Here is a 52,219-nt window from a genome sequence, read left to right on the forward strand (position 1 = left end):
AATAATAGGAGTTTTTAAGGTGCTTGTCGCCTTAAAAACAACTAAATTATTACAATAGTTTTAAAGATAGCTTCGGCTATCTTTAAAAACGCAATAAAGATTATTGCGTTAATGAATGGAGTTTTTAAGGTGCTATCTTTAGCACCTTTTTTATAAAAATCAAATAAAATCAAAAAACTAGCATAAAAAATATTTATGATTGTTTTAAATTACTACCTTATTAAAAATATTTATCATTTTCTACTTTTTAATTTTGATTTAGATTTAAGATATTGCATAATTTTTGTAAGTGATATTGTTAAATTTGTTATACTTTATCTAGTTAATATATTATGAAGTTTTTTAAATATTATATGAAAAAATAAAGGAGTAAAATACCTATGAAAAAATATCCGTTAAATCAGATTTTATATGGAGCACCAGGGGTTGGTAAGACTTATGATACTATAAATATAGCTTTAGAGATTTTGGGCGAAGATTTTTCAACTCAAACAAACGAAAATGACACAAGACAAGCAATGCAAAAAAAGTTTAAGGAGTATGTAAAAAACGGACAAATCGTATTTATCACTTTTCATCAAAGTTATGGATATGAAGAATTTGTAGAAGGAATTAGACCTATTTCTGAGAATGGTGAAATAAAATATGTTGTAGCTAATGGTATTTTTAAGAGTTTATGCGAACAAGCCAAAGGTAATACAGAGTTAATCAATAATTTTGATATTTTAATAGAAACATTAAAAGAAAAATCATCAATAGATTTAGCTGACCCTGAAAAGTATTTTAATATTCCAAATACAAAATATCATATTCAGTTTAGAGATGGTATAACTTTTAGAATTAAATTTGATGGTATGAGTGATAAGCATAAAGATTATCCAGTTAATATAGAATCAATAAAAGAGTTATATAAAAATCCAAAATACCAACTTTATAATTCTGCTTATGCTAAAGTAATCATAGATTATTTAAAAACTCTAGGTTTAAAAGAATATGTTGAAAATTCCATAAAAAAGCCTTATATAATCATTATTGATGAGATAAATCGTGGAAATATTAGTAAGATTTTTGGAGAGCTTATCACACTTATTGAGCCTAGTAAAAGACTAGGAAATGCTGAAGAGCTAGAAGTAGTGTTGCCATATAGTAAAGAGAGTTTTGGTGTGCCAAATAATGTTTATATAATAGGCACTATGAATACAGCTGATAAGAGTATCACTACCCTTGATACGGCATTAAGGCGTAGGTTTGAGTTTAAAAAGATGATGCCTAATAGTTTTCTTTTAAATTCTAATTGCGATGGGATAAATCTTCAAGAATTATTAAATAAAATGAATGAAAGAATTGAATATTTAATAGGAGATGAAAAGCTTATCGGACATTCGTATTTTATGGGTATAAACAAAATTGATGAGCTTAAAGTTGTGTTTAGAAATAAGATTTTACCACTTTTAGAAGAGTATTTTTATAATGATTATTCGCAGATAAAATCGGTGCTTAATGATAATGGTATGATAAAAACTAAAAATATTTTAAATACCAATAAGTTTTATTTAAGCGATGATTTTAATGAAACGGATTTTAAGAAAATATATGAAGATTGAAATAGCCCACGAACACGAAATAATAAGCTCACTTGATAACGATGAGTTTTTAAATGAGCTTATGAGCTTTGCTGAAAATAACCCAAAGTTTTTAAAAATAGTCGGCAAAAATAAACTAAAAGCAAGAAATTATGTAGGGCTTATAAAGACAAAAAGTGGGGTTTTAGAAATTTATCCTAAGGTTTCAAAACCAAGTAATGAGATAATGCCAAGAATAGATTTAAGCAAGGCTTATGAGCTAAAAGATGAGATGTTTAAGGATTGTAAAGAAAGAGAGTTAAATCCCAAGCAGCTACTTTTAGAACTTTTAAGAACTTTACAAAAAAGTCCGTTTAAAAAATCGCTTAAAGCAACGCTAAAAGATGAAAAAATGTCACTTTTTGAAGTCTTTGTTGAAATGTTTTTAGAAGAACTTTTCGTGCTTTTAAATAAAGGGCTTATGAGTGATTATATAAAAATAGCTGAAAATAGAACAACTTTAAAAGGCAAATTGCTTTTTAATGAGAATTTAAAACATAACTTAATTCATAAAGAGCGATTTTTTACCGAAAATGATGAATATATCATAGACAATGCGATAAATCAAACTATAAAAACTACATTATTTCATTTAAAAAAACTAAGTCAAAATAAAAAGATTTTAAAATATTTAAAGACTTTTGATGATATTAGTTTAATTGATATTAAAAAATGTGAATTTAGTGTAAAAAATAAGCATTATAGTTATTATGAAAACATACTTTTATGGTGTAAGTTATTTTTAAATGGTTTTAGTTTTACACCATTTGCGGGGGATAATAACGCTTATGCTTTGCTTTTTGATATGAATAGACTTTTTGAAGATTATGTAGCTTTTATGCTTAAAAAACACAATCCAAATATAAAAATAAGTGCTCAATTATTAAAAAAACACTTAATAAAAGATGGTCAAAATGAGCGTTGTTTAATGCGACCTGATATTTTAATTGAGCTTAAAGATAAAACAATCATCGCTGATACAAAGTATAAAATCATAAATAAGTTAAGTGATATTAGCCAAGCTGATTTATATCAATTATTTGCCTATGCAATAGCTTTTAAAGTTAGTGAAGTTTGGCTTATATATCCACTTTTTGATGGTAGTTTAGGGTATAAAACACTAGAATATAACTTAGATTACTTTAATACTAAGATAAAATTACAAATTCTTTTTGCTCCTTTAGGTTGATATTTTAGTTGCATTGTGATTTGTTATAATCTAGGTTTTATGAATTTAAAATATGATTAGATATAAATAAAAAGCTTAATTATTAAGATAATAAATTTCAAGTTTAAAGATAGCCTTTACTATCTTTAAACATAGTTTAAAATTAAATTCCTAGATTTTCTAATGTTTTTTGAGCGTTTAGGAGTTGGGTTTTTACTGCGTTTTCTGATGTCCCACCATAAGAATTTCTTAAATCAACGCAAGTTTTTAAATCAATTGCTTTATAAATATCATCTTCAATTAAATCACACTCAAGCCTTAATTCATCTAAGCTTAATTCATCTAATTTAAGTTTTTTTGAGATTGCATAGCTTACTAATTTTCCAGTAATTTCGTGAGCTTTTCTAAATGGCACACCTTTTTTAGCTAAATAATCAGCCAAATCAGTAGCATTTGAATATCCATTAGCAGCTGCTCTTAGCATATTTTCTTTAATTGGTTTCATTTTTGCAATTAGTTTTGTAATTATTATTAGACTATCTTTTATGGTATCTTGAGTATCATAAACACTTGCTTTATCTTCGCTCATATCGGTATTATAAGCTAGTGGCAAACCTTTCATAATAGTTAGCATTGAGATTAGATTGCCATAAATTCTACCTGTTTTGCCACGCATTTTTTCGCATACATCGGGGTTTTTTTTCTGTGGCATTATGCTTGAACCCGTGCAAAAATCATCACTTAGCTCAATGAATTTATAATCATTTGAATTAAAAATAATTAGCTCTTCACAAAGGCGTGAAAGATGGCTAAAACAAATTGCACTAACACTACAAAACTCAAGCATATAATCTCTATTGCTAACACTATCAATACTATTTTCACTTGGCTTTGCAAAGCCAAGTTCATTTGCGCTAAAAAATCTATCTATATTAAAAGTAGTCCCAGCAAGTGCAGCCGAGCCTAACGGACATTCGTTTAATGAGTTGTATAGATTTAAAAATCTATCATAATCTCTTTTAAACATCCAAAAATACGCCATTATCCAATGCGAATATAAAATCGGTTGAGCAGTTTGAAGATGAGTAAAGCCTGGCATAATTAAGTCTAAATTGGTCTTAGCTTGGTTTAAAATCTCTTGCATTAATTCTTTTAAATTAGCTCTAATTCCTAATACAAATTCTTTCATTTGTAATATTCCATCTAGTGCGGTTTGGTCGTTTCTACTTCTTGCAGTGTGAAGTTTGCCAGCACTTGCACCTATTAAAACACTAAGTCTTTTTTCAATAGCCATATGAATATCTTCATCGCTTATATTAAACTCAAATTTATTTTCTATAAATTCGTTTTGAATAATTTCTAAGCCTTTTAAAATCTCTGCTAATTCTTGAGAGTTTATGATTTTTTGACGCTCAAGCATTTTTGCGTGTGCTATGCTTCCTTTTATATCTATTAAAGCAAGTCTGTTTTCAAGTGGCAAAGTCGCTGTGTAATTTTCTACTAATTTATCCGTAGCTTGGCTAAATCTACCGCCCCATAATTTTTTCATACTATTCTCCTAATAAAATTCCTTCTTTAAGCCCATAAGCTGAAATGATAAATTCAAAATCATCAAATAAAGTATCAATAAAATAAGCCCCGCAAAGCACTGCAAAATCTCTATTAACTCCTAGCATTAAATCTCTTTTTTCGGCATTATTTGTATTAATAAAATCAATTAATTTATATAATTCATCTTTATTTACAATGCTATTATGAAACTCTAAATCATCAATATCTTTATAAGCAATATTTTTTGCAATACTTTTTGCAAATATTCCCGTTTTTGATGCTAGAACAATTGGTCTTGGATAGCTTTTAAGCTCGTTTTTATAAGGGTTTAAAAGTGTATATGCGTAGTCTTTAATATCTAAGTTTTTTTCTTTTACGCTTTTATAAAAAGATAAAAGTCCTATATCAAGTAATAATTTTTTATCATTACTTGTAATTTCTGTTGAATACCCACCAACATCTACTAAAGTAAAATCACCTTGAATTGAAATTCCAACCCCTAATCTAGTAAGCCTTGCTTCTTCGTTTTGGCTTAATATTTTTAATTTAAAGCCGTATTTTTGATAAAGCATATTAGCTATTAAATCAGCATTTTTACTTTTTCTAAAAATTGCAGTAGCAACTACTTTTGCCTTGCTTAAATCATAATTTAGCTCATCAAGTGCATTGATTAAGACCTTAATTCCTTCATCATTTATACACTCGTTTTCATAAAATAGTCCTAAGTTTAAGACCTTTTCGTTGTTTTTTAAAACCTTATCAAATACAGCTATTTTAAGAGTATTTGAGCCTATATCAATTGCCAAATTCATTTAAAGTTGCCTTTATTAGCTTTAATAATTTTTCATTATCAATATCTTTTAAAACCTTTACTAGGTTTAACTTGCTTAAATCAATGCCTATATTCATATTAAGATTTTTATCATATCTTAAGCTTTTGCCCCTTGCTTCGCCACAAGTTTCTATATCTACATAATATTCATCGCTTTTACAAATGCTAGAATCTAGCAAGTATGCAATTATTAAAGCATCGTGTATCCAAGTGCCAATGCTATTTCTTGTAAGCTCTGCATAACTTATCCAAGGCTTAATACTTGTATATAAAAAATCACATAATTTATTATTAATTGCTTTTATTTCTTCTAAATCTTTATGAGTTAGGCTAGTTTGCATTGTGATATTGTAAGGTGCTAGAGTGATTTTTGCCCCACTTCTTAGCACAATCCTAGCAGCTTCTGGGTCAAAACCAAAATTAGTATCTTTAGGGTATTTACTCATATCAAATACCCCGCCCATAATTAAAATCTCTTTTACATTTTTTGCAAACTCATTATCTAAAATACAAGCTTGAGCTATGTTTGTAAGTGGTCCAATAGCACAAACAATAAGCTCATTTTTATAAACTCTTGCTAATTCGCATAATTTATAAACAGCGTTTAATTTGGCGTTTTTATAAAGTTTAATAGGTTTAAAATCTTGCCATAAGTGTTCTAATTTAAAATTATAAACACTCTCATCAAGTCTTTTTCTCCACGGCGTTTCATCTTCTAATAAAGCCTTACTTGAGCCTAAAAATACAGGAATTTTAATCCCTAATTTAGAAATTAAATTCCTTGCGACTGCATAAGCTTTGTGATTTATCACATTTCCGCTTAGAGTTGTTATTGCTTTTAAATCAATCTTTTTACTAGCAATTGCAAGTGCTAGGGCTAAGCCATCATCAGTATTAGCCCCACAAATACCATTGCCTATATCAGTATCAATTACGATTTTCATATAGCATCTTCAATAAGATTTAAATCTCTACCCCTAGTTTCAGGAGCAAAAAATGTAGTAACAAATCCAATTCCTGCCATAAATATAAAATAAGCAGCGATTAAATACCAATTATGAGTTAGATTTATAAAATAAGTCGCTAAAAATGGTGCAGTTCCACCTGATAAAATGCCACCGATTTCTTTAGCTAGTGCCATTTTTGTATAACGATTTTTGCACCCAAACATTTCAACTCCGTAAGCTGCTTGAACTCCAAAAATCCCTAAAGATGCAAGACACATTCCTACGACAATTACACAAATTACTATTATTTCATTTTTGCTATCAAGTAACATAAATGCAGGAACTGCATAAATCATTAATAATAAGCAAAATATCCTATACATAATGCGACGACCAAATTTATCGCTTAGCCATCCAGATAATGGAATAACCAAAAATCCTAAAAATGAAGCTATTAAAACCCCTGTTGTAGCTATTTGTTTGTCTAATAATAAAATAGTATAAACATAACCTACTAAAAAGCTTTGAGCTATATAAGATGGGGCGTTTTCTCCCATTCTAAGACCTAGCATAATAAAAAATGATTTGTTTTTTTGCCAAAAAGTTTTGTTTTCGGTTTTGTGAGTTTTTAAATTTTGTTCTCGTTGTTTTTGCATTTGTTCTTTTTGTTTTGCAAATACAGGTGTTTCTCCTACAAAGCGTCTTAGATACAAGGCAAATGCAGCTATTAAAAAGCTAAATATAAATGGCAATCTCCAGCCCCATTCTAAAAAGTCTTTATCATCTAAAAATCCAAGTAAAAACCAAATTCCACTAGCAATTAAAGTCCCACTATTAGAGCCTAGTGCAATGATTGATGATACTAAACCACGATTTTTGCTAGGTGCGTATTCACCTAACATAATAGCTCCACCGCTAAGTTCAGCTCCTGCTCCAAAACCTTGTAAAAATCTTAAAATCACTAATAATAAAGGCGCTAAAATGCCTATGCTATTATAAGATGGGATAAATCCTATTAAAGTAGTCGCTGCACCCATTAAAAATATAGTTATCATCATAACTTCTTTACGACCATATTTATCTCCTAATCTACCAAAAAAGAAAGCTCCAATAGGTCTAGCAATAAAGCCAACTCCATAGGTTGCAAAGCTTAGCATTAGAGCGATTATAGGAGTTTGCTCTGGGTAAAAAACTTTACCAAAAACGGTTGCAGCCGCAAGGCCGTATAAAACAAAATCAGCATATTCCATAGCAGTTCCTAGCCAACAGCTAATGATTGCGTTTTTAAAGGATTTTTTGCCTTCTTTTGTCTTTAAAATATCATCTTGAATTTGATTCATTAAATCTCCTAAAATAAATAATAAAGTAAGCTTAAGAAAAATGCCGAAATTAAAGCACTAGCAGGTAAGGTTATCATCCATGCTAAGCCTATTGGCTTCATCATTTTCCAATTTGCGTTTTTGTTAAATACTCCAATTCCTAATACCGCACCTATTAGAATATGAGTTGAGCTGATTGGAATTCCTAGTTGAGTTGCTAGAAGTATTACAATAGCTGAAGCAAACTCGGCACTAAAACCTGTGGTAGGCTTGATTTTTGCTAGACTTTTGCCAACGGTTTTAATAACGCTTTTGCCTAAAAACCAAAGCCCAGCAACTAGTGAAATACCAAATACTAACATTACAATAGTAGGCACTGCTGAAGTTGGATTTATTGTATTTGTGTGTAAAATATCTAAAATCGCAGCAAATGGTCCAACTGCGTTTGAAATATCGTTTGCTCCGTGAGAAAAGGCAAATGTGCAAGCTGTAAATATTTGAAACCATGAAAAAATACGATTTACTGCTTTTTTTGGTTCGCCTTTTTTCATAATATTAATAATTCCTACACAAATTATATAAGCACTAATACAAATTAATAAGATGATTAATCCTATACTAAAATGACTAAGTCCTGTATCAACATTATTTAAGGCTTTAAAAAATAACATAGATGAAATTACAAAAGCTATTAAAGTAGCTAAAACAGGTATGCGTTTGCTTAAAAATCCTGCTACATCAACTGCTTTTTCTTTTTTTGTAAATTCTTTTAATTTATTTGCGTATTCGCCTTTTTCGTTAAGCAAAATGCCGTAAAGCTCACTATATTGCTTAGATTTTTCGCTTTGCATAAATTCATCTATATATTGTTTTTTATACTCTGCTTTATCTTTTTTGATTTGCTTTAAAATATTTTCCTTTTCTTTAGTAGGAACTACAATGAATTTATAAACTAATGAATAAACAAAATAACTCAAAACCCCGCCTAATACAGGAGATATAAACCAACTAGCAACAATGGTTCCTATCCCACCCCAGCTAACTTGAGTAGCGTTATTTTCGGCTATGAAACCTAAAGCTAGTGCAGCACCTAAAATCCCGCCTACTATTGAATGAGTTGAGCTAACAGGTAAAGATTTATAAGTAGCTATAAAAATCCAAACACTAGCAGCACACAAAGCACTCATCATAACATAAGCAAAGTGCATAGGTTCTATGTTTTCTTTAACGCTTACAATACCACTTCTAATAGTAGCAGTTACTTCAGCACCAGCAAAAAATGCTCCGCTAAATTCAAATATCGCAGCTATTATTAAAGCTTGTTTTATGCTAAGAGTTTTTGCTCCAACACTCGTTCCAAAAGCATTTGCAACATCGTTTGCACCTATATTGAATGCTAAAAATATTCCAAAAATTGCAGCAATTGTGAAGAATATATAATAATTTGTGGTGCTATAACCCCAAAACAAAAAGCCAACACAAACGATAGCAAAAAGTATCGTTATAATAATGTTTTCTCTTGCCATTACCTTTCCTTTTTAAAAAATTGGGCTAATTATAGACTAAAAAAAATTGTTAAGATTTCTACAATGTAAAATCTTTGTAAAATATGCTAAGATACGCAAAATTAAAAGGAGTGTTGATGAAAAAGTTTTTAGTATTGGCATTTTGTGTTAGTGCTTGTTTTGCTAATAATCAAGTAATTTGTAACAATGCAAATGATTGTTATAACATAGGAATTGCTAAGGCAAAAGAAATGCAAATAGCAGAATCTATTAAGTATTTAGAAAAGTCTTGCGAGCTTAATTATATGTCAGCTTGTATGGAATTAGGAACTGCTTATATTTATAGTGCTAAAAGTAAGGAAGAATTTACTAAAGGGATTAATTATTATATGTTAGCTTGTAATAATAATGAGCCTATATCATGCCACAATATAGCATATATGTTAGAGCAAAGCCAAAATCCTGCATTAATGAATGAAATAAAGAGTTATTATGAAAAATCTTGTAATTTAAGATATTTAAATGCTTGTACTAATTTAGGAAATATTTATTATACGAAAGAAAACAATAAAGAAAGAGCGAAAATGCTTTATGAAAAAGCTTGTAATTTAGGAGAGGCTATAGCTTGCAATAACTTAGGTAACTTTTATTATTATACCAATAAAAGCTTGGCTAAGGAATATGTAAGAAAATCTTGTGATTTAGGCTATCAAGTAGCGTGTGAATATAAAATAGATTAAATTATAAAAAGTGCAAAATTAATTTTTCTAGCTAATTCCTTTTATTTTTGATAGTATGAAAATAAAAGGAATTTAAAATGGTAAGATTTTTTAATAAAGTTGATTTTTTTATTTTCGTATTGAGTGTAATTTTTTACGCTTATTGTATTTTTGTATTTAAGCATTTAACCACTTTTTCAGCCTTAGATATAACTGCTAATTCTATATTTATTATATTTGCAAATGCTTATTATTTTTATATGTATTTAAAAGATGAATTGTTGCTTGATTCGTTTTTTGTATTTATTGGCTCTTCTTTTATTTTAGTAAATCTCTTAATATACGGCTGCATTATTTTATGAAGTATTGGAGTTGGAATTTAAAAGCGAGAATAAATCTCGCTTTTTATTTAACCTTGAATGATTTTTGGTTTAGAAAATGCTCTTAAAGGTCTAATAACACCTTTGAATTTTTCAATCTCTACTAAGGTTGTGTGAGCTGTGTTTGATTGAGCTAGTTTTGATGTTCCTTTATCACGAGTTAGCACATTTACGCATCCGTGCTGACAAAGTGATTTTTTCCCATAAACTTCAGGGTCATACCAAGCACCTTCACAAATTATAATAGTATCAGCCCTTACAATATCACTTACTAATGCACCTGCTAAAATTTCGCCCCTATCGTTATATACTCTTACAATATCGCCTGTTTTAATACCTCTTGCTTTTGCAGTATCAGGATGAATTATCATAGGCTCTCTGCCATTTACTTCAGCATAATTTCTAATAAGTGAGTTATTTAGCTGAGAGTGTAGTCTAAATCTAGAATGAGGACTTACAACAGCGATTGGATATTTTTTAATTTGTTCTTTGTTACCAACCCACTCAAATGGTTCAAACCAAGCAGGATGACCTAAACAATCATCATAACCCATTTTTGCAATTGTTGGAGAGAAAATCTCAATCTTTCCACTTGGTGTTCCTAATCTATATTTATGCGGATTGTTTACAAAATCACTAAGTCTTGTGTAATACTCTGTATCTTTATTTACTTTATCAAATCTAACAAATCCTTTATTAAGTGCTTCGTCAAAAGTTGGCATATCATATCCTAATGATTTTCCTTGTTGTAAAGCGTCGTTATAAATATATTTCATCCAATCAAGCTCGGTTGCTTTTCCTTCTGTAAATATTTCTTCTACTCCCCATCTTTTACAAATTTCTTTACAAATCCAAAAATCGCTTTTACTCTCTCCCATAGGTTCAATTACAGGCTTATTTAAGAAAATATATTCAGAATTTGTACTAGCTTCTATATCATAACGCTCAGGCTCAATAGCAACAGGTAAAACAATATCACTTAATTTTGCTTGTGAAGTCCAAAATGGTTCAGCTGTAATAATCGTATCAACCTTTTTAAATCCTTCAATAGCACGATTTACATCTTGATGGCGAGTAAAAAATGACCCACTAGCATTAAATGCTACTTTAATATGTGGAAGTTTTATTTTTTTACCATTTTGGTCAATTATTTTACCTGGGTTTAGCATAGCGTCAATACTTCTTGAACTTGGAATTGTTATGTTTTCAAATTTTTTCCAAGGACTATTTTCGTCTCCTAAATCATCGCTTGGAATAGATGAAAGTCCTTTTAAAGTAGGTGCTATAAATTTATCAGCACCTTGAGAATAATATCCTAAACTAAACTCAAATCCACAACCCTTGCTTCCTATATGCCCTAACATTGTTGCTAGTATTGTTATCATCCAATGTGCTTGCTCGCCGTGGTCTTGTCTTTGTATTGCACGACCTGCAATAATTATTGATTTATTATCGCATAAATCATCTGCTAATTTTTTTAATGTTGTTGTATCTACTCCACAAATATTGCTAGCCCAAGTTAAATCTTTTTTTATTCCATCATTTTCGCCCATAAAGTATTCTTTAAATTTATTAAAGCCAACCGTATATTTTTTAATGAAATCTTTTGCATATTTTCCACTTTCATATAAATAACAACACATTCCTATCATCATTGCAGTGTCTGTATTAGGGCGAACTGATATTAATTCACTTTCAATATAACGATTTGTATTATTAGCATATACATCTATGCTATAAGTTTTGATTTTTCCTGCTTTACTTAGTTCTTTTAATTTTGTGAAATATTCATAATTAGTGTGAGTTGGTGTGCCAACTGCAATTTGATTTGTTACTAGCGGGTCAGTTCCCCAAAATACAACACTTTTTGCATTTTCTAAAATACTTTTCCAAGTTGTAGGTGCTTCATAAACGGTGTTTGAGCCAAAAATATGTGGTAATATTACCATACCAGCACCGGTTGAATAGTCTCCACTTTCTTCAACATATCCACCTAGGATTTTTAGCATTCTATGAGCTGTGGTTCTTCCCCAGCTAATTTTACCCCAGCCACCCCACCAATAGCATTCGCCATATATAGCTTCAGGGCCATATTTGTCAAAATTTTCTTTAAGCGCTTTTGCTGCTAAATCAAGTGCTGTTTCCCAACTAACTCTTACAAATTCTTCTTCACCCCTTAAATCGTTTTTCTTTTTTCCTTCTAGGTAGCTTTTTCTAACACAAGGATATAAAACACGGCTTTCGTTTTGTGTTCTATCTGGAACACAATTATTCATAGTATTAGGGAATTTATCTCCTTCAAAAGGTGTAACGCTAACGATTTGAGAACTATTAATATTTGCGTAAAAACTACCAAACCTATCAGATACTAAAGCCTTTTTATCATCAAAAATTGTATCTTTGATACCTTCAATTTTGCTAGCTTGTAATCCAACTCCTGCTACTGCACTTAGTTTTAAAAAACTTCTTCTTTTCATATTCTTCTCCTTTATTTAATGTCTTTTGCGTGATTTTGTAAATATTTAATAATTAAGCTTTTTTCATCCTTGCTTAGCTCCACATAACCAGAACTTATCATGCTTTCAAGATTTGAAGGCCATTGATTTACCGAATATTCTTTAGTATCGTGCAACAAATGACAAGGCGAGCAAGTTTGCTCGTAAAAACTTTTTGCATTTTTAAAGATTTTATCTTTGCTAGCTACTAAATCATTTGAATTTACATCAAAAGTTATGCTTACTTTATGCCAATTTTCTCCATATTCATCTTGCAACACTTCAAGCATTTTAATGTATGGATTAGCGTCACCTTTGTATGTTGGATTGTCATTGTTATCGTGAAAACTCATATAATTTTCAATTTGAGAAAAACTTTTAACTATTTCTTCTTGATAATTATCATTAACATATCCAATTAGCTCAACTTTGCTAGTATCGTTATTGCTTGAAATGACTTTTACAGGTGCTAATAAACTAGCAGTTCCTATTATTTTACCATCAAGTTTAATTTCAACATCTTTATTTAAGTACATACTATTTGCTAATGCAAAAGATGATATAAGACAACTTAAAAATAACTTTTTCATATAACTCCTTAAAATAAAATTAATTTTTATATTTAATATTTTAAACTAATAAACTTATGAAATTATTAAAAAGAATAATATTTATTATTCATTTTATTATGAGAATTCAAAACTTAATTTGATATATAAAAAATAATTCTTAAAGAATTTAAATTATCATATTATTTAATATTTATTATGATAATTAATTTAAATATAAGTTTGTTTTAATAATATTTATCATTCTCATAAAAAAGGATAAAAATGAATATTAAAACAACAATTTCTTTAAGTTTAGTTGCTGTTTGTGCCAATGCACTTAGTTTAGAACAATCAATAAAAAATGTAGATTTAGATGGTTTTTTAAGGTATCGCTATGATACTACTAGAGTTAAGGATATTGCTTTAACTCAACCAGCACACAAAATTAGATTAGATTATAAATTAAGCCTAAATTTAGCTGATAATTACAAGGCTAATGCAGTGTTTAGATATGATACAAAATCTTTTAGTTATTCAAATAATGCTTATATTAATACTAATGATAATTTTCATTTAAAAGAAGCGAATTTAACTTATACTAATTTTAATACAAGCTTTAGTTTTGGTAGATTAAAAGTGCCTAGTATGTTTAATGATGGGGTTTTGGTTACTTCGTTTTTAATTGATAATCATTCTTTAGATAATACAAATATAAATGCTTATTTTGTAGATAATTTTGATTTGAGTGAAAGTAGTTTGATAAACGAAAAAGCAATAAATCAAATATCTTATAAAATACCACTGAAAGCCACAAATCTGCCAAAGAATTTAAAATCACAAATCTATAATCAAAACCTTTATGGGTTAAATATTAATTATCATAATGATTTAATAAATCTTACTTTAGGTGCTGATTATCTTAATGATTTTGCTATTTTTTATGGAGTGGATTTGAAAAGTTATTTAGGAGATAAGAAGAGTTATCATTATTCTTTTAATTCTCAACTAACTAGCACATCATTAAAGCAAAATTACAAAACTTCTCTAAATGCAAGTAATTCTGTATTTTATGGCGTTGAAATTCTAGTCGGATTTAAGAATTTTGATTTTGAGTTAGGCTATATAAATTATGGTAAAAAGGATAAAGCAAGTTTTGTAACTTGGCATGATAAAGGATTGCTTTTGCATTCGGGAAAAACGATAATAGATGGATTTTATGGTGGAATAGGCAAAAGAGAATATTTGTATTCAAATATATCTTATAAATATGATAATTTTAATTTTTTATTTAGCATAATTGATGGCGGGGTAAAGCTTGATTTAGCTAAATATAAGCAAACAGAATTAATGCCAAAAATTGTTTATAAATATTCTAAGCAATTAAAATTTAGCGCATTTTATGATTATGCGATTACTAAAACCGATATGAAAAATATTAAAACTTATAAAACTAGATTAGAAGCTAAATACTCGTTTTAACTATATTAAGAATTTAATTTAGGAATTTAAAATAAATATATAGTTTTAAATTCCATTTTTCAATTAGTTTTTATCTAAATTATAATTTAAGATTTAATGTTTTCTTTGATAGCTGCTTTGATAACTTCTACAAATTCTCTACTATCTAAATAATAGTTAGGATAGGCTTTCCTTAGTGTTTTAATTTTGTCTGATGATACAAGCACTACATCAGTATTGTTTGCATTTTTTGATTTTTGTTCTAAAAAATCATAATATTCTTTAGCTTTTTCAAAATCTGATTTTTTATATCCAGTAATCCTTAAACGCCTTGTATTCATATCAAGGTCTATTACAAAATAATAATGTATCTTTTTTTGAAATTCTTCAATGTTTTTGCTAGATACTAAAAGTCCAGAAAGCATTGCTAATATGTTGTATTTTTTATCTAGTTCTAAAATCTTTTGGCATATTTCTTGTTGTGTAAATTTATTATAATTTTCGTGAATTTTTGTTTGTTCTATCATACAAAACAAAGCACTTGATAATCTAAAAAATTCTTTATATTGTTCTTCCCCTTCACCTTGCTTGATTTTTGATTTACTAGTTATTCCTAAAACTTCCACTGCTGTAGCCCAAAAATGCTGCAATTGTGTTCTAAGTTGCAATTCTAAGGCTCTTTTTGTCGTATCTTGATATTCATAAATCTGATGGATTGAGCGGTATCCATCATCTTTTGGTTTATTGATATAATCACTAGTTCGTAAAAGTTTAAATTTTTTTATACCCTTAAGATAGGTTTGTTCCATAATTTGCTGAAAAGTTTTAGTATTGTCAAGATTGGTAAATACTATCCTAAGTCCTGCAATATCTTGCATTCTATCAAGCTTCATATCTGGAAATCTTTTTAACTTGTATTCAACAGAATTTAGCCTTTTTAATCTTCTTGCTACTACTATAGGGGTAATTTTATTTGTTTTTAGTTTTCTATTAATTGATGTTGCAAAGCTTGACATTATTTGAGCGTGAACACTTCTCCAAAAAGACACTATCTCATAGTCGTTTTCAGTGGCAATACCTATTCTTATATTATCTCCAGCTTTTCTTACTTGTTGTTTGGTTGCAATTATATCGTTTTCGCCCATTTTTACTCCTATTATTGTAATTTTTAATATCAAAATCAATGCTTTTTCGTAGTGTAGTATATCAAAAAGTAATTTAGTTAATATTAGAATTAAACAACATAACGAAATTTAAGACTATTTTGTGGATTTCATTATAGCTTGATTGTAAAAATTAAATAAGAATAAATAATAAATTGTAGGAATTTAAAATAAGAAATTTATTTTAAAATTCCTAATTTAAATTCTTAATACACCACATTACTTCCACCAACAGGAATGTAAATAATATCACTTTTTGAAATATCTGTAAAATTATTATTTGTTTTTGAAATTCTTCCTGTCAGGTTTGATATTATTTTAGGGTCATTTAATACTATATCGCATACCTTATCTTGACCTTTTGATTTTTTTATTACTACATAATAATCATCAAGGCTTATTTCTAAACAAGGCTTATTTTTAACTTTATAAACTCCACTATCTAAAGCAACATTTGTCATTGTTTTAATATCTTTAGCAAACTCATTATGAGCTGTGTAATAACTAGCTAAATCTCCTATTAATAATGTAATATTTTGATTAGCTTTAACTATTTCAGCATCATCTCTTGTAGCATTTAGTTTAGGAATTGCAACTGCTGCTAAAGCTCCTAATATTACAATAACAAATATTAGCTCTATCATTGTGAAAGCTTGTTTTACCATAATACTCCACTTCCACCTAGTCTAAAGTATATATCCGAAGTATCTAAAGTGCTTTTTGGTGTTTTAAAATCATGATTTGTATAACCATTACCAAATATACCTGAATTACTTATATTATCTATAAATTTTTGACAAGTAGGGTCTTTATCGCCAGCACCTTTTTTTGCTGAAAAAGAATAAAAGGCTTCGCCATTACTATTAGTCCCAAATTTTAGTAATAAGCATTCACAAGTATTATTTACTTTCATCCAAGCAGCACCACCAGCTCTTGCAGGTTCACAACTTTTATTATGATATAAAGCAACACCTGTTAAATCTTGTGGATTATTACTAGTAGGTAGTATTCCTTTAGAAGTATAATAGCTCGTTATATCTCCAATTAAAGTTGTAAGATTTGTATTTGCTTTAGCTAATTCAGCGTCATCTCTCGTAGCATTTAGTTTAGGTATCGTGACTGCTGCTAAGATACCTAGAATAACTATTACGAAGATTAGTTCTATCATTGTAAAAGCTTTTTTCATCTTTATCCTTTCAAATTTAAAAAAGCCTAGTTAGGAAAAACCTAACTAGGCAACTAAAAATTATTTTAGTTAAATTAATATTACCAGCTTACACCACTTGAAGCGAAGTCAAAATCTACAGAATCATTTGGAGCTTTAATTGTTTTGGTTGCACCTGTTGTTGCATCAGTACTAGTTAAAATACTTTGAACTGAACTAAGTTTTAATGCATTTTGGCATACTGTATCTGAACTAGCTACTGCAGCAACTGTTAATTTTGAAGGTGTTTTAGTATCTATTGTAAATGTTAAACAACCTTTACCTTTAACATTTAAAGTTTTGTTGTCAGTTTCTAAAGCAACGTTTGTCATTCTCTTAATATCTGCTTGAGCTTCTAATTTGCCCTTAGAGGTATAATAAGATGCGAAATCACCCATAATTGTTGAGATATTTGTGCTTAGTTTTGCTATCTCTGCGTCATCTCTTGTAGCATTTAGTTTTGGAATTGCAACTGCTGCTAAAATTCCTAAAATTACGATTACGAAAATCAACTCAATCATTGTAAAGCCCTTTTTCATGGCTATCTCCTTAAAAAATAATTTCACTTTATTTACACAAATGTGAAATTAAAATCTATTAGATATATTAAAAATTCCATCGCAAAATCTAGCTAAATTTGACTTAGTTAAAATATTGGTAAATCAAAATATTTATTAATTTCGTAAAATAAAATCAAGATTTATAGACAATAAAAGAATTTAAATAGTATTTATTTAAATTCTTTTTAATAATCTTTGGTAAAACTATGTTTTTATCAAAGATTTTATAAAATAAAAAATCTCATTTATAAGCTTTAAGGACTAATATGAAAGATTATTCGCATACTTTATTTGATGTTTTAAGCGAGAGTGATTATGCTAAAAAATTAGCTAAATTTGATGATTTTTACGATGATTTTTTAAGCAATAACCTAGCTTATAATGAATACGAGCCTTTAGTTTTAGAAGAGCCAAGTTATGCAAAAAGCCTTGAGATTATTCACCCAACAAGGATTAAAAGACCAAAAGAACTAAGTTCTGATAATGCTTTAGCAAAGACCTTACACCAAATAGCTCATATTGAATATTCAGCAATTGACCTTGCATTAGATGCTGCTTATAGATTTTATCATACCGGCGGGCTTTTGTTTGCGAGTGATTTTTTAGAAATAGCTAAAGAAGAATGCTTACACTTTAGTCTATTAAACGACGCTTTAAATGAGCTAGGATATAAATACGGAGATTTTGGGGTGCATACTAATTTATTTGACGCTATGAGAGCTACTAATTCTAGTTTTAAGGTTAGAATGGGGGTTGTGCATAGGCATTTAGAAGCTTGTGGGCTTGATGCTAATCCTTTTGTGGTTAAAAAAATAAGCAGCACAAAACACCAAATAAAATCAAAATTATTAGAAGTTTTAAAAATCATCTTACACGATGAAATAAGCCATGTAAATAAAGGCGATAGATGGTATAAAAACGCAGGTGGGACAAATGAGAATTTTTGTGATTTACTCTTAGAATACAAACACTTAATAAGACCTATTAAAAATATGAATGAAAACGCTAGAATTATGGCTGGATATACCCAAGATGAATTAGATGAAATAAAAAAGAATTTTAATTAATATGCTAGAGAAAATATCAAATCAAATATCAATTTTAAAAGACTTAGAACTAATTTATAATAATACTAAAATTAATTTTGCAAAAGGTTTTGAATTCGCCTTAGATTACGATGAATTATTAGCAAAATTAAATGATTATAATTTAGAAGAATTAGAGCAAATCTCAATTAATTTAGAATATTTGCAAAAAAATTATATAAATGAAATATTGTTTTTAGAAAATGCACTTAAGGATAAATAATGTTAATTTATGGATTAGATTATATAAAAAATCAATTTACAGCTTTAGAATTTGAATTAGGATTTAGTGTAAATAATGTAAGTTGTGTAAAATTTAGCGAAGAAATATTATCAAAGCCAAATATTAAAAGAGCTATATTTTGCGATACTTTAAGTGAAGTTTTGCAATCAAATGCAGCACTTTGTGAATACATTATCCCAAATGCTAAAATCTTAAAAGACAGCGTATTTTTAGCAGAAAAATATTTATTTGATAGTAAGATTTTATCTTTTATAAAAGATACTAGCGATATTGAAAAAGCCGCTTTAATAGGTGTTGATGCGGTGCTTTTTTGCGATTTTAAAGACTGCAAGGATTATTATATTTAATCTAGGAATTTCCTAGATTAATTAGCAAAAATTCTAATCCCGACATCAATTACTACAAGTATTATTAATATACTTAATAAAGTAATTAATGCTGCGTTAGACTTAGGTTTTATCTCGCTTTTAGCTTTTTCAATTTTCTTTAATTTATCATTTAATTGATATTCAAATTTATTTTGCTCTTCGCTTAATTTTTTAATTTGTTCTTTTAACTCTTGATTTCTAGTTTTAAGCAAACTTGAAAGCTCGTTTTCTAATTCGTTGATAGTATTTGCATCAACTTTTATTAATTCTTTACTTGTTTTATCCATTTTAATCTCCTTTAATGTTTTTATTAAATTCTAAACAATGAAAATTATCGCTAAAGCCAAAAAATAGATATTTAATGGCATTTGCGTATTTAATATCGCTAAATTCATCTACTCCAAATTCCATCAAAGCTCTTGATTGTTTTTTAAAGCTATGTTTTAGATTAAGTTTATCAAAATAAAAGCACAATTCATCATAATTTACATTCCAAGTAATATCACAATTTGCAAATAATTCTTCTAAATTAGCGTTAAATGGGTCAATTAATTGATGATTTTTAAATATTCTTAAACTAAACTCATCATTTAAATATGTAGAAAAATAATCAAATGTTAAAAAATAAAATTCCTTACACTTCTTATCTAAAGCACTTAAAAAATCATATATCATAGGAGAAAATTCCAAGCGTTTTTCAAGTTTATCTTGTAAATATTCATAACTATTTTTATGCTCTTTAAAGATTATTTTGCCATTTTCAACGAAGCCAAATTTATTATTATCATAAAGCTCACAAGCAAAAGCGTCAAATAATTCATTTGCGATAAAAAAGGCATTATCACTACTAAAATCATCAAAATAATAATGTTTAAATTCCACATTCAAATTCTTTTTTTGTAAAGCCCTTAGATTGTCGTGTGGCTCTATGATTTTCACATTAATTTGCTTATAAATTTCAGGGCGTTTATCTTTTAAATATGTTAAAAAATCTTTTAATAAATACCCTTCATTTGCACCGATTTCTACTATATCAATAGGTAGTTTTAAAATCTTTTCATCAACTAAAAAAATAAATCTTTTAGCACACAAAAAGCCAAAAAGCTCTCCAACACTAACAGCTGTATAAAAATCACCATCTTTACCAACTTTTACACCTTTTTTATAATACTCTTTACTCCAAGTATCAAAATATTTGCTAAAAATCAATTAAAAGCCTTTGCGTTGAATTTATTTACAAAATCAAGTGGGTCAACACTAACGCCTTTTATAGCAATTCCAAAATGAAGATGAGGCCCGCTAACCCTGCCAGTATCTCCACTAAGTCCTATAATATCTGATTGTTTTACAAAATCACCCACTTTTACATTAATCTTGCTTAAATGATAATATTGCGAATAAATGCCGTATCCATGATCAATCACAACGCTACCACCTGAATAATATCTATCTTTTGCAATAACTACTACTCCATCATTACTAGCTGGAATGCTAACTCCAATTGCTGCTCTAAAATCAGTGCCTGAATGATAACTCTTAAGAGTGTTTTCAAACACCCTAGCACTTCCAAAAGGGCTTGTAATAACGCTATCTAAAGGGATTATGAAAGGCTTATTAATATATACTTTTTCGGTGCTTTTTGCATAGATTTTCACTGCTTCATCGTATTCTTTAGCAATTCTTTCTTGCAGCTTTTTGTTTGGCTTAATAATTGATGGCTTTGCAAGTTTAATTTGCTCTTTTTTATATTCTCCTTCAAGTACTTTAAGGCTATATTCTTGATTATCTAAAGTAATATTTAAAGTTTTACCACTAGAGCGATAATTTGGGGCTAAAATTAATAAGGTTTTATTATTTATCGGATATTTTGTGTAAGTGATTTCGCTTTTACTAATTATTGGATTTTGAATGCTAATATCAACTTTGCCATTTATTAGATTATTTGATAGCAAAAATGTTGTAAAAAATGAGATAAAAAATAATTTTTTCATAAAATTCCTTAGTAATTTAATATAGAAAAGATTAGCAAAATAGCATAAATATTGAGTTTTTGCCACTTTTTGATTATCATTATCTTATATATTTTATTTTATTTTAAGTTTTAGGGACTACAATCATTTTTGAAAACGAAAGGATTTTTAATGAATAAAGCTAAGGTTTTAAGTGAAGTTTTAGAATACATTACAATCACTCATCACACAAGTGGTAGATTAAGACTTGATATATCTAGCAAGATAAGAGAATTAAAAGACTTAGAAAGCTACAACATTGATGAAGTTTTTAATCTAAAAGGGATTAATGAAGTTAAAGTTAATAAAATCTTAGGCAAGGTTACTATTTTATATGATGATAAAATCATATCAAAACAAAGCCTTGATAATTTAATCAATGCAAAAAACATTGATGAGATTAACCTAGCTTTAAAGGAGCTTAACATTGCTTGAGCTAAGATTTGAAAACCAAGAGTTTTTGCAAGAACTAGAAAACAGCGATATAAGAAGAGCTTTTGAGCTAGATTTAACTAGCATAAAATTATATGAGTATTATGCTAATTGCTTTAATGATGGTATTTTAAAAGATATTTTAAATGCAAAAAAGCAATTAAATCAATTATTAATTAGCGATAATAATGCTTTATTAGTTGAGTGCAGTTTAAATGATGCTTATTTGCTACTTTTAGCAAAAGAATTTGAAATCGTTCAAGCTTATAAAATAGCGGCTAATGTTTGCAAAGATGAAAAGCTAAAAGACCTTATTTTTAGACTTTGGGCTAGTTCGGTTAATGAGTATCAGGTGGCTTTAAGAAAAAGCCTTGCGACTAATGAATTTAATGTAGATTCTTTAGTTAGTAATTTTTTAAAAGATATTTTAAAATAAAGGAAGATTATCATGCCAATTCCATTCATATTAGGTGCAGCATTAGGCGTAGCTGCAGTAACAATTTATAATAAAAAAGATAGTATTAAAAAAAGTATAAGTGAGTTTAATTCTCAAGATTTTGCAAAAAGTGCAGGAAAAATGACAGAAAATGCAATTTTAAAAATCTCAAAACTTAAACCTTGTTGCAAATGCGAGAAAGAAGTAGCTAAAAAAAGCTCTAAGAAGTAAAAATTATGCTTACATCAAATAGGGTTCCGAGTGATCATTTATTAAGCTCTAGTCTTAATAATTTTTTTACAACTCAAGATTTAAAAGCAAGTTTAAAGGTAGGAGTTACTAGCTATTTTGCAATTAAAACAAGCAATGATATAGCTAGGAAAGATTATAAAAACGCAATAGTTTCTGGAATTAGTGGAATTTTAATTAATCAATTTTTAGGAGAAAATAAAATGACAAATAATAATAATCCATATTTAAACAATAATCAAAATTACAATGTTAATCAAGGATATAACAATCAAAATTATTCTTATAATCCATATTTAAATAATGTTTCAAACAATAATTTAAATAATACTGCAAACAACAATCAAAATACAGGCTTTTTAAGTTCGCTAACAACTCAAGGAACAGGGCTTTTTGGCTCTCCTTTAGTAAAAGGAATTTTAATTGGTGCTGCGGTTACTTATTTATTAAGCAATAAAGATGCAAAAGATACTTTAGCAAAAGGTGTTGCAAAAATTCAAAGTTTTGCTAGTGCTGCTATTGAAGAATTTAAAGAGCAAGTAGAAGATGCAAAAGCTTCAATGCAAGAATAATTGTAAGGTTATTCATCACTCTAAAAATCGTCTTAGAATTAGGCTAAATACGCTTAATAATCTAAGCGATAATCATTTATTAGTAAGTGAGTTTAATCTTAATTTTTCTGGTGTTTTTGTAAGTGTTAATAATGCTTCAAAAAGCTTAGTTTTTACAAGTTCAAAAGAAATTGATAATAATTTAGCTCAAAAAATATTAGATTTTTTTAGCACTTATGAAATTAAGCAATTAAAAAAAGCAAAAGAAACTCCAAGTAAGGCTATGATTTATTCATCTATTTTAGCTTTAGCAAATAGCTATAAAACAAGCCCTATTTATGATGGTTTTGTTTCTAGTGCAACTGCATTGCCTTTATTAAAAGAAGGAACTTTAGAACTTATTGAAAATGGTTTAACTTCAAAAGTATTAGAAGCAGCAGCGGTAGGAGTTTCTTTATATAGAAAAGATTATAAAGCAGCAAATAGCACTAATTTAATGCTAAATATTGGCGAATATATTGAAGAAAGCGTAGTAGCAAAAAGTGATGATTTGATAAAAGAACTAGCAAAACCACAAATAACTCACGCTTGGGTAGAAGTTAATCAAGAGCTTGTTAAAAAAAGTGCAAAAGATTTGGTAGTAGGGGATATTGTAGTGGTATCTCAAGGAGATAATATAGCAGTTGATGGTTATATTGTTGATGGGATTGCTAGTATTAATCAAGTTTCTATGACAGGAGAAGCCCAAGCAGTTACTAAAAGTCGTGGAGATAGGGTTTTAAGTGGAACCGTGATAGTTGAAGGTCGTATTAAAATATGGGCTGAAAGCGTTGGAGAAAATACATCAACGGCTAAGATTTTACATTATATGAAAGATTGCTTAGAAGAAAAATCAAAAATAGGGCAAAAAGCTTATAAATTAGCAGATAGTTTAGTGCCTGTTACTTTAGGACTTGCTGGACTTGCATATTTATATAAAGGAAGTGCAGCGATGGCTAGTGTGCTTCAAGCTGATTATTCTTGTGCTTTAAAACTAGCAACTCCTGTGGCATTTAAAAGTGCTATTTCTTATGCAGGAAGAAGACAGATATTGCTTAAAGGTAGCACAGCTTTAGAGAATTTAAGCTCGGTTGATACTTTTGTATTTGATAAAACAGGCACATTAACTTATGGAGATTTAAAAGTTGAAAGCGTTCATGTATTTAGTCCAAAATATGATGAAAAAACCTTACTAAATCTTAGTGCAAGTGCAGAAGAGCATTATTTTCACCCTGTTGCAGAAGCTATAGTAAAGGCTGCTAAAGAGCGTGGATTTTCTCATATTAATCACGGAGAAGTGGAGTTTATAGTAGCACACGGCGTTAAAACTAGCATTGATAATGAAGAAGTAATAATTGGCTCAAGGCACTTTTTAGAAGATGATGAAGGTGTTGATTTTTCTAGGGCTAATGCAAATATTAAAGAGCTTTTAGATAAAGGCTTAACTCTTTTATATGTAGCAAAATCTAAAGAATTATTAGGCGTAATTGCTATGAAAGATGAAATTAGAAGCAATGCTAAAGAAGTCTTAGCAAAGCTTAAGCAAAACGGCGTAAAAGAATTAGTAATGCTAACAGGCGATATTGAAAGTAGGGCTTTAGAAGTTGCAAAAGAACTTGGAATTGATAAGGTTTATGCAGAGCTTTTACCACAAGATAAAGCAAATATTTTAGCTAGTTTAAAAGCACAAGGCAAAAAAGTAGCCTTTATAGGCGATGGTATAAACGACGCTCCGTCGTTAGTTCAGGCTGATGTTGGAATTTCTATGCAAAAAGGTGCTGATTTAGCAAAAGCTAGTGCTGATATTGGATTACTAAGAGATGATTTTGCTTGTATTTTAGAAGCAAAAGTTATAGCTAATGAAACTATGAAAAAAATTGATAAAAACTTTAGCACAACGGTATGGGTTAATTCATTCATATTAGGTGCTGCAACACTTGGTTTATTAAGCCCAGCAGCTACTGCATTTGCTCATAATGGCACAACTATTGGCTTATTGGCTAATGCTATAAAACATAAGCAATTATTTTAAATTATATTAGGAATTTGATTTTAAATTCCTAATTTTTCTTTTTAATTATTCTTTAAAATTTAAATCTTTTAATTTTTATAAAACATTAAAATAATTATGTGTAAAATTGGCATTTTAAAGGAGTTAAAATGAAAAACAAATATGTTTGGATTGTTGTAGCGATTTGCTTTTTGCTTTTTGCAAATGTTGTTGGATTTTTGGATTTAGCCATAGTTTTAGCGGCTATATTTTTAGGTGTTAGACTTGGTGGAATTGCGATTGGCTATACTGGTGGGATTGGAGTTATTTTATTAGGTATTTTGTGTGGTATAAAACCAGGCGAAATTCCAACTTCGGTAATTTTAATCATTATGTCAGTAATTGCAGCAATTTCGGCTATGCAATTAGCAGGTGGACTTGATTATTTGGTGCATATTGCTGAAAAAATACTTAGGAAAAATCCTAAAAAAATCAATTATTTAGCTCCTAGTATTACTTATTTTTTAACTATTTTAGCAGGGACAGGGCATACTGCGTTTTCTATGATACCAGTAATTGTTGAGGTTGCAAAAGAGCAAAATATTAAGCCAAAAGCTCCACTTAGTCTTGCAGTTGTATCAAGTCAAATAGCAATTACTGCAAGTCCTGTTAGTGCAGCTGTTGTTTATCTTAGTGGTGTGCTTGAGCCTTTTGGGTATTCTTATTTAACATTATTAAGCATTTGGATAGGTAGCACTTATTTAGCTTGTATGCTTAGTGCGTTTTTGGTAACTAAGTTTTCAAATCTTGATTTAAGTTCTGATGAGTATTATCAAGAATTACTTAAAAAAGGTGAAATAGCAAAAAAACAAAGCACTCAAAAAGAGATTATTAAAGGTGCTAAGACTAGCGTTGCGATTTTTGTTATTGGCGTTTTAGCTGTTGTTTGTTATGCGACTTATATTTCAGGCTTAAAAGCTGATAAGATAATTATCCCAAGAGATAGTGCTATTATGTGTGTAATGCTTAGCATTGCTACTTTTATTGTATTAAGCACTAAAATCAATACTTCAAAAATCATTGAAACAAGTGTATTTAAGAGCGGTATGAATGCTTGTGTTTGTGTTTTAGGTGTTGCGTGGCTAGGAGATACTTATGTAAGCGCTCATAGTAATGAAATAAAAGAATTTGCTAAAGGCTTAGTAGAACAATATCAATTCTTATTAGCTTTTGCCTTTTTCTTTGCTAGTATGCTTTTATATTCTCAAGCAGCAACTGCTAAAGCAATAGTTCCATCAGTAATTGTTGCACTTGCATTAAATGAAAACCCAGAAAACGCAAAAATAATCATCGCTTCTTTTGCAGCAGTTTCAGCACTCTTTGTGTTACCAACTTACCCAACATTACTTGGTGCGGTTGGAATGGATGATACAAAAACTACTAGGATAGGAAAGTATGTATTTAACCATTCTTTCTTTATTCCAGGCGTTTTAATGATTGCTTTAAGCGTTGCTTTAGGATTTTTATTTGTAAAATTTATTTAAAAAAACTTGAAATTATCATTATTTTTTGTATAAAATGTATCCTTTTTCAAAAAAGGATACATTATGAAACGACTTACTTGGAGTAATAGACTTACATATATTTTAACCGTTGCAGGTGCTACTATTGGATTTGGAGCTACTTGGAGATTTCCTTATATGGTAGGAGAAAATGGTGGTGGTGCTTATGTTTTATTATTTATAATAGCTATGTTTTTAGTCGGTGTTCCTATTATCTTAGTAGAAAATATAATAGGCAGAAGAATGCATAAAAATAGCGTTGATTGTTTTAGTAAAAAATGGCAATTTGTTGGGTATTTAGGGCTATTTGGAAGCTATGCGATTATGGCTTATTATATGGTTTTAGGTGCTTGGGTAATTAGCTATATTGTCAATATTATTATGTCTATGTTTAATTTAGGCGGGCTTGATTTAACTTCAGTAATTACAGCAGAGCAAACTAGCTTACATTATCAAAAAAATATAGAAAATGACCCTTTAATGATAGGAATTTATACATTTATTTTTGTATTTATTAATTGGATTATTTTAAGGCGTGGAGTTATTGATGGAATTGAGCGTTCTGTTAAGTATCTAATGCCGCTTTTGTTTTTATGTCTTATTGCTATGGTTATTAGAAATGTTACTTTAGATGGGGCAATTGAAGGGATTAAGTTTTATTTATATCCTGATTTTAGCAAGATTACACCTAGTATATTTTTATATGTTATAGGACAAGTATTTTTTGCTTTATCGCTTGGATTTGGGGTTATGATTACATTATCAAGTTATCTTGATAAAGGCGAGGATTTATTAAAAACAGCAATTATTACAGGTATTGTAAATACTCTTGTAGCGGTTTTAGCAGGATTTATGATATTTCCTTCTTTATTTTCTTTTGGATTAAGTCCTGATGCTGGTCCATCATTAGTATTTAAAACCTTGCCAATAGTGTTTTCTCATATGCATTTTGGGGATTTCTTTGCTATAGTGTTTTTTATTTTATTATTAACAGCTGCACTTACTACGAGTTTGCCTATTTATCAAGTAATTATTTCTGTATTAGAAGAAAAATTTAAAATCTCAAAAAATACAGCGATTAATTTAGTTTTAGGTGGAATTTTTATATTAGGAAATATTCCTGCTTTATTAAGTTATGGAGTGCTTGATAATGTTTTAATTTATGGAAGAAATATTTTTGATACATTTGATTTTATTAGTGGAAATATTTTATTTGTAATTACAGCTTTACTTTGTGTAATTTATGTTGCTTTTGTTTTAGGTAAAGATGAAGCTTTAAGAGAAATTAGCAATAATTATGAACTTAAAAATCCACTTTATAAAGCTTGGTTTTATTATATAAAATATTTTATTCCTATTGTAATTATTGTAATTTTTATAAGTGGTTTTGAGAATTTAAAATCATATATTTTGGGATTTTTTAATTAAATATTTTACGATTTAGCATTAGCTAAATCGTAAGTATAAATTATTTTTTGTTTTCTACTTTTTCTTTTTTGTTGTGTTTTGATTTTTTAGCTTCTTTACTTTTTTTATTTTTCTTAGCTTCTTTTTTTGCCTTTTTAATTTCTTCTTTTGTTTGTTTTACTTCTTCTTTAACTACTTCTTTTTTTTCTTCTACTTTATCGCTAACTTGTTTTACCACTTCTTCTTTAGCTTTTACTTCTTCTACTACCTTTTGCTCACTTTTTTCTAATATTTTTTCAGCTTTTGCGCCATTAATACATTCAGCACTTTTGCAATCTAAAACATCAACTGCAGGAATTTCAGCAGCACATAAATTAAGGCCTATAAAGGCAACTAATGACAAACATACTTTTTTCATTTTTATCTCCTTTTAAAAAAGTCGCGAAATTGTAGGAGCGAATTATTAAAAATGGTTAATAAGAATAAATTATTTTTATCAACATTAATTCTAATTGATAATAATGAAAAAAATAATAAGTATCATTTAGATTTTATTTATTTATAACTCATACAATAATGAGTAAAATTATTATAAAGGTTATCTTGTGAAAAAAATATTTTTGCTTATTTTTGCTATTTGTATATCTTTAATAGCTAGAGATGATGTTGATTATTTCAAGGAAAAAGATTTAATTATAGAAAAGCTAAATAAAGGTTTAGAAGCCTATAAAAAAGGTGATGCAAAAACTGCAAGACAACTTGCAAGTGAAGCTTATTTTCAACATTTTGAAAATATGGAAGGTCCTATTGGAAGAAATATTGGTAGAAAAGGCTATTTGATGGAGAGAAAATTTACCAATCTTCGTGGTTATTATGGGCGTGGAGAAAATATAGGCAAAATTGAAGCTTTAATAGATGGTTTGATATTTGATTTAGAAGAAGTAACGCCAGTTATACAAAATGGCTTTAAAATAGTTGCAGTAGCATCTGATCCAAATTATGATAAAGCAAAAGCTGAAATGAATGCAAGAGAGAATTTGTTAAAAACTTGCATTGAAGGTGAGATGATGTTTGGAGCAGATGAAAATAGTGCAAAAACTAAATGTGAAGAACAAAAAGCAGCAGAATTAGCCCATCTTAGCAAAGAAGCAAGTGGAGAAATCACAAAACCAACTATGCAAAAAGAAGTTTATGATAGTTTAGAAGACCTTCAAGCAGCAGCTGCGATTGACCCGAAATTACAATATGTATATGATTTATTAAGTGAGAAATTTGACGAAGCTATTCAATACAATAAGCAAGGAGAATTTACAAAAGCAGCTGATACAATTGGCGTTGCAAGAGAAGAAATATATATAAATACAAATATTGAAATTCTAATAAATGCAACAAAAAATCTTAATATGAGAAGCAAGTTAAGAAGTTTTGGCAGTGATATTCGCGAAGGAAAAGTAACTGAAAGCGATATGAGAGCTAGAAGTGAAGAGATATTAGATTCTATATTTGATGTAATGACTAAAATAGATGCTAGTAATTTAGATAAATTAAAATTAGTTGGATATGTTGATGAGACTAAGAATGTAGATTATACTCAAGTTGCAACTGATATTAAAATAGCTTTAAATAAAATAGTTCAAGACTATGAAACAATGGGAGAAAAAGCAAGTATTGATGCTCTTCAAAATATATATTTAGATATTTTTGAAGCAAAAGGAATGGAGAGTAAAATTGGTGCTGTTAATTCAAATATAAAGCTTGAAATAGAAGCAAAATTTACTAAAGGAACAGCACTAATTAAAAGTAAGGCTTCTAAAGATGAGTTAATTGCTAATTTTGATGAGTTAAACAAATTAATTGAAAGTCAGTTAGATAAAATCAATGATACAAGTGTTTGGTTTTTATTTATATCATCACTTACTATTATTTTAAGAGAAGGTTTAGAAGCTTTAATAATAGTAGTTGCAATAATTTCATATATTATTCAAAGCGGTAATAAAGACAGATTAAATATAGCTTATTCAGCACTTGGTAGTGGTGTTGTTTTATCATTTATCACTGCTTTTATAGTTTCATATTTTATTAAAAATTCAGGACAAAGTAGAGAGCTAATAGAAGGTGTAACAATGCTAATTGCTGTTGTTTTATTATTTTATGTTGGCTTTTGGCTACTTAGTAATGCAAGAAATAAAAAATATGCAAGTAATTTAAAAGAGCAAGCAAGATTAGCTATTACAAATGGCAGTGCTAAAACATTATGGTGGACCGTGTTTTTAGCAGTATTTAGAGAAGGTGCTGAAACAATATTGTTTTATCAAGCATTATTGATTGATTCTGGTTCTAGTGCTGGACTTAGTGCTGTTTTAGGTGGTTTAGCTCTTGGTATTGTTATATTAGTAGTTTTATATTTCTTACTTAAAGCTGGTGCAATTAGAATTCCTATAAAACAATTTTTCTTAATAACCTCAATTATTATTTTTTATATGTGTTTTGCTTTTACAGGCAAAGGGATTATGGAACTTGTTGAGGGCAAGGTCTTAACTCCACATCTCATACCAATGCAATTTGAAAGCATTACTTGGTTAGGATTATATCCTTATTATGAGAGCTTAATTTTACAGGCAATAATCCTCGTCCTATTAATAGGAGGAGTTGTTTATATGCAAATCAAATCAAAGGAGAAACAATGAAAAAATCATTGCTTAGTTTAGTAGCAGGTGCTTTTTTAGCGTCTTCAGTGTTTGCAGGAGAAGTTGAAATTCCTACAATTGATGGTGCAGAAAGCTATAAATTACACGGAATGGAAATAGCAGCTGTGTATCTTCAACCAATTGAAATGGAACCAAGAGGTATTGATTTAGCAGCGTCTTTAGCTGATATTCACTTAGAAGCTGACATTCACGCTCTTAAAGAAAATCCAAATGGTTTTCCTGAAGGTTTTTGGATGCCATATCTTACAATTGGCTATAAATTAACTAACCTTGATAATGGTAAAACAAAAGTTGGAAAACTTATGCCAATGGTAGCTGATGATGGTCCTCACTATGGTGCAAATATTAAAATGGATACAGGAATTGGTAATTATGAATTAGAATTTGTAATTGATAATCCTGAAAAACAAGGTTTTGGTCGCCACGTAGATAAAGAAACAGGTGTTGGCGAGTGGTTTGATACATTTAACGTTAAATACAAATTCAAATACACAGGAACACCTGATAAATAAAACTTAAAATATAGAAAGCTTAGGCTTTCTATAAAAAATATACAAAAATAAGGACAATAATGAGTATATATTTTGTGCATATATTTTTAGAGTGCTTTTTAGTTAGTTTTTTTACAGCTTTTTATGCTAAAAATTCATCATTAAAATTAAATATTATTTTTACTTTAGTTGGTTTTATTTTTGGATATATTTTATTTTATATATTCCACTATGAAAAAGTAGATAGAATAGGAGTATTAACAGCTAATATAATTTTATTAGTTACTTTATTTTTTAGCTTAATTAAATTAGTAATTTTTAAAAATAATTCTTTATTTGCTTATATATTAAGCTTTTTTATATCTTTAGCAGCTTCTTTAAAATACTTTTTATTATCAGTTGCTTATCCTATATTTTCATCAAGTTTGTTAGATACTCAAGGGATTTTAAATTTTGGCTTTATTTTATTAGCTATTTTTATTTGTATTATTTTTTATATTAATTTTCTTTTTGCTAATTCAAATTCATTTTCAAAATCAAGAATTTGTATTTATATAATTTTTGCAATTATGTTTTTAAATACTGCTTTTGCTGAGATTATGTATTATCTAATTAGAATTGGAGTTAGTGATAGCTCTATTTTGCTTAGTTATATTACTAAGAGTAGATATTATGCCGAGTTTTATTATTATATCTGCTTGATTTTAGGTATTATTTATGTTGGCACTTGCTTAAAAAATAGACCAAAATATAGAGAAAAAGCTTGTGATTTTGACATAGAATATAGAAAAAATATCGCAAAAACTTTTAGTATAAATTCTCATTTTACTATTCATTTTATATTAAGTATTAGTGCTGCTTTAGTTATGTTATTTTATGATTTAGTAGATTCTAAACCTATTCAAGTTGATGAGCCAAAAATCATTACTCCTAAAAATAAAGATTATTTTGAATTTGATGCTAAAGATATTCAAGATGGTAAATTATATCGCTATGCTTATATTTCTAGCTCTGGTAAGGAAATTAGATTTTTTATAATTAATCGCCACGCAGGTAAGCAAACTCCTGTAGTAGTATTTGATGCTTGTAGTATTTGTGGGGATAATGGCTATGTTATGAAAAATAATGAATTATTATGTGTAGCTTGTAATGTTAGGATATTTTTACCTAGCGTAGGTAAAGAAGGTGGTTGCAATCCAATTCCTTTAAAATTTGAAGTTATTAACGATAAGATAATTGTGAAAGTAAAAGATATATTAGGTGGGGAAAACTATTTTAGTAAAGTAGTTGAAATGCAAGTTCAAGACCCAGTAAATAAAGAAAAATTTCTAAACACAAAAGCTAAGAAAACCTATATTTATAATGGTATTAGTTATTATTTTAATTCTATTGAAAGTTATCAAGAATTTAAAAAAGACCCATCAAAATTTGTAAGCTCAAGTGATAAAGCTTTATTTTTGATTGAAAGAAGAAGTTAGGAGTAAAAATGTTTTTAAGAATAGTAAAAAAATCAATTTTAGGCAATCCTATTCAAAAATTATTAAGTTTTGCGACTATTTTTTTAGCTTGTTTGCTCCTTGCTTGTATGCTTAATATAACTCTTGGGGTTGGCAATCAGCTAGGAAAAGAGCTAAGAAATTATGGAGCAAATATTAGTGTTTTACCACAAGGCTCATCTTATAGTATTGAAGTTGGTAATAAAAGCTTTAAATTACAAAGCGAAAGTAAATTCCTAAATCTTGATGATTTGAGAAAAATTAAAGATATTTTCTGGTCAAATAATATAACAGCAATAGCTCCATTTAAACAACGCCAAGTAGAATTTCAAGGCAAAAAAATCAGTATCTTAGGCACATATTTTAACAAAGAATTAGTCATAGAACAAGATAAATTTGGTAATAAAACCGTGGTATTTGATACTGGATTTTTATCTCTTTTACCTTTTTTAAAGACTGATTTAAATTTTGTAAATGATAATAGTTTAGAAAATGAAGTAAATATAAGTGAAAAATTAGCAAATTCTTTAAATCTTAAAGCTAATGATACTTTTAAAGTGCTTATAAATGATAAAGAAGTAGAGTTAAAAGTAGTTGGTATTGTGAGTAATTTGGGTGATTATGAAGATAAAATTTTAATTAATATAGATAGATTAAATGATATTTTAAATGAGCCAAATACTTATGAAAGAGCAGAAGTATCAGCTCTAACAATTCCAGAAAATGACATAGCTCATAGGGCAAGATATGATATAAAGAGTTTAAATCAAGTGGAATTTGATAATTGGTATTGCACGGCTTTTGTAAGCTCTATTGCATATCAAATTGAAGAAAATTATAAAGGAGCAAGTGCAAAAGCTGTTAGTAAAGTAGCAGATGCTGAAAGCTCTATCGTTAAAAAAATTCAAGGTCTAATGGGAATTATTTTTATCATATCTTTAATTGTCGCAAGTATTGCAGAAGCGTCTTTAATAAATAGTGATGTTTATAGAAGAAAAAAAGAAATAGGTTTGTTTAAAGCATTAGGCGCTAGTAATTTACAAGTTTATTTGGTTTTTGCGATTGATTATTTGTTTGTTAGTTTAATTGCTAGTATTTTTGGTGCTGTGTTTGGATTTTTTGTAAGTGATATTATATCTTATAGCATTTTTTCTCATAGTATTGAATATAACTTCATAATTATATTTATTTGTATGTTTTTTGCTAGTTTGGTGGCTTTACTTGGCTCATTAATAGCTACTAAGAATTTTGTAAATCTTGAAATAGTTGAGGTGTTATATGAGCGTAAATAACTTTTTTTTCACACAAGTTAAAAAGAGTATAGTTTTTTCAAAACAAAGATTAATAATAGTTTTAATATCAATTTTTATAGGAACTTGCGTTACTAATGCTTTTTTAAATATATATTTTGATATTGACAATAAAATGAGTAAAGAGCTTAAAAGTTACGGGGCAAATATGCTAATTAGTTCTAAAAGTGATGATTATTTAGATATTAAAGAAGCTAATTTGATTAAATCAAAAATTAGTAAAGACAAATTATTAGCTTATTCTCCTTATTTATACTTTAGCCCTGTTTTTTCTACAAGGCAATTAATAGTAGCTGGGGTTGATTTTGATGAATTTAAAAAAATCAATAAGTTTTTATTAGTTAAAAAAGGTAGCCTAAGTCAAAGCGAATATTCAAAAGATAATAGTATTTATTTAGGTATAGACTTAGCAAATACGCTAAAAAAAGACATAAATCAAAAACTACCTTTAACAATAGTAAAAAATGGTATTCCTTATGAGAAAACTTATATTATAAAAGGGATTTTTTCTACTGGAGATGAGATTGATGCTATGGCTTTTATCAATTTAAATTCCGCTAAAGATTTATCAGGTATTAATGATAAATATTCTTATGTATCTTTAATAGTTGATGATGATTTTGAAAACCTATCAGAGCTTAGCAAAATAGCAGTAAGCAATAATGCAGAATTAAAACCAATTTTAAGTGTTAGTTTAAAAGAAGGAGCAATTTTAGAAAAAATAAAAGGTCTTATGTTTTTGATTTCTATTGTTATTTTAATAATTAGCTCAACAAGTGTTAATACAACTCTTAGTTCAATTATTTTTTCAAGAAAAAAAGAAATAGCCTTGCATTTAGCTCTTGGGGCTAGTTTTAAAGATATAGCAAAATTATTTGCTTATGAAGTATTTATTTTAGCTGTTGTTTCATCTTTATTGGGCACTATTGGTGGGTATTTTTTAGCACAGATTTTAGGCAATATTATTTTTAATGCTAGTATAGATTTTAGATTAAGTGCTTTTGTACTTTCAATTTTTATATCATTATTTTTTGCATCATTTGCTGCGTATTTTCCGATAAAAAAAGCATTGCAAATAGATATAGTAGGTAATTTAAGAGGAGAATAAATGAGTATTATTAAGGTTAGTAATTTACATAAAAGATTTGATAAAGCCCATGTTTTAAAAGGTCTTAATTTTGAATTAAATCAAGGTCGTTGGCTTAGTATTGTAGGTAAGAGTGGTAGTGGAAAAACTACGCTTTTAAATATTTTATCATTGCTTGATAATGCAAGTGAAGGCGAATACTTTTTAGATGGTATTAATGTAACTCATTTAAGTGAAGCTGATAAACAAAGAATAAGAAGAGAAAAAATAGGGCTTATTTTTCAACAATTTCATTTAATACCTTATTTAAGCGTATTAGAAAATGTTATGCTAGCTCAATATTATCATTCAAGTATTGAAGAAAATGATGCTAAGAAAATCTTAGATAAAGTAGGATTGTTAGATAGATTAGAGCATTTACCTAGCGAATTAAGTGGTGGTCAGCAACAACGCCTTTGCATAGCTAGAAGTCTTATTAATAATCCAAATATTTTATTAGCTGATGAGCCTACTGGCAATCTTGATGAAGAAAATGGAGAAATAGTTTTAGATATATTTAAAAAATTAAGAAGCGAAGGCAAGACAATTATATTAATTACTCACAATCCTGACTTGGCTAAAAATGGAGATGAGATAATTACTATTAAAGATGGACTTATAGTGAATGAATAAAATTCTAATAGTTTTAATACTTTTGTTTTTTGTATCTTGCGAAGATAATAAGTTAGTATTAAATAAACAAGCTCCTAATATTCTTGCAAAAACTACAGCTTTAAATAAAATAGAGTTAAAAAGACAAGGTATAGAATTGATAGAATTTTGGCAAAATGGTTGTGCTGCTTGTCTTAAAGTAATGGCTGGATTAAATGAATTTGCGAATGAAAATAATATTAGTATCTATGCAATTAATTCTATTGATGATTTAAATACTATTAAAAAACACGAATTAGAACACCAATATTCAAATATGATTTTTTTAAAAGATGAAGAAGACATTAGCTGGAGTAGGTATGATATTTTTGCTGTGCCGACTTTATTTATTTTAAAAGATGGAGTTTATGTGGATAAAGTATTAGGCGATAGAAGTTTGGAATTTTTAACTAATAAGATTAAGGAATATTTATGAGATTTTTTCTAGCAATTTTCATATTTTTACTTTGTGCTTGTAAAGATGAAGCAATGTTAGCTTTAAATTCAAAAGAGCCAATACATTTAAGTTATAGTGCGAAAGAACAAGCATTAAAGGGATTAAATGAGCCTTTTATGTTGTTTTTTTACACAAAGGATTGCGGTGTATGTGCTAAACAAATTCCTATCTTAAATGAGCTTAGTAAGGATTATAAAATTATTGCTGTATTAGGTGGTATGAGAGATTATGATATGGCAAAAGAAAGTTTAAAAGGTGTTACATTTGCTACTATTTATGAGAGTTTAGATGTTGAGTATTTAAGCAATGTAGTAGGTGGTGTTTGGGGTGTGCCTGCTATGTTTATTTACGATAAAGATGGAAAAATGGTTAAAAAATTTATATCACTTACTCCAAAATCTGTCTTAGAAAATGAATTAAATATGTTGATTTAATATTAAAAACGCATAAATAAAACTTAAAATATTTTGCATCTCAAAATAATTAAGAATTTCATTTGATACTTTAATATTCAAAAATTAGCAAAACTTTAATTAGTATTACAAAACTAAAAGGTTTAGAGTTTAAGTTACTCTTCCTTTTAGTATAAATTTTATTAATTGTTTTCTAAAATACTTTTAGCTAGGGCTTTTGCTTCTTTATAATCTACTTTTCCACTGCCTAATAATGGAATTTCTTTTATCAAAATATATTTACTAGGTTTATAAATTGCTAGTATTTCGCTTTGTTTTATTAAATCTACAAAATAATCAAATTTTTCTTCACTACATTCAATTAATAAAACTACCATCTCGCCTTTTTTATCATCTTCTAAAGAAGTAGAGCAGAGTTTTACTTCATCATTATTAATCACTTTAGCAACTTCGCTTTCAACAAGTCCTAAAGAAATCATCTCTCCACCAATTTTTGCAAACCTTGAATATCTATCTACAATGTATAAAAATCCATCTTCATCTAAATGTCCCTTATCCCCTGTGTTATACCATCTAATGCCGTCTATTTCTTTTATAACTTCGGCAGTTTTTTCAGGATTATTTAAATATCCTTGCATTACTTGGTGTCCGCCTATTAAAATAAGTCCATCTTCGTTTGCTTTTAATTCTTCATAGCTTAGTGGATCAACTATTCTAATAGCAGTGCCAGGTAAAGGCATACCTACGCTTTTATCTTTATTTGCTCTATGTAGTTGCCAATATGTGCTATCAAATTTATTAGGTAAATTCACACTTGCAACAGGCGTTGTCTCGGTAGCTCCGTAACCTTCGTAAATATTTTTTTTGAACTTTAGCTCAAAAGCTGATTTAATCTCGGGCTTTAATTTTTCAGCACCTGCAACTACAATTCTAAGGCTATCAAACATAATTTCATCTATTTTTTTATTTCTTGCATAAATTCCTAAAAATGTAGAAGTTGCACACATAATGCTAACATTATTTTTTACTATAGTTTTTGCAACGCCTAAAGCATCGGTAGGGTCAGCGCAAGTTGCACTTTTTATCCCTTCTATTAAAGGCATAAAGGTAGTAACGGTTAGTCCAAATGCGTGAAATGGCGGTAAAGATGAGAGTATTACATCATCATCTTTTGCACAAATTATGCTAGAAATTGAAGCAATATTGCTTAAAATATTTTTATGGCTTAACATAACTCCTTTAGGCATTCCTTCGCTACCACTACTAAATAAAATCGCAGCTGTTTTTTCATTGCTTAAATTCTTAGTAAATAAGGCTTGTAATATAAAGCTAGGCAAGATACTTATTAAAAAGAGTTTAAAGATAATATCTAACTTTTCTTTTTTTATTGCTTTTATTAAATCTTCTAAATAAATGATATTTACATTTTCTAATTCTAATTTAAAGCCTTTATTTTCTAGCTTTTCTAAGAATTTAGATGATGTATAAATATGCTTTATATTTGCACTTTCTTTTGCTTGATTGATTGCTTTTATTCCTGCGGTGTAATTTAGATTTACTATGGTTTTTCCAGCAAATAAACTAGCTAGATTTACAAGCGTTGAAGCAAATGAAGCAGGTAATAATATGCCTATATTTTCATCGTTAGGGATTTTTTTACTAAGTACTAGGCTTAATGCTAGGAATTTTTTGTAGCTTATATCTCCTGCTAAAGGGTCGTTTATCGCTATATTTTGTGAGTATTTTTTAGCACTTAGGATAAAGGCTTTTTCTATTGTTTTTAGATTATCGCTTTGAGTTTTTGTAGCTAAGAATGATAGTTCAAACACTTTAGCTTTTACTAATTCTTTACTTGAATGTATGCTAAGGGCTGTTCCGAATGCTATTGCTATTTCTCTTTTACCGATTTTTTTATTTCTTAAATTGTATTCTTCATCACTTCTTGAAAACGAACTACCCCAAAGCCCGTGGATATAAAAAGGAATTATAATCCCATCATCTTCGCTTAAATCCTTGCACGCTAATTCAAATCCACTTTTAAATTCATTTAAATGTCCGTGTCTTGAGAGAGTTCCTTCAGGGAAAATACAAACAATTTCGCCTTTTTTGATATAAGTTGCAATTAATTCTAAGGCTTCTTTACTTGCAGCAGAGCTTACAGGGATTACTCCAAAATGCTTTATAAACATTCTAATATACCATTTTTGATAGTATTTTCTCTCCATTACAAAATGCACTTTTTTAGGGATTGCCATTTGTATAATAGCCCAGTCAATAAAGGAAATATGATTGCCTAATAATAGCACTCCTTTATTTTGTGGGATATTTTCAAACCCTGCTACTAATAATCTATATTTTTGATAAAAAGCAAGGCTTACTATTATTCTTACTAAAGAAAAAGGCAGTTTTATTAATACATAAAAAGAGCCTAAAAAACTCACAACTACAATGAAATAAAACAAATATAAAACATCAATTTCTAAATAAGCAAAAAAAGTAGCAAGTATTACAAAACTTAGCATAAAAATATTTTGAATAAAATTATTTCCTGCTAAGACTATACCTAATTCATTTTCTTTAGCATTAAATTGTATTAAAGAATTAAGAGCGATTGTAAATATTGCCCCAGATATGCCAAATATAAAAAATACAAGTGCAAAGGCAAATAAATTATTAAGAAAGCTTATTAATAATGAGCTTAAAAATAATCCTAAAGCACCAAGCGGGATAAGCCCTAATTCAATGTAGTTTTTAGAAAATCTACCTGCAATTATTGAACCTATAATAACGCCTATTGCACTAGCTGCCATTACGCCTTGCACATAAAAGGTGTTTAATTCATTTAGATGAAACTTAGCAAATACAGGAAAAGATACTAAATATAATTGAGAAATAGCCCAAAAGAAGGCAATTCCTATTATACATAGCCAAATTACTTTATTTTGAAATATTAAGCTAAGGTTGTTTTTAAGCAAAACTCCTTTTAAATAATCGTTTTTATTGAATGCTAAATTAGAATTTTCGCTTTTAACCTGCGGTAATTTAGACGCTAAAATAAATTCTAAAACACTAAAAGCTACTAGTAATAAGCCTAGTGGAGCTACTTGAGTTAATATATCCTTACTCGTGCTAAACTCGTTTAATAATAATTCAAAACCTAAAGAAAATACAAGCATTCCACACAAAATAGCCACAATACTAACAGCATTTATAGCACCATTTCCCATAGCAAGTTGCTTGATACCAACTAGCTCTTTAATATAACCATATTTAGCAGGAGAATATAAGGCTGATTGAATACCCATAATAAGCGTCATTATAAAGGCCAGATAAAAATAACCATTGTAATAACTAAAACAAATGATTGATACTAAAAATATATTTGCTAAAGCAGTTATTTTCATAACTTTATTTTTAGGATATTTATCAGCTAGAAATCCTGATATTGAAAAGCTAAAAATATAAGGTAATAAAATCAAGGCATTAATAATTGCGGTTAAAAATAATTGCGTGCTGCCATCATAAATCTTATAAACCGTGTTTTGAATAATGATTTTATGTCCTAAATCAACAAAAGCATTCAAAAACCCAACTAATAAAAATGCGATTATTCCATTGATTTTTAAAAAATCGTTTCTCATTTATAACTCCTAAGAAATAATTTATTTAATTATTTTTTATTTTATTGTAAATTAGTTATAACGCTTTATAAGGTGGTTATAAATATGGTTGGTTTGATTATTAATTGTTTTGGAATTTGAAAAATAAATGTATTTATGAGTATTTTTAGTTTTATTAAACGCTTATAATATTTATAGGTAATAAAAGCTTATAATACTAAAAGTAATTTAGCTAGAATTGTTTAAAAATCTAAAACTAAACAATAATTAGTGATTTTAAAAGTTATTAAATTATTGATTTAGCTAAGGTATTAATTTAAGAATTTTAAATGTATGATTTAATTTCTTATTATTTATATTTTAAGTGATTTTTATACATAGTTAAGATAACTTATTTATTTATTGTTTAAAAGGTTGTTTATATCTGATTTTTCAAGTCTATGTAGTAGCCATTCATCTTTTGTATTAGCTCCTATTTTTTTATAAACTTCAAGACTTGGATAGTTGTCTTTAAGACAAACCCAATCAATTCTTTCGTAATCATTTTGATTGGCTATTTTAGCTAGCTCTTTTATAAGTGCTTTTCCTATTCCTTTATTTCTGTATTCAACATCAACGAATAAATCTTCTAAGTAAATTCCACATTTTCCTAAAAATGTAGAGAAATTATTAAAATACAAAGCAAATCCAACAGGCTTTAAATCATAATAAGCTATTAAAACATAAGCTTTTTGTTTTATAAATAAGTTTTCTTTTAAAAGTTCTTTAGTAGCTACAACGCTACTTGATAAGTTTTCATAATCAGCTAATTTTTTAATAAATTCTAAGATTAAATCTAAATCTTTTTCTGAAGCTTTTTGTATTGTAATCATTCTATAAACGAAATTCTATAAACGGAGAAAAATCTCCGTAATATTAGCGTTTAAGTTCTTTAATTCTTGCAGCTTTACCACGTAATCTGCGTAGATAGAATAGTCTTGAGCGTCTTACTTTACCATGGCGAACTACCGTAATACTTTCTAGACTATCAGAATAAATTGGGAATATTCTTTCTACTCCAACACCATTTGCACCAATTTTGCGAACCATAAAAGTTTCACCTGTGCCTTGACCACGACGAGCTATACAAATACCTTCAAAATTTTGAACCCTTGACTTATCACCTTCTTTAATATGAATAGCAAGTTTTAATGTATCGCCAGCTCTAAAATCAGGAATATTTTTTCCTTCAATTTGTTTAGCTTCAAACTGCTCAATATATTTATTTCTCATAGTTTTTCCTTAAATTATTGTGCTTAGCAAGTAAATCCGGGCGGTGGAATTTGGTCTTGCAAAACGATAGATGATTTTTTAAAAGGCTAATATTAGCGTGATTACCCTTAACAAAACTTGAAATTGAATAAAATTTCTTAAAAATATTATTTTTTTTATATTCAAATATAAAAGGTTTAGTAAAAGATGGAGCTTCTAATAAATAATTTTCAAAACTTTCTTCTACTAAGCTTTCTTGTTTTATTACTCCATTTATATTTCTAGCAATTGCATCGCACATACAAAGAGCTCCTAATTCCCCGCCCGTTAGGACAAAATCACCTATGCTAAAAACCTCATTAGCATAATTTTCATACACTCTTTCATCAATACCTTCATATCTTCCGCATACAAAAGTAATTTCACTTTTTAAAGCAAGTCTTTTAGCATCAATTTGTTTAAAAGGTTTTCCTGTAGGGCTTAAAAATATAATATGAGAATTTTTATAATTTTCTAAACAATCAAATAAAGGTTGGCAAGCCATAAGCATACCTGCTCCGCCGCTGATTTTCGTATCATCTACTTTATTATGTTTGTTTGTAGAATAATTTCTAGGATTGTCAAAATGTAGTTTTATAAGCTCTTTTTCTCTTGCAATTTTTAAAATGCTTTCATTAAAATAGTTTTCAATTAGATTTGGAAATAAACTTATAAAATTAAATTTCATTACGAATTTTCTAAAATACTTTTAGAATTATTTACCTTGATAATATCGCTTATTGAGACTATAAAATTATTATGAAAAGGTATGTAAAAACTCTTAGCTAAGCCTAAATTTGCTAATTCATCGCTAGTTTTTATCTCTAATAAATCATTAGCTCCTGTTTCTAAAATATCAACAACGCTACCTAAAAACTCATCATCTTGATATACTTTTAACCCAATAATATCAAAATAAAAATATTCATCTTTTTTAAGCTTAATATTTTTTCTAGTATTTTCAATATTAGAGTAAAGCTCCATATTTACAAGTTCTTTAGCCTTATTTACATCTTCATATCCTACAAATTGCACTAAAGAATTTGAAAAATCAAAAGATTTAATTATGAATTTTTTACCATTCTTATCAAAAAATTCAGCTTTAGGTTTAAATTGTTCGTAAAAATCACTTTTATTATGAAATTTTAAAAAACCAAGTAATCCGTGAGTTTTACCAATTTTAGCAACATAAACTAGATTATTCATCAAAAGTTTTTACCGTGATTTTATAATTTAATTTTTGAGTATTTTTGTGATTAACTGCTATTGTTTTAATTGCGGTTATGATTTTTCCTGATTTTCCAATAAGTCTTCCGGCATCTATTTTAGTAGCCATAATAACAATATCTATTAGGTTATTTTCTTTTTCTTCTACAAAAATTTCTAGCCGCTCAGGATTTGCGGCTATTGTTTTTGCATATGTAAAAATAAATTCTTTTACCATTATTTTGTAATTCTTGCTACACGATCGCTTAATTTAGCGCCTACGCTTTTCCAGTAAGCTAGTCTTTCAGCATCAAATTTGATTGTTTCAGGCTCGCTCATAGGATTGTAATATCCTATACTCTCAATCCAACCGCCATCTCTTCTTTTTCTGCTATCTGTTACTACGATACGATAAAAAGGACGCTTTTTTCTACCCATTCTTGTTAGTCTTACAACTGTCATTATTTTCTCCTTGATTGATTTAAAGATTTTTTATAAACAAAAATTGTCTATAAAAAAGCTTTAAATAAGTTTAAAGCTTTAAAAATTTTTAATTATTTTGGAAAATTTCCTTGATTTAGCATAGAACCTAACCCTTTCATACCACCTTTTGAAAGTTTTTTAGCGATTTTTGACGCATTTTCAAATTGTTTTAAAAATCTATTAACTTCCATTTGAGATAGACCTGCACCTTTTGCAATTCTTGCTTTTCTAGCATTGTTTAATAGGCTTGGAGTTTCTCTTTCTTTTGGCGTCATTGAGCTAATCATTGCCTTTATATGTATCATTTCTTTAGAACTTTCTAAATCTATATCTTTTACTTTATTAGCAATGCCACCAAGACCTGGTATCATTCCAACTAATGAACCTAAATTCCCTAATTTTTTTACACTTTCAAGTTGGTTTATAAAATCATTGAAATTAAATTCACCTTTTTTGATTTTTTTGCTTAAGATTTTTGCTTCTTTTTCATCAAAAACTGCTGAAGTTTTTTCCATTAAAGTTGCTAAATCGCCTTCTCCCATAATACGACCAACAATTCTTTCTGGAACAAAACTCTCAAAATCTCCTACCTTTTCGCCAATACCTACGAATTTTAAAGGTAGATTTAATAATTTTGCTATACCTAAAGCAACCCCACCTTTAGTATCTGCATCAAATTTACTTAAAATAACACCACTAATGCCTATTTTTTCATTAAATGTTTCTGCAGTTTTTACACCTTCTTGACCACTCATAGCATCAGCTACATAAAAACTCTCATAAGGATTTATTATATCTTTTACACGAGCTAATTCATTCATTAAAGGCTCATCAATTGCTAAACGACCTGCAGTATCCACTAATAATACATCATATAAGCCATCTTTAGCTTTATTAAGAGCATTTTTCGCTACTTCGCAAGGGTCTTTGCTATCCATTGAAAATAAATCAATTTCATTAGCTTCACATAATTGTCTTAATTGCTCTACCGCAGCAAGTCTTTGTAAATCACACGCTGCTACTAGAACTTTTTTCTTTCTAAGTTTTAAATAATTTGCTAATTTTATCGTGCTAGTTGTCTTTCCACCACCTTGTAAGCCTATCATCATTACAGATGTTAAACCACTTGGAGAAAATCTAAATTCGCTTATTTTATTTTCTGGTGTTAGTATGTTTGTAAGGTTATTTTTAATTGCATCTAAAAAATGCTTTTGACCGATTCCTTTTGCTTTTACTTCATTTTCTACATTAACTAATAATTCTTTCGTTACCTTAAAATGAACATCAGCCTTTAATAAAGACTTTTTAAGAGTTTCCATAGCGTTTTTTAACGCTTTTTCATCATCTATTGTTTTTAATTTATTTACCGCTTGCTTAAAAGAATCACTAATCAACTCAAACATTAAAAATATCCTTTAATTTAAATTTTAAAAAAGGGGTAATTATAACCCCAAATGCTTTATATTTGTTTAATAAATTATATATCTATATCACAAATAGTAGCAATCATAACAGCTTTTATAGTGTGCATTCTATTTTCTGCTTGATTAAAAATTATATCAGCATTATTTTCAAATACATTTTCTGTAATTTCATTACCTTTTACTGCAGGTAAGCAGTGCATTATTATTGTATTTTTTCCAGTTTTTAAAAGCAATTCATCATTTACTTGATAAGGTTTTAAAATATTTATTCTATCTTTTGCTTTTTCTTCTTCTCCCATAGAGCACCAAACATCAGTATATATAATATCAGCACCCTTAATATCTTCAATATTATCGCTGATTTTTATACTTGAGTTATTCGCAAAACTTTTGCAAAGATTTATTAATTTATTATCAGGATGAAGTTCTTTAGGGCTAATATTTATATAATTTAATCCTAATTTAGCACAGCCTATCATAAGAGAATTTGCCATATTGTTTCTACCATCTCCAATATATGCAAAATTAAGCCCTTCTAGTTTGTTAAAATGCTCGTAAATAGTTAGCATATCGGCTAGAATTTGAGTTGGATGAAATTCGTTTGTCAAACCATTCCAAACAGGAACATCACTATATTTTGCTAAGGTTTCTAAATCACTTTGATTAAAGCCGCGAAACTCAATGCCATCAAACATTCTGCTTAATACCCTAGCGGTATCTTGTATGCTTTCTTTTTTGCCTAATTGTATATCGTTAGCACCTAAATATTCAGGATAAGCTTTTTCATCGTTACAAGCTACTACAAATGCACATCTTGTTCTAGTTGATGGTTTTTCAAATATTAAAGCTATGTTTTTTCCTTGCAAATGATTGCCTGTTATACCTTGCTTTTTCTTTTCTTTTAGCTCTTTTGCAAATTTAATAAGTGCTAGGATTTCATCTTTACTAAAATCTTTTAAAGTTAGAAAATCTCTGTTTGTTAGTTTCATTTTTTCTCCTTTTGTTACTAATTTATACAATTTTAAAATATTTTTGAAGAATTTATTTTAATTTATTGTAAAAAAAGTTATTATAAAGCAATTTTTTTAAGGAGGACAAATGGAAAAATTACAAATAAATAAATTAAATCTGCGTTAAAACTTATCACTTCTTTTATTCTATTTTTTTTATTTTTTACATTTTTTATTTTTATTAATTTTTAGGAGATTATTATGAAACAAATTTTTATAGCTACATTGCTAGCTTTAGGGCTTTTCGCACAAGAGATTTATAAGGTTGGCACAGGATATGATTATCCACCATTTGATTATATAGAAAATGGTGAAATTGTAGGATTTGAGATTGATTTAGTAAGAGCAGTAGCAAAGGAGTTAGATATTCAGGTTGAGCCTGTTACAATGCCATTTGATGGGCTTATTGCGGCTTTAAAAGTGGGTAAAATTGATATTATTTCAGCAGGTATGAGTTACACTTCACAAAGAGCTAAAAATGCTGAATTTACAAAAAGCATATTTGATAGCAAAAATTATTATTTGAAGTTAAAAGGAAATGATAAAATAAATTCTTTAGATGATTTATCAAATGGTGCAATAATTGGGGCAAAAATAGGCACTCTTCAAGCTGACGAAATAACTAATTTAAAAGGTGTTAAGCCGTATTTAAACGAAGAATATATAGTGCTTATTAATTCTACTTTAAATGGTAAAATTGATGGTTTTGTAATGGAAGAGCCAGTCGCTAAAAGTTATATGAAAAAGTATCCAAATTTAGAAGTTTTTGCTACTTCTAGTATTGAAGGAATGAGCCTAGCTTTTAAAAAGGGTAATACAAAATTAAGAGATGATTTTGATAAAACTATTGAGAAATTTAAGCAAGATGGAACTTATTTAAAATTATTAGAAAAATATAATTTAAACTAATCCTTGAAAAAGGATTAGTAAATTCTTTCGCCTTTTAGCCAAGTTTGATGAACTTTTATATCTTTTATTTTTGTTTTATCAATACTAAAAATATCATTATCTAAGACAATAAAATCAGCGCTTTTACCATCTTCAATAGTTGTGCAATTTTTTAGCATTAGGATATTTTGTGAGTTTTTAGTTAGCATTAAAATTGCATCTTCAACTGATATTTCTTCATTTTTATTATAGTTTTTGCCGTTAGGATTAGTTCTTACAACAGCTGCATTAATACTTACAAATAAATTAAAAGGCTCGTGATGAATTGTAGCTGGTGCATCACTTGAAATGCTTAAATCTAAATGTTCTTTTAATGTGTTTAAAGCACAAATTGAATTAAATCTATCATCTTCTAACGCATCTTCATAGCTTGTATATTCAGCGTATTGAAATATTGGTTGTGTGCTTATAGCAATTTTTACTTTTAACTTTTTTATTTTTTCAATATGTTTTAAATTTAGCATAGAAGCATGCTCAAATCTAACGCTAGGATAATCTTTTAACCAATTTTCATAGCTTGTAAGATTATCAATTACTATATCTATAGCTTTATCTCCCATTAGATGAAAACTTATTTGGCAATTATTATTTTTGGCAAAATCAATGGCTTCTTTAATTTCATTAATATTACATACTAAATCCCCATAATTGTCGCTATTTTTATAAGGTTTATGAGTAAATGCAGTTTGTGATGAAATAGTGCCATCTACAAAGAATTTAATTCCATTAGTTTTAATATCTTCTAAGCTTTTAAATAAGCCAAATTCTTTAGCGTCTTTATAAACTTGATATAAACTAACTCTTTGTTTTAAACCCATATTTTTTGCTAATTTATATAATTCATAAGCTTTTAAAGGTTTAGAATAACACATCATATCGCTAATATTTACTATTCCTAAACTTGCATAAATTTCGCCTAATTTTACTAATTTTTTTGCTTCATCTTCTAAGCTTTCTTTTTCCATTGCATTGCGAATTAACATAGATGCACCTAAATCATACATAATACCATTAGGAGTGCCATCTTCAAATCTGCCTATTTTTCCACCTTTAGGCTCTTTTGTGTCTTTTGTAATATTTGCTAGCTCTAATGCTTTAGAATTGCAAACGCAAGAATGACAGCAACTTCTTAATATAAAAATTGGTTGTGTTGAGCTTATCAAATCTAAATCTTTTATAGTAGGAGCTCTTTTTTCATCTAGTTTTGATTCATCATAACACCAACCTTTAATCCATTTATTTTCCTTACCATAATTTGGTGAAGTTTTTAAAAATTCTATTAATTGTGGAATATTTGTCACATAAGGTTTAGTGCAAGCTAGACTATCTATTATTTGTGATACATATGTTGGATGCGTGTGAGTATCGCTTAATGCAGGAATAACGCAGGCATTTTTTAAATCTATGATTTTATTGCAATCATTTCTATTTACATTATTGATTTCACAAAATTTAGAGTTTTTTATACTAAATTCGCTTATAAAATCATTTTCGTTTTTACCTGTAAAAACTTTAGCATTAACAAAACCTATTTTCATAATCTATTCCTTTATGTTACATAATGTTACATTTTTTATATTTAATTTAAAATTACATATATTATAATTAACATATTTTACTTTTTTGATTATTATAAGTCATATTTTTAAGGAGGACAAATGGAAAAATTACAAATAAATAAATTAAATCTGCGTTAAAACTTATCACTTCTTTTATTCTATTTTTTTTATTTTTTACATTTTTTATTTTTATTAATTTTTAGGAGATTATTATGAAACAAATTTTTATAGCTACATTGCTAGCTTTAGGGCTTTTCGCACAAGAGATTTATAAAGTTGGTCTATCGCCTGATTTCCCACCATTTGAGTATATGGAAAATGATGAAATTGTGGGGTTTGAGATTGATTTAGTAAGAGAAATTGCTAAGGAGTTAAATATAAAAATTGAGATTATTCCAATGTCTTTTGATGGTTTAATTCTAGCGTTAAAATCAAAAAAGATTGATATTATTGCATCAGGTATGAGTTACACACCTAAAAGAGCTAAAAATGTTGAGTTTTCAAATCCAATAATAGAAAGTGAAAACCACTATATCAAATTAAAAAGTAATAAAAAGCTAAATTCTTTAAAAGACCTTGAAAAAGGAGCTATTTTAGGCGCACAAATAGGAACTTTGCAAGCTGATGAAATATCTAATATTAAAGGCGTAGTTCCGTTTTTAAATTCTGAATACATTCCACTTGTATTATCTACTTTAAATGGCAAAATTGATGGTTTTGTATTAGAAGCTGCCGTTGCTAAGAGTTATACTAAAAATTATGATGATTTTGAAGTATTCGCAAAAACTCCAATATCTGGAACTTGCATAGCTTTTCAAAAAGGTAATACTAAATTAAGAGATGATTTTAATAAAGTAATTAACAAATTTAAAAACGATGGAACTTATTTAAAATTGTTACAAAAATATAATTTAGACTAAATATTTATGCCTAATATTTAGGCATAAATTGAATTTTTTAGATATATTAAAGTCTTAATAAAGGAAAAATATGAAAAAAAGTTATTTTTTAATAAGTATTTTATGTGTAATTTTTATATCTTTAAATCTTAGAGCACCAATTACTGCAATAGGTCCTATAGTTGATAATATTATGAGTTATTATGATTTAAATTCTACGCAAATTGGGATTTTAAGTGCTTTGCCGCTTTTTTGTTTTTTTATTTTTTCTTTAATCGCTCCGATTTTACCAAATACAAAAGCTATGCTTTATGCGATTATTTTAATAATGTTTGGACTATTTGCTAGGGCGTTTTTTAATACTTTTTTCTTATTTTTTGGGACGATTTTAATAGGTTTAGGTATTGCGATTTTGAATGTTTTAATGCCTAGTTTTGTTAAAAATCACTTTAAAAATATTGGAAAAATTATGGCACTTTATGGAATGTTTTTAAGCATTTCTAGCTTAATAGGAGTTTTTGGGCATTATTTGATTGATTATATTGGACTTAGTGGAGCTTTATTTTGTTGGATTATATTTGCTATTATTGCGTTTTTTTGCTATCTGCCATTTATTAAAAATCATAGGCTTAATAGATATTCTAAAACTCAAAATTTCAATGATTTTTTAAGTATTTTTAAAAACAAAAACGCTTGGATAATCACTGCTTTTATGGGGCTTCAAAGTTGTGTTTTTTATACGATAATTACTTGGTATCCTAGCATATTAGCTATTAGTATGAATAAAGATTATGCGACTAATATTGTTATATTATTTCAATTTTGTTCTATGTTTTCAGCTTATTTTATACCTAATAAAATGGCTCAGATTGAAAATAAAGCAATGCTTTTAACTTTAGTTTGTATTAGCAATATTCTTGCTTTTTTTATATGTTTATTAAGTTCAAATATCTATATTTTAATAATTTCAGCTTTATTATTTTCTATTCCTGTTGGTGGAATTTTTGGCGTTGCATTGATAATGATTGCTATTAAATCAAAAGATACAAAAACTACAATATACTTAAGTTCAATGTCTCAAAGTATAGGGTATTTAATAGCTACTATTGGGCCAATAATTTTTGGATATTTTAAAGATATTACAAATAGTTTTAATACTTCAATTATTTTTATGATAATTATTAGTTTTTTGTTGCTAATTTTTTCTTTACTTTCAAATAAAATAAGCTATATATAAACTTTATTGTGATAAAATCGGCTCTTCTTTTTTAGAAAATTCAACAAAAAGGAAAGCTTATGCCAAAAATGAAGAGCGTAAAAAGTGCTTCTAAGCGCTTTAGAGTAGGCAAAAATAAAATTAAGCGTGGTTCAGCTTATAGAAGCCACATTTTAACTAAAAAGCCTGCAAAAAGAATGCGTGATTTAAGAACAGCAAAATTTGTTCATGCTACAAATGAAAGCCGTGTTCTTAAAATGCTTTGTATGAAATAAGAGTTTTTGATTTTTAATCATTCGTTACCCCCGTTTAGGGAAAGATTTGCTTTAAGCAAACGCCATTAAAAGGAGAAATTATGGCAAGAGTAAAAACAGGCGTAGTAAGACGCAGAAGACATAAAAGATTATTAAAGTTAGCTAAAGGTTTTTATAGCGGTCGTAGAAAACACTTTAGAAAAGCTAAAGAACAATTAGAAAGAAGCTTGGTATATGCTTACCGCGATAGACGCCGAAAAAAAAGAGATTTCCGTCGTTTATGGATTATTAGAATTAATGCAGCTTGCCGCTTAAATGATTTAAGCTATTCAAGATTTATGAATGGTCTTAAAAAAGCTGGTATTGAACTAGATAGAAAAGTTCTAGCTGATATGGCTATGAATGACGCAGCAGCTTTTGCTAAAGTTGCAGCAGCAGCTAAAAAAGCATTATGATTTCTTTCCTAGCTAAGATTAGCTAGGAATTTCTTTCTTTAACATTTAAATATTTTCCCTAGTAATTTTTATTTTTTTAATATTATTTTAAGAAGGGGGGGGGTATAATCTTTTTTCTTAATTCTCCTGAAGTTAATATTCTAGGAATAAGAGCTTCTAAAAAACTCAAAATCACATCTAAAATAGATGAATTAGAAATATATGAGATTAAACTAAATAAAGGAAATTGCAAACTTCATTATGTTTTATCAAAATCAAATCCTAAAAAATTAAAATACGGACAATCATTTTCACCTATACATTTTTGCGAGAATTTAAAACAAGCAGAAATTAAAACCAATGAAGGTGATTTTACTTATTCTTTTTAAGCTATAGATTTTCTATAGCTTAAAAATAAATATTACTATTTAAAAATATTTCGCTAAAATTACTACCTTAAAAAAGGAGTTAGTATGAAAAAATTATTAATTTTATTATTTAGTGTTTGTATTTATGCCGTTGAGTGTGTGAGTTTAGAAGAATGCTTAAAAAATGCTAATTATTATCAGTTTGATAAAAATGATGAAGCAAACGCAGCTTTATATTATAAAGTTTCTTGCGAAGAATATGAAGATTATTTATCTTGTAAGGCTTTAAGTGATATTTATAAATATTCTGACAAATTGGAAAATAAAAAATTAAATAAAAAATACAAAAATTTAGCAATAAAATTGGTTAAACAATCTTGCAAAGATGATGATAATGCAAACGCTTGCTATGATTTTGCAAATTTTTGTGAAGTAAAATATACTCAATGTGATGATTTTGAAAAATTATATGAAAGAGCATTTAATTTATACGAAAAACAATGTAATAATAATGATTATTCATCTTGCTATTTTTTAGCAAATATGTATTTAAATGGAGTTAGCACTGATATTGATGAAGAAAAAGCTTTAGAATTATACAAATACGCTTGCAATAATAATGATAACAAAAGCTGCTATGAAGTATCTCAACTTTATGAAAATAAATCTCTTGAGTATTTAAGAAAATCTTGCGAATTAGAATTTAAATACGCTTGTGAAAAGTTAGATAATATAAAATAATTTTAAAAAGTTCTTATTTTTAAGAACTTTTTATTATTTGATATATTTTTAAAAACGAGTAGTTATAAAAGCATATAAATTACAACTATTTAAAATAATTTAATATTTTTATTATTGTTTTGTCATAATAATCACATTTACTTCAAAGGAATTTTATGAATATAGAAAAACACCAAAATATGATTAATTTTATTTGGAATATCGCAGATTGTCTAAGATATTTTAAATTAAAATTAGTTTTGTTTTTAATGTGAGAAAGTTTATGGAAA

The 52,219-nt window shown here is 28.0% G+C and carries 53 protein-coding genes and 1 pseudogene; 29 read left to right on the forward strand and 25 right to left on the reverse strand.

The features are described 5' to 3' along the window. Nucleotides 1–395: 395 nt before the first annotated feature. Nucleotides 396–1,604: pseudogene (locus AVBRAN9331_RS06290) on the forward strand (McrB family protein); the annotation flags it as partial. After that, entirely contained in the window at nt 1,570–2,811 is a 1,242-nt protein-coding gene (locus AVBRAN9331_RS06295; RefSeq protein WP_336612637.1) for an McrC family protein, read from the forward strand. The pseudogene AVBRAN9331_RS06290 and the gene AVBRAN9331_RS06295, both read left to right, overlap by 35 nt. 142 nt (nt 2,812–2,953) lie before the next feature. On the opposite strand, the gene argH is transcribed toward AVBRAN9331_RS06295, so the two are convergent. Genes argH through AVBRAN9331_RS06320 form a run of 5 tightly spaced genes read right to left on the reverse strand, consistent with a single transcriptional unit; the run spans nt 2,954 to nt 8,965 of the window. Next, on the reverse strand, nt 2,954–4,339 hold the full coding sequence (gene argH / locus AVBRAN9331_RS06300; RefSeq protein WP_214119474.1) for an argininosuccinate lyase: 1,386 nt from the start codon (nt 4,337–4,339) through the stop codon (nt 2,954–2,956). A gap of 1 nt (nt 4,340) precedes the next feature. Further along, nucleotides 4,341–5,153 (reverse strand): Ppx/GppA phosphatase family protein, encoded by an 813-nt coding sequence (locus AVBRAN9331_RS06305; protein WP_336612638.1) that lies wholly within the window; start codon nt 5,151–5,153, stop codon nt 4,341–4,343. Continuing rightward, the gene (locus AVBRAN9331_RS06310; protein ID WP_214119478.1) at nt 5,137–6,117 is read right to left on the reverse strand and encodes a nucleoside hydrolase; all 981 of its coding nucleotides are present in this window, start codon (nt 6,115–6,117) and stop codon (nt 5,137–5,139) included. Before AVBRAN9331_RS06310 ends, AVBRAN9331_RS06305 begins: the two co-directional genes overlap by 17 nt. Then, nucleotides 6,114–7,475: an MFS transporter gene (locus AVBRAN9331_RS06315; protein WP_442862228.1), complete on the reverse strand. Its 1,362-nt coding sequence runs from the start codon at nt 7,473–7,475 to the stop codon at nt 6,114–6,116. The genes AVBRAN9331_RS06310 and AVBRAN9331_RS06315 overlap by 4 nt, the downstream gene beginning before the upstream one ends. Beyond that, nucleotides 7,469–8,965, reverse strand: coding sequence for an inorganic phosphate transporter (locus tag AVBRAN9331_RS06320; protein WP_336609560.1), 1,497 nt, complete (start codon nt 8,963–8,965; stop codon nt 7,469–7,471). The genes AVBRAN9331_RS06315 and AVBRAN9331_RS06320 overlap by 7 nt, the downstream gene beginning before the upstream one ends. Nucleotides 8,966–9,081: 116 nt before the next feature. On the opposite strand from AVBRAN9331_RS06320, the gene AVBRAN9331_RS06325 reads away from it, so the two are divergent. Further along, on the forward strand, nt 9,082–9,684 hold the full coding sequence (locus AVBRAN9331_RS06325) for a tetratricopeptide repeat protein (RefSeq protein WP_336612639.1): 603 nt from the start codon (nt 9,082–9,084) through the stop codon (nt 9,682–9,684). A gap of 77 nt (nt 9,685–9,761) precedes the next feature. Then, nucleotides 9,762–10,025, forward strand: a complete 264-nt coding sequence (locus AVBRAN9331_RS06330) for a hypothetical protein (RefSeq protein ID WP_336612640.1) — start codon at nt 9,762–9,764, stop codon at nt 10,023–10,025. Nucleotides 10,026–10,072: 47 nt separating this feature from the next. On the opposite strand, the gene AVBRAN9331_RS06335 is transcribed toward AVBRAN9331_RS06330, so the two are convergent. Together AVBRAN9331_RS06335 and AVBRAN9331_RS06340 are read right to left on the reverse strand one after the other, a co-directional pair. Beyond that, complete coding sequence (locus AVBRAN9331_RS06335) at nt 10,073–12,520, reverse strand: molybdopterin-dependent oxidoreductase (protein WP_336612641.1); 2,448 nt, start codon at nt 12,518–12,520, stop codon at nt 10,073–10,075. An 11-nt stretch (nt 12,521–12,531) separates the two neighbouring features. Next, nucleotides 12,532–13,128, reverse strand: a complete 597-nt coding sequence (locus AVBRAN9331_RS06340) for a hypothetical protein (protein ID WP_336612642.1) — start codon at nt 13,126–13,128, stop codon at nt 12,532–12,534. Nucleotides 13,129–13,371: 243 nt separating this feature from the next. Here AVBRAN9331_RS06340 and AVBRAN9331_RS06345 point away from each other — a divergent pair, with 243 nt between their 5' ends. Continuing rightward, on the forward strand, nt 13,372–14,568 hold the full coding sequence (locus AVBRAN9331_RS06345) for a major outer membrane protein (RefSeq protein ID WP_336612643.1): 1,197 nt from the start codon (nt 13,372–13,374) through the stop codon (nt 14,566–14,568). Nucleotides 14,569–14,654: 86 nt separating this feature from the next. Here AVBRAN9331_RS06345 and AVBRAN9331_RS06350 read toward each other — a convergent pair whose 3' ends face one another. The 4 genes from AVBRAN9331_RS06350 to AVBRAN9331_RS06365 all read right to left on the reverse strand — a co-directional run bounded on the left by AVBRAN9331_RS06350 (nt 14,655) and on the right by AVBRAN9331_RS06365 (nt 17,453). Further along, nucleotides 14,655–15,692 carry a hypothetical protein gene (locus AVBRAN9331_RS06350; protein WP_214117823.1) on the reverse strand — a complete coding sequence of 346 codons (1,038 nt, stop codon included), beginning with the start codon at nt 15,690–15,692 and terminating at the stop codon, nt 14,655–14,657. Between the two features lie 224 nt (nt 15,693–15,916). Next, complete coding sequence (locus AVBRAN9331_RS06355; RefSeq protein ID WP_239803100.1) at nt 15,917–16,375, reverse strand: type II secretion system protein; 459 nt, start codon at nt 16,373–16,375, stop codon at nt 15,917–15,919. Beyond that, on the reverse strand, nt 16,369–16,896 hold the full coding sequence (locus AVBRAN9331_RS06360) for a type II secretion system protein (RefSeq protein ID WP_336612644.1): 528 nt from the start codon (nt 16,894–16,896) through the stop codon (nt 16,369–16,371). The genes AVBRAN9331_RS06355 and AVBRAN9331_RS06360 overlap by 7 nt, the downstream gene beginning before the upstream one ends. A gap of 80 nt (nt 16,897–16,976) precedes the next feature. Next, nucleotides 16,977–17,453, reverse strand: coding sequence for a type II secretion system protein (locus AVBRAN9331_RS06365; RefSeq protein ID WP_336612645.1), 477 nt, complete (start codon nt 17,451–17,453; stop codon nt 16,977–16,979). Between the two features lie 287 nt (nt 17,454–17,740). On the opposite strand from AVBRAN9331_RS06365, the gene AVBRAN9331_RS06370 reads away from it, so the two are divergent. Genes AVBRAN9331_RS06370 through AVBRAN9331_RS06380 form a run of 3 tightly spaced genes read left to right on the forward strand, consistent with a single transcriptional unit; the run spans nt 17,741 to nt 19,150 of the window. After that, nucleotides 17,741–18,541: a ferritin-like domain-containing protein gene (locus tag AVBRAN9331_RS06370; RefSeq protein WP_214117820.1), complete on the forward strand. Its 801-nt coding sequence runs from the start codon at nt 17,741–17,743 to the stop codon at nt 18,539–18,541. Between the two features lies 1 nt (nt 18,542). Next, nucleotides 18,543–18,782, forward strand: coding sequence for a hypothetical protein (locus AVBRAN9331_RS06375; RefSeq protein ID WP_214117819.1), 240 nt, complete (start codon nt 18,543–18,545; stop codon nt 18,780–18,782). Next, on the forward strand, nt 18,782–19,150 hold the full coding sequence (locus tag AVBRAN9331_RS06380) for a hypothetical protein (protein ID WP_336612646.1): 369 nt from the start codon (nt 18,782–18,784) through the stop codon (nt 19,148–19,150). Before AVBRAN9331_RS06375 ends, AVBRAN9331_RS06380 begins: the two co-directional genes overlap by 1 nt. 17 nt (nt 19,151–19,167) lie before the next feature. Here AVBRAN9331_RS06380 and AVBRAN9331_RS06385 read toward each other — a convergent pair whose 3' ends face one another. The 3 genes from AVBRAN9331_RS06385 to AVBRAN9331_RS06395 are packed head-to-tail and all read right to left on the reverse strand — an operon-like array spanning nt 19,168 to nt 21,162. Further along, nucleotides 19,168–19,458, reverse strand: a complete 291-nt coding sequence (locus AVBRAN9331_RS06385; RefSeq protein WP_214117817.1) for a hypothetical protein — start codon at nt 19,456–19,458, stop codon at nt 19,168–19,170. A gap of 1 nt (nt 19,459) precedes the next feature. After that, on the reverse strand, nt 19,460–20,380 hold the full coding sequence (locus AVBRAN9331_RS06390; protein ID WP_336612647.1) for an SAM-dependent methyltransferase: 921 nt from the start codon (nt 20,378–20,380) through the stop codon (nt 19,460–19,462). Then, the gene (locus tag AVBRAN9331_RS06395; RefSeq protein WP_214117815.1) at nt 20,377–21,162 is read right to left on the reverse strand and encodes a M23 family metallopeptidase; all 786 of its coding nucleotides are present in this window, start codon (nt 21,160–21,162) and stop codon (nt 20,377–20,379) included. The genes AVBRAN9331_RS06390 and AVBRAN9331_RS06395 overlap by 4 nt, the downstream gene beginning before the upstream one ends. 150 nt (nt 21,163–21,312) lie before the next feature. Between AVBRAN9331_RS06395 and AVBRAN9331_RS06400 the strand changes: the two genes are divergently transcribed. From AVBRAN9331_RS06400 to AVBRAN9331_RS06430, 7 genes are all read left to right on the forward strand, one after another. Continuing rightward, nucleotides 21,313–21,615 (forward strand): HMA2 domain-containing protein, encoded by a 303-nt coding sequence (locus AVBRAN9331_RS06400; protein ID WP_336612648.1) that lies wholly within the window; start codon nt 21,313–21,315, stop codon nt 21,613–21,615. Then, nucleotides 21,608–22,048 carry a hypothetical protein gene (locus AVBRAN9331_RS06405; RefSeq protein ID WP_214117813.1) on the forward strand — a complete coding sequence of 147 codons (441 nt, stop codon included), beginning with the start codon at nt 21,608–21,610 and terminating at the stop codon, nt 22,046–22,048. Before AVBRAN9331_RS06400 ends, AVBRAN9331_RS06405 begins: the two co-directional genes overlap by 8 nt. A 12-nt stretch (nt 22,049–22,060) precedes the next feature. Beyond that, nucleotides 22,061–22,279, forward strand: coding sequence for a hypothetical protein (locus AVBRAN9331_RS06410; protein WP_214117812.1), 219 nt, complete (start codon nt 22,061–22,063; stop codon nt 22,277–22,279). Nucleotides 22,280–22,284: 5 nt separating this feature from the next. Continuing rightward, the gene (locus AVBRAN9331_RS06415) at nt 22,285–22,869 is read left to right on the forward strand and encodes a YtxH domain-containing protein (protein ID WP_214117811.1); all 585 of its coding nucleotides are present in this window, start codon (nt 22,285–22,287) and stop codon (nt 22,867–22,869) included. After that, nucleotides 22,844–24,919, forward strand: coding sequence for a heavy metal translocating P-type ATPase (locus tag AVBRAN9331_RS06420; protein ID WP_336612649.1), 2,076 nt, complete (start codon nt 22,844–22,846; stop codon nt 24,917–24,919). Before AVBRAN9331_RS06415 ends, AVBRAN9331_RS06420 begins: the two co-directional genes overlap by 26 nt. Nucleotides 24,920–25,047: 128 nt before the next feature. Beyond that, nucleotides 25,048–26,421 carry an anaerobic C4-dicarboxylate transporter gene (locus AVBRAN9331_RS06425; RefSeq protein ID WP_239803095.1) on the forward strand — a complete coding sequence of 458 codons (1,374 nt, stop codon included), beginning with the start codon at nt 25,048–25,050 and terminating at the stop codon, nt 26,419–26,421. A 63-nt stretch (nt 26,422–26,484) separates the two neighbouring features. Then, entirely contained in the window at nt 26,485–27,867 is a 1,383-nt protein-coding gene (locus tag AVBRAN9331_RS06430) for a sodium-dependent transporter (protein ID WP_214119517.1), read from the forward strand. Nucleotides 27,868–27,907: 40 nt separating this feature from the next. Here the strand turns inward: AVBRAN9331_RS06430 and AVBRAN9331_RS06435 are convergent, their stop codons facing one another. Continuing rightward, nucleotides 27,908–28,264 carry a hypothetical protein gene (locus AVBRAN9331_RS06435; RefSeq protein WP_214117807.1) on the reverse strand — a complete coding sequence of 119 codons (357 nt, stop codon included), beginning with the start codon at nt 28,262–28,264 and terminating at the stop codon, nt 27,908–27,910. Between the two features lie 187 nt (nt 28,265–28,451). Here AVBRAN9331_RS06435 and AVBRAN9331_RS06440 point away from each other — a divergent pair, with 187 nt between their 5' ends. The 8 genes from AVBRAN9331_RS06440 to AVBRAN9331_RS06475 are packed head-to-tail and all read left to right on the forward strand — an operon-like array spanning nt 28,452 to nt 36,519. Then, nucleotides 28,452–30,533: an FTR1 family iron permease gene (locus tag AVBRAN9331_RS06440; RefSeq protein WP_214117806.1), complete on the forward strand. Its 2,082-nt coding sequence runs from the start codon at nt 28,452–28,454 to the stop codon at nt 30,531–30,533. Continuing rightward, nucleotides 30,530–31,066 carry an iron transporter gene (locus tag AVBRAN9331_RS06445; RefSeq protein WP_214117805.1) on the forward strand — a complete coding sequence of 179 codons (537 nt, stop codon included), beginning with the start codon at nt 30,530–30,532 and terminating at the stop codon, nt 31,064–31,066. The genes AVBRAN9331_RS06440 and AVBRAN9331_RS06445 overlap by 4 nt, the downstream gene beginning before the upstream one ends. A gap of 59 nt (nt 31,067–31,125) precedes the next feature. Beyond that, the gene (locus AVBRAN9331_RS06450; protein ID WP_336608336.1) at nt 31,126–32,523 is read left to right on the forward strand and encodes a Fe-S-containing protein; all 1,398 of its coding nucleotides are present in this window, start codon (nt 31,126–31,128) and stop codon (nt 32,521–32,523) included. A gap of 8 nt (nt 32,524–32,531) precedes the next feature. Then, nucleotides 32,532–33,833, forward strand: coding sequence for an ABC transporter permease (locus AVBRAN9331_RS06455; RefSeq protein ID WP_214117803.1), 1,302 nt, complete (start codon nt 32,532–32,534; stop codon nt 33,831–33,833). Continuing rightward, the gene (locus AVBRAN9331_RS06460) at nt 33,820–34,959 is read left to right on the forward strand and encodes an ABC transporter permease (RefSeq protein WP_214117802.1); all 1,140 of its coding nucleotides are present in this window, start codon (nt 33,820–33,822) and stop codon (nt 34,957–34,959) included. Before AVBRAN9331_RS06455 ends, AVBRAN9331_RS06460 begins: the two co-directional genes overlap by 14 nt. Then, a complete protein-coding gene (locus tag AVBRAN9331_RS06465) occupies nt 34,960–35,610 on the forward strand; it encodes an ABC transporter ATP-binding protein (RefSeq protein WP_214117801.1) in 651 nt (216 codons plus the stop codon). It abuts the gene before it with no gap. Further along, entirely contained in the window at nt 35,603–36,064 is a 462-nt protein-coding gene (locus tag AVBRAN9331_RS06470) for a TlpA family protein disulfide reductase (protein WP_214119523.1), read from the forward strand. The genes AVBRAN9331_RS06465 and AVBRAN9331_RS06470 overlap by 8 nt, the downstream gene beginning before the upstream one ends. Then, entirely contained in the window at nt 36,061–36,519 is a 459-nt protein-coding gene (locus AVBRAN9331_RS06475) for a TlpA family protein disulfide reductase (protein ID WP_214119525.1), read from the forward strand. Before AVBRAN9331_RS06470 ends, AVBRAN9331_RS06475 begins: the two co-directional genes overlap by 4 nt. A 161-nt stretch (nt 36,520–36,680) precedes the next feature. On the opposite strand, the gene AVBRAN9331_RS06480 is transcribed toward AVBRAN9331_RS06475, so the two are convergent. From AVBRAN9331_RS06480 to argF, 9 genes are all read right to left on the reverse strand, one after another. Next, a complete protein-coding gene (locus AVBRAN9331_RS06480; RefSeq protein WP_336612650.1) occupies nt 36,681–40,139 on the reverse strand; it encodes an acyl-[ACP]--phospholipid O-acyltransferase in 3,459 nt (1,152 codons plus the stop codon). Between the two features lie 374 nt (nt 40,140–40,513). Beyond that, on the reverse strand, nt 40,514–40,990 hold the full coding sequence (locus AVBRAN9331_RS06485; RefSeq protein WP_214117797.1) for a GNAT family N-acetyltransferase: 477 nt from the start codon (nt 40,988–40,990) through the stop codon (nt 40,514–40,516). Nucleotides 40,991–41,033: 43 nt separating this feature from the next. After that, nucleotides 41,034–41,390 carry a 50S ribosomal protein L19 gene (rplS, locus tag AVBRAN9331_RS06490; protein ID WP_214117796.1) on the reverse strand — a complete coding sequence of 119 codons (357 nt, stop codon included), beginning with the start codon at nt 41,388–41,390 and terminating at the stop codon, nt 41,034–41,036. After that, the gene (gene trmD, locus AVBRAN9331_RS06495; RefSeq protein WP_214119529.1) at nt 41,380–42,096 is read right to left on the reverse strand and encodes a tRNA (guanosine(37)-N1)-methyltransferase TrmD; all 717 of its coding nucleotides are present in this window, start codon (nt 42,094–42,096) and stop codon (nt 41,380–41,382) included. The genes rplS and trmD overlap by 11 nt, the downstream gene beginning before the upstream one ends. Further along, nucleotides 42,096–42,614, reverse strand: a complete 519-nt coding sequence (gene rimM, locus AVBRAN9331_RS06500; protein WP_442862296.1) for a ribosome maturation factor RimM — start codon at nt 42,612–42,614, stop codon at nt 42,096–42,098. Before rimM ends, trmD begins: the two co-directional genes overlap by 1 nt. Next, nucleotides 42,607–42,852 carry a KH domain-containing protein gene (locus tag AVBRAN9331_RS06505; RefSeq protein ID WP_214117793.1) on the reverse strand — a complete coding sequence of 82 codons (246 nt, stop codon included), beginning with the start codon at nt 42,850–42,852 and terminating at the stop codon, nt 42,607–42,609. Before AVBRAN9331_RS06505 ends, rimM begins: the two co-directional genes overlap by 8 nt. Further along, nucleotides 42,852–43,076, reverse strand: coding sequence for a 30S ribosomal protein S16 (gene rpsP, locus AVBRAN9331_RS06510; RefSeq protein ID WP_214117792.1), 225 nt, complete (start codon nt 43,074–43,076; stop codon nt 42,852–42,854). The genes AVBRAN9331_RS06505 and rpsP overlap by 1 nt, the downstream gene beginning before the upstream one ends. 92 nt (nt 43,077–43,168) lie before the next feature. Beyond that, nucleotides 43,169–44,500: a signal recognition particle protein gene (locus AVBRAN9331_RS06515; protein WP_214117791.1), complete on the reverse strand. Its 1,332-nt coding sequence runs from the start codon at nt 44,498–44,500 to the stop codon at nt 43,169–43,171. A 74-nt stretch (nt 44,501–44,574) separates the two neighbouring features. Continuing rightward, a complete protein-coding gene (gene argF / locus AVBRAN9331_RS06520) occupies nt 44,575–45,510 on the reverse strand; it encodes an ornithine carbamoyltransferase (RefSeq protein ID WP_336606751.1) in 936 nt (311 codons plus the stop codon). A gap of 222 nt (nt 45,511–45,732) precedes the next feature. Between argF and AVBRAN9331_RS06525 the strand changes: the two genes are divergently transcribed. Beyond that, nucleotides 45,733–46,440 (forward strand): substrate-binding periplasmic protein, encoded by a 708-nt coding sequence (locus tag AVBRAN9331_RS06525; RefSeq protein ID WP_214117789.1) that lies wholly within the window; start codon nt 45,733–45,735, stop codon nt 46,438–46,440. A 14-nt stretch (nt 46,441–46,454) separates the two neighbouring features. Here AVBRAN9331_RS06525 and AVBRAN9331_RS06530 read toward each other — a convergent pair whose 3' ends face one another. Continuing rightward, complete coding sequence (locus AVBRAN9331_RS06530) at nt 46,455–48,017, reverse strand: amidohydrolase (RefSeq protein WP_336606750.1); 1,563 nt, start codon at nt 48,015–48,017, stop codon at nt 46,455–46,457. A 233-nt stretch (nt 48,018–48,250) separates the two neighbouring features. Here AVBRAN9331_RS06530 and AVBRAN9331_RS06535 point away from each other — a divergent pair, with 233 nt between their 5' ends. The 5 genes from AVBRAN9331_RS06535 (at nt 48,251) to AVBRAN9331_RS06555 (ending at nt 51,950) form a co-directional block, all read left to right on the forward strand. After that, nucleotides 48,251–48,958: a transporter substrate-binding domain-containing protein gene (locus AVBRAN9331_RS06535; RefSeq protein ID WP_336612652.1), complete on the forward strand. Its 708-nt coding sequence runs from the start codon at nt 48,251–48,253 to the stop codon at nt 48,956–48,958. Nucleotides 48,959–49,028: 70 nt separating this feature from the next. Next, entirely contained in the window at nt 49,029–50,174 is a 1,146-nt protein-coding gene (locus AVBRAN9331_RS06540) for an MFS transporter (RefSeq protein WP_336612653.1), read from the forward strand. A gap of 59 nt (nt 50,175–50,233) precedes the next feature. Next, nucleotides 50,234–50,428 carry a 50S ribosomal protein L35 gene (rpmI, locus tag AVBRAN9331_RS06545; RefSeq protein ID WP_214117785.1) on the forward strand — a complete coding sequence of 65 codons (195 nt, stop codon included), beginning with the start codon at nt 50,234–50,236 and terminating at the stop codon, nt 50,426–50,428. Nucleotides 50,429–50,508: 80 nt separating this feature from the next. Then, the gene (gene rplT, locus AVBRAN9331_RS06550) at nt 50,509–50,862 is read left to right on the forward strand and encodes a 50S ribosomal protein L20 (RefSeq protein WP_214117784.1); all 354 of its coding nucleotides are present in this window, start codon (nt 50,509–50,511) and stop codon (nt 50,860–50,862) included. A 452-nt stretch (nt 50,863–51,314) separates the two neighbouring features. Continuing rightward, a complete protein-coding gene (locus AVBRAN9331_RS06555; RefSeq protein ID WP_214117783.1) occupies nt 51,315–51,950 on the forward strand; it encodes a tetratricopeptide repeat protein in 636 nt (211 codons plus the stop codon). Nucleotides 51,951–52,219: the final 269 nt, after the last annotated feature.

It is taken from the genome of Campylobacter sp. RM9331 (assembly GCF_020137685.1).
Classification (GTDB): Bacteria; Campylobacterota; Campylobacteria; order Campylobacterales; family Campylobacteraceae; genus Campylobacter_E.

Excerpts from the sequence above, each read along its gene's own strand:
- AVBRAN9331_RS06425 (WP_239803095.1), top strand. The coding sequence starts at position 25,048 with ATGAAAAACAAATATGTTTGGATTGTTGTAGCGATTTGCTTTTTGCTT.
- rpsP (WP_214117792.1), bottom strand. The coding sequence starts at position 43,076 with ATGACAGTTGTAAGACTAACAAGAATGGGTAGAAAAAAGCGTCCTTTT.
- AVBRAN9331_RS06540 (WP_336612653.1), top strand. The coding sequence starts at position 49,029 with ATGAAAAAAAGTTATTTTTTAATAAGTATTTTATGTGTAATTTTTATA.
- AVBRAN9331_RS06445 (WP_214117805.1), top strand. The coding sequence starts at position 30,530 with ATGAAAAAATCATTGCTTAGTTTAGTAGCAGGTGCTTTTTTAGCGTCT.
- AVBRAN9331_RS06410 (WP_214117812.1), top strand. The coding sequence starts at position 22,061 with ATGCCAATTCCATTCATATTAGGTGCAGCATTAGGCGTAGCTGCAGTA.
- AVBRAN9331_RS06385 (WP_214117817.1), bottom strand. The coding sequence starts at position 19,458 with ATGGATAAAACAAGTAAAGAATTAATAAAAGTTGATGCAAATACTATC.
- AVBRAN9331_RS06525 (WP_214117789.1), top strand. The coding sequence starts at position 45,733 with ATGAAACAAATTTTTATAGCTACATTGCTAGCTTTAGGGCTTTTCGCA.
- AVBRAN9331_RS06370 (WP_214117820.1), top strand. The coding sequence starts at position 17,741 with ATGAAAGATTATTCGCATACTTTATTTGATGTTTTAAGCGAGAGTGAT.
- AVBRAN9331_RS06355 (WP_239803100.1), bottom strand. The coding sequence starts at position 16,375 with ATGGTAAAACAAGCTTTCACAATGATAGAGCTAATATTTGTTATTGTA.
- AVBRAN9331_RS06345 (WP_336612643.1), top strand. The coding sequence starts at position 13,372 with ATGAATATTAAAACAACAATTTCTTTAAGTTTAGTTGCTGTTTGTGCC.
- AVBRAN9331_RS06435 (WP_214117807.1), bottom strand. The coding sequence starts at position 28,264 with ATGAAAAAAGTATGTTTGTCATTAGTTGCCTTTATAGGCCTTAATTTA.
- AVBRAN9331_RS06475 (WP_214119525.1), top strand. The coding sequence starts at position 36,061 with ATGAGATTTTTTCTAGCAATTTTCATATTTTTACTTTGTGCTTGTAAA.
- AVBRAN9331_RS06460 (WP_214117802.1), top strand. The coding sequence starts at position 33,820 with ATGAGCGTAAATAACTTTTTTTTCACACAAGTTAAAAAGAGTATAGTT.
- argH (WP_214119474.1), bottom strand. The coding sequence starts at position 4,339 with ATGAAAAAATTATGGGGCGGTAGATTTAGCCAAGCTACGGATAAATTA.
- rimM (WP_442862296.1), bottom strand. The coding sequence starts at position 42,614 with ATGAATAATCTAGTTTATGTTGCTAAAATTGGTAAAACTCACGGATTA.
- trmD (WP_214119529.1), bottom strand. The coding sequence starts at position 42,096 with ATGAAATTTAATTTTATAAGTTTATTTCCAAATCTAATTGAAAACTAT.
- AVBRAN9331_RS06505 (WP_214117793.1), bottom strand. The coding sequence starts at position 42,852 with ATGGTAAAAGAATTTATTTTTACATATGCAAAAACAATAGCCGCAAAT.
- AVBRAN9331_RS06400 (WP_336612648.1), top strand. The coding sequence starts at position 21,313 with ATGAATAAAGCTAAGGTTTTAAGTGAAGTTTTAGAATACATTACAATC.
- AVBRAN9331_RS06335 (WP_336612641.1), bottom strand. The coding sequence starts at position 12,520 with ATGAAAAGAAGAAGTTTTTTAAAACTAAGTGCAGTAGCAGGAGTTGGA.
- AVBRAN9331_RS06380 (WP_336612646.1), top strand. The coding sequence starts at position 18,782 with ATGTTAATTTATGGATTAGATTATATAAAAAATCAATTTACAGCTTTA.
- AVBRAN9331_RS06305 (WP_336612638.1), bottom strand. The coding sequence starts at position 5,153 with ATGAATTTGGCAATTGATATAGGCTCAAATACTCTTAAAATAGCTGTA.
- AVBRAN9331_RS06450 (WP_336608336.1), top strand. The coding sequence starts at position 31,126 with ATGAGTATATATTTTGTGCATATATTTTTAGAGTGCTTTTTAGTTAGT.
- AVBRAN9331_RS06485 (WP_214117797.1), bottom strand. The coding sequence starts at position 40,990 with ATGATTACAATACAAAAAGCTTCAGAAAAAGATTTAGATTTAATCTTA.
- rpmI (WP_214117785.1), top strand. The coding sequence starts at position 50,234 with ATGCCAAAAATGAAGAGCGTAAAAAGTGCTTCTAAGCGCTTTAGAGTA.
- AVBRAN9331_RS06455 (WP_214117803.1), top strand. The coding sequence starts at position 32,532 with ATGTTTTTAAGAATAGTAAAAAAATCAATTTTAGGCAATCCTATTCAA.
- AVBRAN9331_RS06470 (WP_214119523.1), top strand. The coding sequence starts at position 35,603 with ATGAATAAAATTCTAATAGTTTTAATACTTTTGTTTTTTGTATCTTGC.
- AVBRAN9331_RS06535 (WP_336612652.1), top strand. The coding sequence starts at position 48,251 with ATGAAACAAATTTTTATAGCTACATTGCTAGCTTTAGGGCTTTTCGCA.
- AVBRAN9331_RS06310 (WP_214119478.1), bottom strand. The coding sequence starts at position 6,117 with ATGAAAATCGTAATTGATACTGATATAGGCAATGGTATTTGTGGGGCT.
- AVBRAN9331_RS06330 (WP_336612640.1), top strand. The coding sequence starts at position 9,762 with ATGGTAAGATTTTTTAATAAAGTTGATTTTTTTATTTTCGTATTGAGT.
- AVBRAN9331_RS06320 (WP_336609560.1), bottom strand. The coding sequence starts at position 8,965 with ATGGCAAGAGAAAACATTATTATAACGATACTTTTTGCTATCGTTTGT.
- AVBRAN9331_RS06555 (WP_214117783.1), top strand. The coding sequence starts at position 51,315 with ATGAAAAAATTATTAATTTTATTATTTAGTGTTTGTATTTATGCCGTT.
- AVBRAN9331_RS06420 (WP_336612649.1), top strand. The coding sequence starts at position 22,844 with ATGCAAAAGCTTCAATGCAAGAATAATTGTAAGGTTATTCATCACTCT.
- AVBRAN9331_RS06350 (WP_214117823.1), bottom strand. The coding sequence starts at position 15,692 with ATGGGCGAAAACGATATAATTGCAACCAAACAACAAGTAAGAAAAGCT.
- AVBRAN9331_RS06375 (WP_214117819.1), top strand. The coding sequence starts at position 18,543 with ATGCTAGAGAAAATATCAAATCAAATATCAATTTTAAAAGACTTAGAA.
- AVBRAN9331_RS06340 (WP_336612642.1), bottom strand. The coding sequence starts at position 13,128 with ATGAAAAAGTTATTTTTAAGTTGTCTTATATCATCTTTTGCATTAGCA.
- AVBRAN9331_RS06325 (WP_336612639.1), top strand. The coding sequence starts at position 9,082 with ATGAAAAAGTTTTTAGTATTGGCATTTTGTGTTAGTGCTTGTTTTGCT.
- AVBRAN9331_RS06430 (WP_214119517.1), top strand. The coding sequence starts at position 26,485 with ATGAAACGACTTACTTGGAGTAATAGACTTACATATATTTTAACCGTT.
- rplT (WP_214117784.1), top strand. The coding sequence starts at position 50,509 with ATGGCAAGAGTAAAAACAGGCGTAGTAAGACGCAGAAGACATAAAAGA.
- rplS (WP_214117796.1), bottom strand. The coding sequence starts at position 41,390 with ATGAGAAATAAATATATTGAGCAGTTTGAAGCTAAACAAATTGAAGGA.
- AVBRAN9331_RS06480 (WP_336612650.1), bottom strand. The coding sequence starts at position 40,139 with ATGAGAAACGATTTTTTAAAAATCAATGGAATAATCGCATTTTTATTA.
- AVBRAN9331_RS06465 (WP_214117801.1), top strand. The coding sequence starts at position 34,960 with ATGAGTATTATTAAGGTTAGTAATTTACATAAAAGATTTGATAAAGCC.
- AVBRAN9331_RS06530 (WP_336606750.1), bottom strand. The coding sequence starts at position 48,017 with ATGAAAATAGGTTTTGTTAATGCTAAAGTTTTTACAGGTAAAAACGAA.
- AVBRAN9331_RS06515 (WP_214117791.1), bottom strand. The coding sequence starts at position 44,500 with ATGTTTGAGTTGATTAGTGATTCTTTTAAGCAAGCGGTAAATAAATTA.
- AVBRAN9331_RS06415 (WP_214117811.1), top strand. The coding sequence starts at position 22,285 with ATGCTTACATCAAATAGGGTTCCGAGTGATCATTTATTAAGCTCTAGT.
- AVBRAN9331_RS06365 (WP_336612645.1), bottom strand. The coding sequence starts at position 17,453 with ATGAAAAAGGGCTTTACAATGATTGAGTTGATTTTCGTAATCGTAATT.
- AVBRAN9331_RS06360 (WP_336612644.1), bottom strand. The coding sequence starts at position 16,896 with ATGAAAAAAGCTTTTACAATGATAGAACTAATCTTCGTAATAGTTATT.
- argF (WP_336606751.1), bottom strand. The coding sequence starts at position 45,510 with ATGAAACTAACAAACAGAGATTTTCTAACTTTAAAAGATTTTAGTAAA.
- AVBRAN9331_RS06295 (WP_336612637.1), top strand. The coding sequence starts at position 1,570 with ATGAAACGGATTTTAAGAAAATATATGAAGATTGAAATAGCCCACGAA.
- AVBRAN9331_RS06395 (WP_214117815.1), bottom strand. The coding sequence starts at position 21,162 with ATGAAAAAATTATTTTTTATCTCATTTTTTACAACATTTTTGCTATCA.